Source organism: Phaeobacter sp. JH20_08 (genome assembly GCF_048056635.1).
GTDB classification, from domain to species: Bacteria; Pseudomonadota; Alphaproteobacteria; order Rhodobacterales; family Rhodobacteraceae; genus Phaeobacter; species Phaeobacter bryozoorum.
On sequence record NZ_JAYMVV010000004.1, the window covers coordinates 1 to 57,671 of the forward strand.

42 protein-coding genes (1 of these 42 running past the window's edge) are annotated in these 57,671 nt (G+C 64.1%); 23 read left to right on the plus strand and 19 right to left on the minus strand.

Annotation, left to right across the window (positions count from 1 at the left end; all coding sequences use genetic code 11):
- The 3 genes from VWY75_RS01760 to VWY75_RS01770 all read right to left on the minus strand — a co-directional run.
- On the minus strand, positions 1-408 hold a 408-nt coding region (locus tag VWY75_RS01760), incomplete at its 3' end, for a Gfo/Idh/MocA family protein (protein WP_416539356.1).
- A gap of 336 nt (positions 409-744) precedes the next feature.
- The gene (locus tag VWY75_RS01765; protein ID WP_416537878.1) at positions 745-6,930 is read right to left on the minus strand and encodes a DUF4347 domain-containing protein; all 6,186 of its coding nucleotides are present in this window, start codon (positions 6,928-6,930) and stop codon (positions 745-747) included.
- A gap of 287 nt (positions 6,931-7,217) precedes the next feature.
- Positions 7,218-8,105: a LysR family transcriptional regulator gene (locus VWY75_RS01770; protein ID WP_340547805.1), complete on the minus strand. Its 888-nt coding sequence runs from the start codon at positions 8,103-8,105 to the stop codon at positions 7,218-7,220.
- A 117-nt stretch (positions 8,106-8,222) separates the two neighbouring features.
- On the opposite strand from VWY75_RS01770, the gene VWY75_RS01775 reads away from it, so the two are divergent.
- Together VWY75_RS01775 and VWY75_RS01780 are read left to right on the plus strand one after the other, a co-directional pair.
- On the plus strand, positions 8,223-9,773 hold the full coding sequence (locus tag VWY75_RS01775; protein WP_416537879.1) for a proton-conducting transporter membrane subunit: 1,551 nt from the start codon (positions 8,223-8,225) through the stop codon (positions 9,771-9,773).
- A 17-nt stretch (positions 9,774-9,790) separates the two neighbouring features.
- The gene (locus tag VWY75_RS01780) at positions 9,791-12,241 is read left to right on the plus strand and encodes a YbcC family protein (RefSeq protein ID WP_416537880.1); all 2,451 of its coding nucleotides are present in this window, start codon (positions 9,791-9,793) and stop codon (positions 12,239-12,241) included.
- 98 nt (positions 12,242-12,339) lie between these two features.
- Here VWY75_RS01780 and VWY75_RS01785 read toward each other — a convergent pair whose 3' ends face one another.
- Entirely contained in the window at positions 12,340-12,951 is a 612-nt protein-coding gene (locus VWY75_RS01785; RefSeq protein WP_416535336.1) for a helix-turn-helix domain-containing protein, read from the minus strand.
- 165 nt (positions 12,952-13,116) lie between these two features.
- On the opposite strand from VWY75_RS01785, the gene VWY75_RS01790 reads away from it, so the two are divergent.
- The 7 genes from VWY75_RS01790 to VWY75_RS01820 all read left to right on the plus strand — a co-directional run bounded on the left by VWY75_RS01790 (position 13,117) and on the right by VWY75_RS01820 (position 21,398).
- The gene (locus tag VWY75_RS01790; RefSeq protein WP_340547809.1) at positions 13,117-13,263 is read left to right on the plus strand and encodes a hypothetical protein; all 147 of its coding nucleotides are present in this window, start codon (positions 13,117-13,119) and stop codon (positions 13,261-13,263) included.
- Positions 13,260-14,222, plus strand: coding sequence for a lipoyl synthase (gene lipA, locus VWY75_RS01795; protein WP_416537881.1), 963 nt, complete (start codon positions 13,260-13,262; stop codon positions 14,220-14,222). The genes VWY75_RS01790 and lipA overlap by 4 nt, the downstream gene beginning before the upstream one ends.
- A 154-nt stretch (positions 14,223-14,376) precedes the next feature.
- Entirely contained in the window at positions 14,377-15,753 is a 1,377-nt protein-coding gene (locus VWY75_RS01800) for an alanine/glycine:cation symporter family protein (RefSeq protein ID WP_416537882.1), read from the plus strand.
- A 78-nt stretch (positions 15,754-15,831) separates the two neighbouring features.
- Entirely contained in the window at positions 15,832-16,929 is a 1,098-nt protein-coding gene (gene gcvT / locus VWY75_RS01805) for a glycine cleavage system aminomethyltransferase GcvT (protein WP_340547749.1), read from the plus strand.
- A gap of 18 nt (positions 16,930-16,947) precedes the next feature.
- Positions 16,948-17,313, plus strand: a complete 366-nt coding sequence (gene gcvH / locus VWY75_RS01810; protein WP_416537883.1) for a glycine cleavage system protein GcvH — start codon at positions 16,948-16,950, stop codon at positions 17,311-17,313.
- 112 nt (positions 17,314-17,425) lie between these two features.
- Positions 17,426-20,281, plus strand: coding sequence for an aminomethyl-transferring glycine dehydrogenase (gcvP, locus tag VWY75_RS01815; protein WP_416537884.1), 2,856 nt, complete (start codon positions 17,426-17,428; stop codon positions 20,279-20,281).
- An 88-nt stretch (positions 20,282-20,369) separates the two neighbouring features.
- Positions 20,370-21,398, plus strand: a complete 1,029-nt coding sequence (locus VWY75_RS01820) for a helix-turn-helix domain-containing protein (RefSeq protein ID WP_416537885.1) — start codon at positions 20,370-20,372, stop codon at positions 21,396-21,398.
- A 19-nt stretch (positions 21,399-21,417) separates the two neighbouring features.
- Here VWY75_RS01820 and VWY75_RS01825 read toward each other — a convergent pair whose 3' ends face one another.
- The 5 genes from VWY75_RS01825 to VWY75_RS01845 form a co-directional block, all read right to left on the minus strand.
- Positions 21,418-22,755, minus strand: a complete 1,338-nt coding sequence (locus VWY75_RS01825; protein WP_416537886.1) for an NAD(P)/FAD-dependent oxidoreductase — start codon at positions 22,753-22,755, stop codon at positions 21,418-21,420.
- 86 nt (positions 22,756-22,841) lie between these two features.
- The gene (locus VWY75_RS01830) at positions 22,842-23,600 is read right to left on the minus strand and encodes an ABC transporter ATP-binding protein (RefSeq protein ID WP_416537887.1); all 759 of its coding nucleotides are present in this window, start codon (positions 23,598-23,600) and stop codon (positions 22,842-22,844) included.
- On the minus strand, positions 23,597-24,574 hold the full coding sequence (locus VWY75_RS01835) for an iron chelate uptake ABC transporter family permease subunit (protein ID WP_416537888.1): 978 nt from the start codon (positions 24,572-24,574) through the stop codon (positions 23,597-23,599). The genes VWY75_RS01830 and VWY75_RS01835 overlap by 4 nt, the downstream gene beginning before the upstream one ends.
- Complete coding sequence (locus tag VWY75_RS01840) at positions 24,567-25,562, minus strand: ABC transporter permease (RefSeq protein WP_374015680.1); 996 nt, start codon at positions 25,560-25,562, stop codon at positions 24,567-24,569. Before VWY75_RS01840 ends, VWY75_RS01835 begins: the two co-directional genes overlap by 8 nt.
- Positions 25,555-26,508: a siderophore ABC transporter substrate-binding protein gene (locus VWY75_RS01845; RefSeq protein WP_416537889.1), complete on the minus strand. Its 954-nt coding sequence runs from the start codon at positions 26,506-26,508 to the stop codon at positions 25,555-25,557. The genes VWY75_RS01840 and VWY75_RS01845 overlap by 8 nt, the downstream gene beginning before the upstream one ends.
- 281 nt (positions 26,509-26,789) lie before the next feature.
- On the opposite strand from VWY75_RS01845, the gene VWY75_RS01850 reads away from it, so the two are divergent.
- The 6 genes from VWY75_RS01850 (at position 26,790) to VWY75_RS01875 (ending at position 36,129) form a co-directional block, all read left to right on the plus strand.
- Positions 26,790-28,784, plus strand: coding sequence for a TonB-dependent receptor plug domain-containing protein (locus tag VWY75_RS01850; protein WP_416537890.1), 1,995 nt, complete (start codon positions 26,790-26,792; stop codon positions 28,782-28,784).
- A gap of 326 nt (positions 28,785-29,110) precedes the next feature.
- Positions 29,111-30,934 carry an IucA/IucC family protein gene (locus VWY75_RS01855; RefSeq protein ID WP_416537891.1) on the plus strand — a complete coding sequence of 608 codons (1,824 nt, stop codon included), beginning with the start codon at positions 29,111-29,113 and terminating at the stop codon, positions 30,932-30,934.
- Positions 30,921-32,675: an IucA/IucC family protein gene (locus tag VWY75_RS01860; RefSeq protein WP_416537892.1), complete on the plus strand. Its 1,755-nt coding sequence runs from the start codon at positions 30,921-30,923 to the stop codon at positions 32,673-32,675. The genes VWY75_RS01855 and VWY75_RS01860 overlap by 14 nt, the downstream gene beginning before the upstream one ends.
- A gap of 3 nt (positions 32,676-32,678) precedes the next feature.
- The gene (locus VWY75_RS01865) at positions 32,679-33,983 is read left to right on the plus strand and encodes an AMP-binding protein (protein ID WP_416537893.1); all 1,305 of its coding nucleotides are present in this window, start codon (positions 32,679-32,681) and stop codon (positions 33,981-33,983) included.
- The gene (locus VWY75_RS01870; protein WP_416537894.1) at positions 33,980-35,281 is read left to right on the plus strand and encodes a DUF6005 family protein; all 1,302 of its coding nucleotides are present in this window, start codon (positions 33,980-33,982) and stop codon (positions 35,279-35,281) included. Before VWY75_RS01865 ends, VWY75_RS01870 begins: the two co-directional genes overlap by 4 nt.
- Entirely contained in the window at positions 35,278-36,129 is an 852-nt protein-coding gene (locus VWY75_RS01875) for a sugar phosphate isomerase/epimerase family protein (RefSeq protein WP_416537895.1), read from the plus strand. The genes VWY75_RS01870 and VWY75_RS01875 overlap by 4 nt, the downstream gene beginning before the upstream one ends.
- 55 nt (positions 36,130-36,184) lie before the next feature.
- Here VWY75_RS01875 and VWY75_RS01880 read toward each other — a convergent pair whose 3' ends face one another.
- On the minus strand, positions 36,185-38,032 hold the full coding sequence (locus VWY75_RS01880) for an ABC transporter ATP-binding protein (protein ID WP_416537896.1): 1,848 nt from the start codon (positions 38,030-38,032) through the stop codon (positions 36,185-36,187).
- Between the two features lie 325 nt (positions 38,033-38,357).
- On the opposite strand from VWY75_RS01880, the gene VWY75_RS01885 reads away from it, so the two are divergent.
- Entirely contained in the window at positions 38,358-38,657 is a 300-nt protein-coding gene (locus tag VWY75_RS01885; RefSeq protein ID WP_340547764.1) for a DUF2218 domain-containing protein, read from the plus strand.
- Between the two features lie 32 nt (positions 38,658-38,689).
- On the opposite strand, the gene VWY75_RS01890 is transcribed toward VWY75_RS01885, so the two are convergent.
- On the minus strand, positions 38,690-39,775 hold the full coding sequence (locus VWY75_RS01890) for a Fic family protein (protein ID WP_416537897.1): 1,086 nt from the start codon (positions 39,773-39,775) through the stop codon (positions 38,690-38,692).
- Between the two features lie 465 nt (positions 39,776-40,240).
- Here VWY75_RS01890 and VWY75_RS01895 point away from each other — a divergent pair, with 465 nt between their 5' ends.
- Both VWY75_RS01895 and VWY75_RS01900 read left to right on the plus strand, forming a co-directional pair.
- The gene (locus VWY75_RS01895) at positions 40,241-41,032 is read left to right on the plus strand and encodes a helix-turn-helix transcriptional regulator (RefSeq protein ID WP_416537898.1); all 792 of its coding nucleotides are present in this window, start codon (positions 40,241-40,243) and stop codon (positions 41,030-41,032) included.
- Positions 41,033-41,165: 133 nt separating this feature from the next.
- Positions 41,166-42,368, plus strand: a complete 1,203-nt coding sequence (locus VWY75_RS01900; RefSeq protein WP_416537902.1) for a helix-turn-helix domain-containing protein — start codon at positions 41,166-41,168, stop codon at positions 42,366-42,368.
- A gap of 47 nt (positions 42,369-42,415) precedes the next feature.
- Here the strand turns inward: VWY75_RS01900 and VWY75_RS01905 are convergent, their stop codons facing one another.
- From VWY75_RS01905 to VWY75_RS01920, 4 genes are all read right to left on the minus strand, one after another.
- The gene (locus tag VWY75_RS01905) at positions 42,416-45,532 is read right to left on the minus strand and encodes an efflux RND transporter permease subunit (protein ID WP_416537899.1); all 3,117 of its coding nucleotides are present in this window, start codon (positions 45,530-45,532) and stop codon (positions 42,416-42,418) included.
- The gene (locus VWY75_RS01910) at positions 45,529-46,785 is read right to left on the minus strand and encodes an efflux RND transporter periplasmic adaptor subunit (protein ID WP_416541597.1); all 1,257 of its coding nucleotides are present in this window, start codon (positions 46,783-46,785) and stop codon (positions 45,529-45,531) included. The genes VWY75_RS01905 and VWY75_RS01910 overlap by 4 nt, the downstream gene beginning before the upstream one ends.
- 3 nt (positions 46,786-46,788) lie before the next feature.
- Positions 46,789-47,541, minus strand: coding sequence for a MipA/OmpV family protein (locus VWY75_RS01915; protein ID WP_416537860.1), 753 nt, complete (start codon positions 47,539-47,541; stop codon positions 46,789-46,791).
- Positions 47,542-47,641: 100 nt separating this feature from the next.
- Positions 47,642-48,208, minus strand: coding sequence for a hypothetical protein (locus VWY75_RS01920; RefSeq protein ID WP_340547770.1), 567 nt, complete (start codon positions 48,206-48,208; stop codon positions 47,642-47,644).
- Between the two features lie 295 nt (positions 48,209-48,503).
- Between VWY75_RS01920 and VWY75_RS01925 the strand changes: the two genes are divergently transcribed.
- Positions 48,504-48,854, plus strand: a complete 351-nt coding sequence (locus tag VWY75_RS01925) for an ArsR/SmtB family transcription factor (protein WP_416537861.1) — start codon at positions 48,504-48,506, stop codon at positions 48,852-48,854.
- Positions 48,851-49,264 (plus strand): SRPBCC family protein, encoded by a 414-nt coding sequence (locus VWY75_RS01930; RefSeq protein WP_340547772.1) that lies wholly within the window; start codon positions 48,851-48,853, stop codon positions 49,262-49,264. The genes VWY75_RS01925 and VWY75_RS01930 overlap by 4 nt, the downstream gene beginning before the upstream one ends.
- 43 nt (positions 49,265-49,307) lie before the next feature.
- Here the strand turns inward: VWY75_RS01930 and VWY75_RS01935 are convergent, their stop codons facing one another.
- The 4 genes from VWY75_RS01935 to VWY75_RS01950 form a co-directional block, all read right to left on the minus strand.
- Entirely contained in the window at positions 49,308-50,243 is a 936-nt protein-coding gene (locus tag VWY75_RS01935) for a hypothetical protein (protein WP_416535310.1), read from the minus strand.
- Between the two features lie 298 nt (positions 50,244-50,541).
- Positions 50,542-52,512, minus strand: a complete 1,971-nt coding sequence (locus tag VWY75_RS01940; protein WP_416541598.1) for an ATP-binding protein — start codon at positions 52,510-52,512, stop codon at positions 50,542-50,544.
- Between the two features lie 227 nt (positions 52,513-52,739).
- Positions 52,740-53,822: a ParB/RepB/Spo0J family partition protein gene (locus tag VWY75_RS01945; protein ID WP_416535312.1), complete on the minus strand. Its 1,083-nt coding sequence runs from the start codon at positions 53,820-53,822 to the stop codon at positions 52,740-52,742.
- Between the two features lies 1 nt (position 53,823).
- Positions 53,824-55,194, minus strand: coding sequence for an AAA family ATPase (locus tag VWY75_RS01950; RefSeq protein WP_340547776.1), 1,371 nt, complete (start codon positions 55,192-55,194; stop codon positions 53,824-53,826).
- A gap of 793 nt (positions 55,195-55,987) precedes the next feature.
- Between VWY75_RS01950 and VWY75_RS01955 the strand changes: the two genes are divergently transcribed.
- The 3 genes in view from VWY75_RS01955 to VWY75_RS01965 are tightly spaced (at most 59 nt apart) and all read left to right on the plus strand, a layout consistent with a single transcriptional unit that may run on beyond the window.
- Positions 55,988-57,265, plus strand: coding sequence for a replication initiation protein (locus VWY75_RS01955; protein WP_416537900.1), 1,278 nt, complete (start codon positions 55,988-55,990; stop codon positions 57,263-57,265).
- 57 nt (positions 57,266-57,322) lie between these two features.
- Positions 57,323-57,520: a hypothetical protein gene (locus VWY75_RS01960; RefSeq protein WP_416535313.1), complete on the plus strand. Its 198-nt coding sequence runs from the start codon at positions 57,323-57,325 to the stop codon at positions 57,518-57,520.
- A 59-nt stretch (positions 57,521-57,579) separates the two neighbouring features.
- A protein-coding gene (locus tag VWY75_RS01965; protein ID WP_340547778.1) for a DUF1206 domain-containing protein crosses the window boundary here: on the plus strand, positions 57,580-57,671 show its 5' end (the start). Its footprint extends 751 nt past the window's final position; the window shows 92 of its 843 coding nt (coding positions 1-92); it begins with the start codon at positions 57,580-57,582; its stop codon lies beyond the right edge, outside the window.

The following is a 57,671-nucleotide window of genomic DNA, read 5'->3' on the forward strand; positions in this document are numbered from 1 at the left end:
AAAAAACCGGGCGCTGCTGGCCTCCGCCGCCTGTCTGATCGCCTCGGCCTCGGCTGCGCTGGCGGCCAGCGGTTTGTCGCAGATCACATGAATGCCCGCGTTGAGAAAGGCGATGCTGGGACCTGCGTGCAGATGGTTGGGTGTCACAATGGCAACCGCATCGATGCCATCGTCGCGCCCGGCCTCGGCGCGGGCCATCTCGTCATAGCTGGCGTAGCTGCGATCCGCGGCGATCCCCAGCTCTGCGGCGCTGGCCATCGCGCGTTCCGGGTCTGATGATAGCGCGCCGGCAACCAGCTCAAACCGGTCGTCCATCCGGGCAGCAATCCGGTGCACCGCACCGATAAAGGCACCCTGCCCGCCCCCGACCATCCCCAGTCTGAGGCGCGTCCTGCGATCCGTCGTCATAGTCCCAGCATCTCCCGAATTGTCTTCCTGTCGCGTTCGCCGTCGGCGCAAGCTCAAAGGCCGTGTCGGTGCCCTCGATCAGATGGCGCGTGATAACGGGTGCGCCTTTTGGCAACCCGTTACTGTCGGCAATTTCAGCCAGCACTCCGATACGAGCGCTGCCCAGCTGTCATAGCCCTATTGCCACCGTTTGGGAAATACTCCCGTAAAATCAACCGGCCTCTAGCACGGCCCTGTAGCACGGAGCGCGAAAGCGGCAGGCGCCGCTGACGGCCGAAGCGGCGCCGCCTGATGCGGTGGTCCGCCGGTCTGGCGGCAGCAGGGCGGTCCGGTTGCTCAGAACAGGAGGTCGGCGGTCTCCAGTTCGGCCCGCGTGACATCTATCAGGGTCAGGGTGCTGCCATCGGCAAAGGTAAAGACGAAATCATCCCCCGATTGCGCCCCGAAAGACAGCGCCTGGTCCCGGCTGGTGAAACCAAATTCGCGCAGGGTCAACTGGTCCTCCTGCGCGTCGAAATCGGCGATACGATCATTGCCGCGACCGCCGACAAAGATGAAGACGTCACTGCCCGCACCGCCGCGCAGCATATCGTCGCCCATACCGCCGTTCAGTGTGTCCCGACCCTCGCCGCCAGCAAGGCTGTCATTGCCGCTGCCGCCAAAGGCGCGGTCGTCCTGGGAGCCCATTGCGATCTGGTCGTTGCCGCCCCCGCCGTTCACGCGGTCGGCGCCGCCGCCAGCAAAGACGATATCATCGCCACGTCCCGCTCCGATCGTGTCGTTCCCGAGGCCGCCATAAACAGTATCGTCTCCAACGCCCCCCCGCAGCGTATCCTCACCCGTGCCACCGTGCATGAAGTCATTGCCGCTGCCGCCGTTCAAACGGTCATTGCCGTCGCCGGCGACCCCCCGGTCGTTCCCGGACCCAAGGAAGAGCTGGTCGTCCCCGTCGCCTCCGCGCAGCGTGTCCACACCGCTGCCGCCGCTCAGAAGGTCCTCGCCCCGGTTGCCGGTGATGCGATCATTGCCGCCGCCGCCGTTGATGGTGTCATTGAAGTTGGTGCCGCCGATGGAGTCATCGTCGTCGCCAGCCGACATATCCAGCGGCCTGCCGCCTGTTGATCCGCCTCCCGGCGCTGGCGCCGGGTTAACGTTGATCGTGACTACGGCCATATCTGACAAGGCATTGTCGGTACCGCCAGCAATCTGCACGCCGATCTGACGGTTGCCGTCGGTTGGCGCGTCGGCTGCGGCGTTGTCATATTGAAGGGCCCGCAGCAGGGTCTGGATCGTCGCGGGTGTTGCACCCGAGGTGAGGGTAATGACCAGATCTTCACCCGCGCCGCCGGTGCCGGTTGCCACGATGGTTCCGACGGGCACACCGCCGACGGAGACCATCGAGCCGTTGGCCTGACCGGCAGAGAGCGACACGGTGCCGCTGACATCGATGAGGAGCCGATCCTCGGCCTGCATCCCGCTCTCGAAGGAGACGGTCAGCGTGCCGGTATCAAAATCGGCGCTATCCGCGTCGCTGACAGTCAGGTCCCCCGCCACATCAAGAGCTGTGGCGCTGTCACCCTCGGTAAAGGTGAAACTGTCGCCGTCGAGATTGCCGATCACCGGAGGGGTGCCGGTCGCATTCAGGAGGAAGCTGACGCTGCTATCCTGATCGCCACCGTTGGCAGTGCCATCGGCATCATTCAGCGTCAGGGTGAAATCCCGCGCGCCGACCGTGGACGGGGCCTCATAGGTGATAGACCGGATCAGGGTCTGGATCGCCGCGTTGGTCGCATCGGCGGTGCTGAAGTTGATGGTCAGATCCGAACCGCCCTGCCCGTCATTGGTGATATCCACCGTGCCAATGGTCACGCCGTTGACCAGAACAGTCTCTCCTGCGGAAAGGCTGGCATCGCCTCCGGCAGTGACAATCGTGCCGTCAACGCCCCAATTGCCATTTGTGGTGCCTGAATTCTGCGAAATTGTCAGCTGGCCGCCGTTGTAATCGCTGGAATCGAGGTTGGACACCGTCACCGCGGACAAACCGCCAAGGCTCTGGGCGCCGGTTCCAACAACAACCTGGCTCGTCGCATGGTAGTGGGCATTGCCGATCACCGGGGCATCGTTCACCGGCAGCACGTTTACCGACGACGACAACGTCAGCAGGGCGCTGTTGGCGTTGCTGCCGGTTGCACTGCCGCTGTCGGTCAGGCCGGTGATGGTGACAACACGGCTGCCCCCGGTCGGGGTTTCGGATGTGTTGCGATAGGTGATGGTGTCAACCAGCGTCTCGGCCGCGGCGGTGCTCAGCGTGCCGCCGGTCAGGGTGACGGTTGCGGTATTGCCCAAGACGGATACCGTCGCAGTCAGGCCGTTGCTCGCGGTGGTCAGCGTGTTGGCATCCGTCAGCGCCAAGACACCGCCGTCGATCGTCAGCACCTCCGCCGCGCCGTCGGCGATATTGGTGACCGTCAGGCTGAGAGTGGTCAGCGTCTGCCCCGCCTCGACGGTGTCGGCGCTGACGCTGGTGAACAGATCCGCTGCCGGGTCGCCTTCCACAAAATTCGGATTGCTGCCGGTTGCGACCAGCGTCGGCGCATCATCCGTGGCCGCGACGGTCACGGTCAGCGTCGCAGTGTCGGAGCTGATGCTGGTGCCGTCGGTGATGGTGAGACCCAGCGTCCGGTCATGGGTCGCCGGGTCATCGCTGCTGTTGTCGTAGGAGAGCGCGCCGACCAGCGTCTGCACCCGGGAGGGGGTCGCATTGGCGTTGAAATTGATGCTTAGGGTTTCATTGGCGCCGCCGGTCGCACCGTTGGCCAAGGTGCCGATCACCACGCCGCCCACGCTGACGGAGGAGGCCGCTGTCTGCCCGGCAGACAGTGTGACGGAACCGCTGGTGTCGATCAGCAGGCGATCATTGGCGGTCTGTCCGCTTTGGAAGGCAAGGCTCAGCGTGCCGCTGCCCAGATTATTATCGGCATCGCTGATCGTGACATTGCCGCCGGTATCCAGCGCCACCGCGCCGAGGTTCTCGACAAAGGCGACGGTATCGCCGGCCAGATTGGCAACCACGGGTTTGTTGCCAAGGATCATCGAAAAATCGACCGAGGTGGACTGCGCGCCGCCATTGGCCGTGCCGTCGTTGTCATCCAGGCTGAGGGTGAAGGTCTGCGCACCGGTCCCGGCCGAGGCGCCCCAGGCGAGATTGCGGATCAATGTCTGGATTCGGGCATCGTCCGCATTGGCGGTGAGGTTGATTGCAAGCGTGTTGCCGCCCTGCCCGTCCTCGGTTGCATCGACGGTGCCAATGGTCACGCCACCAATCTGAATGGTTTCATTGGCCGCAATGCCCCCGTCACCGCCCGATGTCACCGTTGTGCCGTCGACGGAGAAGCTGCCGCTTGCGGTGTTGTTGCTGTCCTTGTCGACAATCCGCAGGACGCCGCCGCTGTAATCGGGCGAATCTGCATTGGCGAGAGTGGCGTCGGCGCCAGCATCGATCAGCGCAGATGCGCCAGGTGTCAGGACGCCCTGATCCCCCGTCAGATTTGCCAGCACGGGAGCGTCGTTGACGGCGGTGATCGTGACCGTGCTTGTCACGGCCAGGGCGGCAGTGTCATCGCCGCTGTTTGCCGTACCGCCACTATCGACAAGCTCGGTCACGGTGACCACGCGATTGGCGGTTGTTGTGGGATTATCTGATGTATTCCGGTAGGTTATACCATCTACGAGTGTTTGAAGCGCCGCAGGGCTGAGGGTGCCCCCGGTGGCGGTGATGGTGGCGGTGCTGCCGGTTACGGAGACGCTCACCGACAGGGAGTTGGCGGCACTGACAAGAGCGGCGCCATTTGTCAGGGCCACGTCGGTGCCGTCAAACACAAGTATTTCATCCGCGCCGTCGGCGATATTGGTGATGGTCAGGGTCAGGCTCGTGATCGTCTGTCCGGTTTCAACCGTGCCGGAGGTAACGCTGTTGAACAGGTCAACCGCCGCGCCGCCCTCAACATGGGTTGGGTTGCCGCCGGTAGCAGTCAGCGTTGGTTCGTCGTTGACGCCGGTATTGCTCACCGTGACCGAGCCGGTAGCGGAGGCGATCCCGCCGCTGCCCTGGCTGCCCACATTGCCGTCCGAGAAGGTCCAGTCCAACTGGACCGAGGCATCCGGGTCATTGCTGGTGTTGCTGTAGGTCACCCGCTGCAACACGTCGTTCACCAGAGCGGTTGTCGCCGGGGTGGCGAGGGAGGTGAAACTGATCGTCAGCGTACCGCCCACCTCGGCAAATGTCGCAAAGCTCTGCCCGCCGCTTTGCAGCATATTGCCGCTGACCGTGAACAGAGCCCCGGTCACATCAAAGCCGAAATCATCCACGAGATCGGCGCCGCCGTTGCGGGCGATGGTCAGCGAGGCACCGCCGAAATCGCCATTGCCGCCATTCAGGCTGGCCAGTTCGGTGTCGGCAATGGTGGCGGTGCTGTCCAGAACAACGGCGCTGCCGCCTTCGACAAAGGTCGGCGTGGCATCCAGACCGGCAAAGACCGGGGCGTCGTTGACGCTGGTGACAGTAATACTGGCGGTATCGCTGATGGCGGAAAACGCGCTTGTACCGCCGGTCACGCTGGCGTCCGCGACGCTGCCGGCAGAGCCGGTGGAGCGATCCCAGGCGCGGATGGTGATGGTGGCGGTGCCGGAATAATCCGCATCTGCCACAAAGCGGATCAGATGGGTAGCCGCCCCCGCCAGCGACCCGTCCAGCAGGCGCGCAGCGCTTGTTAGATCGACCGATGTGCCGGTGGTGGCGGTGAAATTCGTCCAGCTGGTTCCGTTGTCGAGGGAATATTGCCAGATCCCGTTGGTGTTATCGACCGCAGTCACCGCAATCGCTTCGACCGGGCTGCCATCGACATCGGTCACGCTGCCATCGGACACGATGCTGGCAACGCTGTCACCTGTGTTATTGGCGTTGTTGCTGGCGTCGTCGTCGCCATCAGCGGAGGAGCCATCGTCATCGCCTGCGTCCTCGGCAATGGTGCTGAGCACGGGCGACGCCGCGGCGTCGAGCACCGGCGCGTCATTCACCCCCGAAATGGTGATACTGACCGTATCGGCGCTGCCATTTGTGGTGCCGTCGTTGGGGGTGACGGTCAGAACCGCAGTTGTGGTGTCATTGCTGGCGGTGGTGTAGCGAAGTTTTGACGTGTCGTTCAGATAGGTATTGAGATCAGCGGCCGACCCCTGCAACGTCATCGACCCGGTGCCGGAATTTGCCACGGTCACACCGGCGGTTGTTCCGTTGCCATCGGTCGTGGCGATGGTGCCGCGATCCACGGCCAGGGTCAGGGTTATGGTATCGCCGTCGGCGTCAGATATATTGTAGGCCGACAGGTCAATCGCCGTCGCAACATCCTCTGTCGCAGTGTCATCTGGCGGTGTCCCGCCCAGCAGCGGGGCGTTATTGGCTGAAACCACGGCCGTGTCGACGGTCATGGTCAGGACCGCGAATTCCTGGAAACTGGGTTCATTGGTGTAATCGACCGCAATGCGTCGCACCGATCCCCAGGCTGCATCCGCGTCCCAGTCGCCGCTGCCGATGCTGTATGACACCAGTGCATTGGAACCGGCCGCAGCCCAGGTCAGCGTATCTGAGACGATTTCTGTCCCGCTGCTGTCAAAGCCACGGATGGTGAAAGTCTGTGAGGTGATGCTCTGCGCCCGGCCGAGCACCCGAAACCCCTCGAAACTGAAATCGCCATCACCGGCCAGCTGAAATCCGTTGCTGTCATCGTTGTAGAAGGCACCGTCCATTGCGCCGATGGTCCCGCCCTCGACAGCGCCCACCGCCAGGTTCTGCGCGCCGCGCATGTTCAGATTGGTGAAGGTGCTTGAACCCTCGCTGCCGTCACCAAAATCAAGCGTCAGCGTCAGCCCGGGGAAATCCGCGATCCCGTCGCTGCCATCGGCCCAGGCGTCCTTGTTGTTGCCGCCATTTGTATAGTTGCCGTAGTTCAATACAGTGGACAGAACTGCCGGATAGGCCGCCTGCGCCACTGCCGAAATCCCGATCGGGGTTGAGATCGCGCCGATCTGCATCTCCAGATCCCAGTCGCCGCCCAGCTCGGCAGCGCCGGTCAATGTCCGCGATGCGGCAACATTCGCGCCGGTCGCCTCGGCCAGGGCAGCGACGAAGGCTTCGCCTTTGGCAGTTGCCGCCACCTCGCAGCCATAAAGCAGGATATCACCACCGGGATGCAGCGCCCGGCGCAGGACCTCCATCACCTCAGGGTACCGGGCGAGCGTGGCCTCGGTCACGGTTTCGTCACCGATTAACAGCGCGCCGTCTTCGCCGTGGGACATGATATGCAGCGCCGACAGACCGCGCACTGCGCTGAGGGCCTCTGCGATCTGACGCAGGCCGGACCCGTTGCGGGTCAGGTAGATGACGGTTGCGTCATCCGGCAGATCGAGATGCAGGGTCTGACAGTGGTCGACGGCGGAATCAAAAACGAAATACTGGGTATCAATCATCTGAGCGCTCTGAGATTATAGCTTACAATCCAAAGGTATGATCAGTCGTCTTGCTCAACCTATAGGATATCGAGGTTAATCAATCGGTAATGGCCAAATTATGTGGCAAGCTTATTAAAGAGTTCTTGCATCCAATATGCCAATCGTGCCGGGCGATGACTTTTTTGCGATAGGGGACAGCGCTGGGTCCGACCCAAAGGATCACGAACCGGGGCGGCGCCGCAGTGCCGGGACGGGCCAGGCGCTGGTGGCTTCATGCCAGCTCTGCCGGGCAGCGGGCCGGAATATCAGCCGTTCAGCACCGAGGCGCTGCCTGCCAGCACCTCCTGAACCAGCGGATTTGGAAAACGGCGCCGCAGGGTGACCGCATAGAAGGTCTCGCGAATGCGGGGGTGCTCCTCGGCCTCCAGCAGCCGCCCCGAGGACAGCTCATCCTGCACCACGATCGGGGCCACCAGCGCCAGGCCGATATCCTCGCGGGCCAGCAGCCGCATCATCGCCATGTCGTCGACCTCGGCAGCCACCTGCGGCACCACCGACAGGCGACTGGCCATGGCATCAAAGGCGGTCCGCACCGTATTGTCGGTGGTCGGCAGCACAAAGGGATGGGTGGTCAGCAATTCGCGGATCGGCAGGCGTGGATCCAGCCGCGCCGGGGTGCCGACGATGCTCACCGCCTGATCCCCGATCTGATGGGTTTCATAGGGGGTCAGGCTGTCGTCGGGAGGTTCGCGGTTCATCAGAACCAGATCGAGGTTCAGCGTTGCCAGCCCCTCCAGCAACTCGGTTGGGCTGCCGGAGCGCAGGATCACCTCGACATCGCTGCGCGCCAGCATGGGCCGCAGGAACCCGATCTGAAAGTTCCGCGACAGTGTGGCCAGCGCACCCACCCGCAGCGCCTGACGGCTGCGCTCGCTGCCTTCCAGCGTGGCGATCAGCTCCTGCCCGGTGGCAAAGATCGCATCGGCATGATCCAGCGCGATACGCCCCGCCTCGGTCAGATGCAGCTGCCGTCCGCGCCGGTCGAACAGCGGATGGCCCAGCCGCTCCTCCAGCTGTTTGATCTGCACAGAAAGCGCCGATTGCGACAGATTCAGCCGCTGCGCGGTGCGGGTCAGATTGCCGTCATGGGCGACGGCCCAGAAATAGCGCAGATGATGATAGTTCAGGGGCATTCATTCGTTTTAATAGAACGATAAGGCCATAACAATGAATTTTTATTAATCAAAGATCCGCGCTACCTGTCTCGTTGACGCAGCGTCCCCTGCTGCATGTGAATACGGGAGCCTTTCATGTTCTATCTGTTTTTGCCGCTCTTGGCCCCGATGCTGCTGCTGGCCGTCGCCCTGCGGGCGCGCCGGACACCGGGTCTGCGGCCGGGTCATCTGCCGCGTCTGGCGGAATATGCCGCGCTGGCGGCCTTTGCCGTCTCGGCGCTGTCTGCGGTGCTGCTGGGCCTGAACGGTCCGGGCAGCTCGCCCTTGCTTGGCCTTTTTGGAGTTGGGCTGTCGGTGCGGCTGGATGTGGTCAGCGCCGTGATGCTGTGTCTGGTCAGTTTCATCGGCTGGATCGTGCTGCGCTACAGCGCCACCTATATGGACGGCGAGGGCCGTCAGGGCGCCTTTACCGGCTGGATGAGCGCCACGCTGGCTGCGGTTTTGCTGCTGGTCATGTCGGGCAATCTGGTGCAGCTGCTTCTGGCCTGGACCGCCACCAGCCTGTGCCTGCATCAGCTGCTGCTGTTTTATCGCGAGCGCACAACGGCGCAGCGGGCCGCGCGGAAAAAGGCGCTGGTGGCCCGGGCCAGCGAAATGTCACTCGGCCTCGCTGTCGCGCTGCTGATTGCCGCCTATGGCACCAGCGATATCGCCAGCATTCTTGCCGCTGCCAGCCCCGATCTGCTGACCCTTGCCGCCGCCGGGCTGATCGCGCTGGCGGCGGTGCTCGCCTCGGCGCAGTTTCCGGCCCATGGCTGGCTGACCGAGGTGATGGAAGCGCCGACGCCGGTCTCCGCCCTGCTTCATGCAGGCGTCATCAATGCGGGCGGCTTCCTGCTGATCCGTTTTGCCGATGTGATGCTGGCCGCGCCTGCGGTGATGGCGGTGCTGGTGATGCTGGGCGGGTTTACCGCGCTGTTCGGCGGGCTGGTGATGCTGACGCAGCCGGCCGTGAAGACCTCGCTGGCCTGGTCCACCATCGCGCAGATGGCCTTTATGATCATGCAATGTGGTCTGGCGCTGTTCCCGCTGGCGCTGCTGCATATCGTGGCGCATTCGCTCTACAAGGCGCACGCCTTTCTCAGCGCTGGCGAGGCGGTGGCCAATGTCGCCGCGATCCGGCGCCCCGGTCCCGTCGCAGTGCCAAGCGCGCGTAATGTGATGCAGGCCTTTGGCATCGGCATCGTGATCTATGCGCTGGTTGGAGCGGTCTTTGGCTTTGACGGCAAATCGGTGCAGGCAATTGCGCTGGGGGTGATCCTGATCTTTGGCGTGGCCTATATTCTGGCGCAGGGGCTGGCCGATGCCGCCCCCGGTGCGCTGACCCGGCGCACGGTGATCTATGCGGCGGCCACCTCTGTCAGCTATTTCCTGCTGCAACTGGCGGCGCTGAAGCTGACCGCCGGCACCCTGCCTGCCACCCCTGCTCCCGGCCCGCTGGAATGGGCGCTGATCCTGCTGGCGCTGGTCAGCTTTGGCGCGGTGGCCGTGGCGCAGGCGACCTTCCCGCTCTGGGCGATGCACCCGGCGGCAGCGGGGCTGCGGGTCCATCTGTCCAATGGGCTTTATGCAAATGCGATTTTTGATCGGCTGCTGGGCGGCTGGTCAAAGCGGACCACATCCTGAAACCGGGAGATCGACCCATGTTGATGAAGCACGAAACCTACCCCGCCGCCCTGTTGGAGCTGGTCACCTGCGCCAATCGGGCCGCCCGCGCGATCCCGCCGCTGTTCCCGCTCACCTCCAGCGTTGCGGTGAACCCCTTCCTCGGTCAGAGCGACGAGCCGCTGGCGGTGACCTCGGCGCGGCTGGCGCGGGTTGCGGGCACACGGGTGACCCCGGACCGCAGCCATTGGGCGGCGAAACGGGCCGCCGGAGACCTCACCGACAGCGATCTGCGGGCCGCATTGGCGCGGGCCGGCACCCGCTTCAGCGATGTGCAGATGGCCGATCTCCATGCGGCACTGGGCGCCACGGATACCAACGATGACCCAAGCGCGCTGCCGACGGTGGCGGAGCTGGCGCAGGAGCTGTCCGGCGTCGACTGGCCCGGCCTGATCGAGGAACGCATCGGCGCCTTTGCCGCCAGCCATTTCGATCAGGGGCAGGCGCTGTGGCAGCCGGACCGGACCGGCGGCACCTATGCGGCCTGGCGTCAGTTTGCCAGCCGCGATCTGACGCCGGAAATCCACGGGCTGCACGGGTTTGGCGGGTTTGTCGCTGCTACCAACCGGTCACATTGGCGCGCCATCGGACGGGCCTCCGAAACGCTGGGCGTCAGCTCTGCGGCCGCCGAGACCGGGTTTCACCGCTGGCTGATGACACTGCAAGGCTGGGCGCAATATGGCCGCTACCTGTCGTGGCAGGCCGAGCTGGAGGGCAAGAGCGACACCACCACGGTTGAGCTGTTGGCGATCCGCATGGTGTTTGACGAGGCGCTGTTCCACCAGTATCGCGACCAGATCGCGGCCCGCTGGCAGGAGGCCGTCGAAAGCCACGAAACCCCAATCACCCCAAGCCGCGATCAGGTGATCGACGCCATTCTGCAAGAGGCAGGCGAACGGGCGGCGCAGCGGCAACTGGCCGGCAGGCTGACCGTCGCGACCCCGGAGCCAGCGGCAGAGGCAAAGGCCACCGATCGCCCCCTGTTGCAGGCCGCCTTCTGTATTGATGTACGGTCCGAAGTGTTCCGCCGCGCGCTGGAAGCACAGGACAGCGGCGTGCAGACACTTGGGTTTGCAGGCTTCTTCGGGCTGGCCGCGGCGCATAATGCAGCGGGCTCCGACGTTACCGAAGGGCGCGGCCCGGTGCTGCTGAGCGCGGGCGTCCAGTCGCGAGCGGCGGAACCGGCGGAGCTTGACCTTGCCCGGCGCTATGCAGCGCGGGCGCGGCGCGCCTGGGGCCGGTTCAAACTGGCGGCGGTCTCCTCCTTTGCCTTTGTCGAGGCCACAGGCCCGGTTTATGCGGGCAAGCTGCTGCGCGATGCCTTTGGTGCCAGCAGTCGTCTGGCCACGGATCCGGCGCCGGTGCTTGATGCTTCGGTGGATCTGGACCACCGGGTTGCGATGGCCCGGACCATCCTGTCGGCGATGTCGCTGACCGGTGGCTTTGCCCCGGTTGTGATGCTGGCAGGCCATGGCGCGGATGTGACCAACAACCCCCATGCAAGTGCTCTGCACTGTGGCGCCTGCGGTGGCCATGCGGGTGACGTGAATGCCCGGTTGCTGGCCGGACTGCTGAATGACCGGGCGGTACGCGGCGGACTGCGCGAGGCAGGGATCAGCATCCCCGAGGACACCGTTTTCCTGCCCGCGCTGCATCACACCACCACCGATCAGGTCACGCTCTACGAACAGGATCTGCCCGCTGGTGCTGCCACCCGTTTTGCCCGCGAGCTGGCAAATATCCGTCGCTGGATCGAGGCCGCAGGCGCTCTGGCCCGCAGCGAACGGGCGGTGCGGCTGCCCCGCGCAAGCGCTGGTGCAGACATCCTGCGCCGCTCCTCCGACTGGGCGGAACTGCGCCCGGAATGGGGGCTGGCCGGTTGCCGCGCCTTTATCGCCGCCCCGCGTCAGCGGACCGAGGGCCGGGCGCTTGACGGGCAATCCTTCCTGCACAGCTATGACTGGCGGGCGGATGAGGGCTTTGGCGTGCTGGAGCTGATCATGACCGCGCCGGTGGTGGTCGCAAGCTGGATCAGCCTGCAATACTACGGCTCCAGCGTGGCCCCCGCCCTGTTCGGTGGCGGCAACAAGCTGTTGCACAACGTCGCCGGTGGCATCGGTGTGCTGGAAGGCAATGGCGGCGCGCTGAAACCCGGTCTGCCCTGGCAATCGGTGCATGATGGCGATGCGCTGCAACATGACCCGCTGCGGCTGACCGTGGTGATCGAGGCGCCGCGCGATGCCATGACGCAGATCCTGGACCGCCACCCGCAGGTGCGCGCCCTATTCGACAATGGCTGGCTTCATCTGATGGCGATGGACGATCAGGGGCATCTGGTCTGGCGCTACGAGGGCGATCTCAACTGGTCACGCATGGAACCCGACGAGAGCACGGCCAACCGCGCGGCGCTGGAGATTGCTGCCGAATAGGCGGATCACCCCGAGCCATGGAACACCGATCTGCGCCGCCCCGGCCAATATCCGGGCGGCGCAGATTGCATATCGCCGGGGGCGCCGCTGAGTTCGGATCAGTTCAGCGAGACCCAGAGCACCTGCGCGTCCTCTTCACTGGTCGAAACGCAGCAATGGCCCATGCCGCTGTCGTAATAGACGGTATCGCCGGCCTTCATCGGCAGCGGGCGGTAATGTTCGGTGTAAAGAACCAGTTCACCGCTGATCACGAACATGAATTCCTCGCCACTGTGGCGAATCCAGCTTTCGAACTCCGACACGTCACGCGCCTTGATGCGGCTGATATAGGGCAGCATCCGCTTGCTGGTCAGCTCGGTGCACACCAGTTCGTGGTCGTAGGTCTGGGTTTCCTGATGCTCTCCCGCGCCCTTGCGGGTGTAGTCGCGCCGCCCGGAGATATCGCTCTTGGCGGATTGCACAAACAGCTGCGGCGTCTGCAAATCCAGCGTCTGCATCAGGCGGCGGATGATCTCGAAACTGGGGCGGGTCTGGTTGTTCTCGATCTTCGACAGGGTGGAGCGGCCGATGTTCGCGGCCCGCGCCGCTTCCTCCAGCGTCAGCCCCTTCTCCTTGCGGGATTCGCGAATCATTTTCCCCAGCGCATCACCATCGGGAGCCTCGGCAAACTCCGTCGCGGGGGCGCCGTCTTCCGCGTTGATGGGTTCCATGGGCGTGCAATCTCCTGAGTTTCCCAATGTTTACCCTTCCCCCGGTGATAGGTCAAAGTTTCTATGTAAAAGCAATAGTTGCTTATCGTGGAAAAGTTTCTTAAAGGAAACACACGGGAGAGTTAGGGGCTGTTTTCCCCTGACAGACAATAGTGAGGGGCAGAGATGAGCCTTTATGATCGGATCGTTATCGGTGACGGCCCTGCGGGCTATGTCGCGGTGGACAAACGCTTTTCAACCTCGATGCCTGCTATCGCCAAGACCGGTCCCGAAGGTGCCTTTGTCGGCAAGCGTAAGGAGGCCGTAGGATGAACGTCCCCATGCCGCGGCTCCGCCACCCGGAAAAATCGAAAAAGGCCGATAGCGAGATCCCGCGCAAACCGAAGTGGATCCGCCGCAAGAAAATCGAGAGCGCCGAGTATTTCGAGACCCGCCGCCTGATGCGGGATCACAATCTGACCACCGTCTGCGAAGAGGCCGCCTGCCCCAATATCGGCGAATGCTGGTCCAAACGTCATGCCACCATGATGATCATGGGCGAGATCTGCACCCGCGGCTGTTCTTTCTGCAATGTCTCGACCGGTCGCCCCGATGCGCTGGACGCCTTTGAGCCCGGTCGGGTGGCACAGGCGGTCAAGAAACTGGCGCTGCGCCATGTCGTGATCACCAGCGTTGATCGCGATGATCTGGAGGACGGCGGCGCGGCGCATATCGCCCAGACCATCCGCGCCGTGCGCCACCAGACCCCCGGCACCACCATTGAGGTGCTGACCCCGGATTTTCTGGGCAAGGGTGATGCCGCAAAGATCGTCTTTGACGCGGCCCCGGATGTGTTCAACCACAATCTGGAAACCGTCCCACATCTCTACCCCCGTGTCCGCCCCGGTGCGCGGTATTACAGCTCGCTGCGCCTGCTGGATGACGCCAAACGCGCCAATCCACAGGTTTTTACCAAATCCGGCCTGATGGTCGGCATGGGAGAAACCCTGGAAGACCTGCGTCAGGTGATGGATGATCTGCGCGCTGCGGACGTCGATTTCCTGACCGTGGGACAGTATCTTCAGCCCACCCCGAAACACCATCCGATTGATCGCTTCGTCACCCCGGAGGAGTTTGAGCAGATCGAACGCATGGCCCGAAGCAAAGGGTTCCTTGGTGTCTCGGCGACACCTCTGACCCGCTCTTCCTTTCACGCGGATGAGGATTTTGCGGCGCTCAAGGAAGCCCGCAACAGGCAGCTTGGCGACAGCCTTGCGGGGGGTGCCGACTAACGGACCACCCCTCGGACCGGGATTGCCCCGCGACTGGTGGGTCGCGGCAGGAGGGGCAGAACCGGGAAATCGACTTGTCATCGGTCGCGAACCGCAGCAAAGGCCGGGACAGGCACTCATAGGCCAAGGACCACCACCCAAAGGGAGGAAAATTATGGAAGTTTTGAATTCGATTGTGGGCTATATCAACGGGATCGTCTGGGGACCGCTGATGCTGGTCCTCATTCTCGGCGTTGGCCTGTTCTTGCAGATCGGGCTGAAGCTGATGCCCATCCTGCGCATCGGCACCGGCTTTGCCCTGCTGTTCAAGGGCCGCGAGGCCGGAGATGGCGAGGGCCAGATCACCCCGTTTAACGCGCTGATGACCGCGCTGTCGGCCACCATCGGCACCGGCAATATCGCCGGCGTTGCCACCGCCGTGTTCCTCGGCGGCCCCGGCGCGCTGTTCTGGATGTGGATGACCGCACTGGTCGGCATGGCCACCAAATATTCCGAAGCCGTGCTGGCGGTAAAATACCGCGAACAGGACAGCCAGGGCAATTATGTCGGCGGCCCGATGTATTACATCAAGAACGGTCTTGGCGCGAACTGGGCCTGGCTCGGCTTTGCCTTTGCGCTGTTCGGTGCAATCGCCGCCTTCGGCATCGGCAATGGTGTCCAGGCCAATGGTGTGGCACAGGTGCTGGAAACCAACTTCGGCTTCAACCCTTCCATCACCGGTATCGTGCTGATGGCGCTGACCGGCGCCGTGATCCTTGGCGGCATCACCCGCATCGGTGCGGTGGCCGGGAAACTGGTCCCCTTCATGGCGGTCAGCTATGTCACGATCGGCCTGCTGGTTCTGATCATCAACGCCGATCAGCTGGGCCATGCCTTGGGTCTTGTCTTCACCTATGCGTTCACCCCCTCGGCCGCTGAAGGCGGCTTTGCCGGGGCCGCTGTCTGGGCCGCAATCCGCTTTGGAGTGGCCCGTGGCGTGTTTTCGAACGAAGCCGGTCTTGGCTCCGCCCCGATCGCCCATGCCGCAGCTGAAACCAAAGGTCCGGTAAATCAGGGCCTGATCGCCATGCTGGGCACCTTCATCGACACCATCATCGTCTGTTCCATCACTGGTCTGGCCATCATCGCCTCCGGCGCCTGGACCTCGGGCGAAAGCGGTGCAGCGCTGACCTCGCTGGCCTTTGAAACCTCCCTGCCCGGCTTTGGCGGCTATGTGATCGCCATCGCGCTGTCGATCTTTGCCTTTACCACCATTCTGGGCTGGTCCTACTATGGCGAGAAATGCGTCGGCTATCTTCTGGGTGCCAAGGTGCTGATCGGCTACCGTGTGCTGTGGATCATCGCGATCTACTTCGGGGCCACGGCGGATCTGGGCTTCATCTGGCTGCTGGCGGATACGCTGAACGCGATGATGGCGATCCCGAACCTGATCGCCCTCGCCCTGCTGAGCCCGGTCGTCTTCAAGGTGACGAAAGAGTTCTTTGCCTCCAACGGGCAGACCGAAGAGCCGAGCAAAGGCGCGGCAGAATAATCAAGACCAACCGACATCGGGGCGCGGCAGGCGTCGCGCCCCGGCTTTTCAACCACATCAATTCAAGGGCAAGACGCTATGACCGACGCGCCGAAACGTACCCCGCTCTATGACCTGCATGTCGCCCTCGGCGGCAAGATGGTGGATTTTGCCGGCTGGGAAATGCCGGTCCAGTACCCCATGGGCATCATGGGAGAGCACAAGCAGTGCCGCGAAAAGGCTGCGCTGTTCGATGTCAGCCACATGGGCCAGGTGATCCTGCGCGGCGACAACGTCGGCGAAAAGCTGGAAGCGCTCTGCCCGCAGGCCTTTGCCACCCTCAAGGAAGGCAAGGCACGCTATGGCTTCTTCACCAATGACGATGGCGGCATCATGGACGACCTCATCGTCTCCAATGCCGGCGATCATTACTTCGTGGTGGTGAACGCCGCCCTGCGCCATCAGGACATCCCCCATATGAAGGCGCATCTCGACGGTGTCGAGGTGACCGAGATCTTCGACCGCGCGCTGGTCGCCGTTCAGGGCCCGGCAGCCGAAAATGTGGTGGGCGACCTTTGCCCCGCCGCCCGCGAGATGACATTCATGGAAACCATCCTTGCCGATATCGACGGCGTGGAATGCCGCATTTCCCGCCTCGGGTACACCGGCGAAGACGGCTATGAGATTTCCATCCCCGAGGCTGACGCCGAACGCATCACCAGGCTGTTCCTGGCCCATGACGATTGCGAACCCGCCGGTCTGGGCGCGCGCGACTCCCTGCGTCTGGAGGCCGGTCTCTGCCTTTATGGCAATGACATCGACCAGTCGACCTCCCCGATCGAGGCCTCGCTGGCCTGGGCGATCCAGAAACGCCGCAAGGAAGAGGGCGGCTTCCCCGGTGCCGCCCGCATTCAGAAAGAGCTGGCTGAGGGGGCCGCGAAGAAACTGGTCGGCATCAAACCCTCCGGTCGCGCGCCCGCCCGTCAGCACGTTGAAATCCAATGCGCCGACGGCAATACCATCGGTGAAATCACCTCCGGCTGCTTTGGCCCCACCGTCGGCGGCCCGGTCGCCATGGGCTATGTCGCCGCGCCGCATGGCAAACCGGGCGAACAGGTCAAGCTGATCATCCGTGGCAAGCCCCATGATGCAGAAATCACCGCGCTGCCCTTCGTCACCCAGAACTACAAACGTTAAGCTCCAGGAGTACCCGAGATGACCACCTATTATTCCGAAGATCACGAATGGATCACCGTCGAGGGCGACACCGCCACGCTCGGCATCACCAAACATGCCGCCGAGCAGCTGGGTGAAGTTGTCTTCATCGAGCAGCAGGACAGCGGCGAGGAATTTGAAAAAGGCGGCGAGATCGGCGTCATTGAATCGGTGAAGGCCGCGTCGGAAATCTACGCCCCGCTCGATGGCGAGATCACCGCCATCAACGAGACTCTGGCCGACAACCCCGGCGCCCTGAACAAAGACCCCGAAGGCGCGGCCTGGATCTACAAGATCAAACTTTCCGACACCTCGCAGCTGGAGGATCTGATGGATCTGGACGGCTACAAGGCGCTGATCGGCTGATCCTGCGCGGCGGATCCGGCAACCGGCTCCGCCGCATCTTCTGGCTCTAAATATCCCCGCCGGAGGCTCCCTCAGCCTCGGCAGGCGACCCCTCGCAACAGGAGCGCTCCACATGGCCTTCAAACTGACTGATTACGAAGCTTATGATTTTGCCAATCGCCGCCACATCGGGCCCAGCCCGCGTGAAATGGCCGATATGCTCAAAACCATCGGTTTCAACACCCTCGATGAGCTGATCGACGCCACCGTCCCCCCGGCCATCCGCCAGAAAGAGGCGCTGGACTGGGGTCCGGCGATGACCGAACGCGATGCGCTGTTCCACATGCGAGAGATCGCGGGCAAGAACAAGGTGCTGACCTCGCTGATCGGTCAGGGCTACCACGGCACCACCACCCCGGCGCCGATCCTGCGCAACATCCTGGAAAACCCCGCCTGGTACACGGCTTACACGCCTTACCAGCCTGAGATTTCGCAGGGTCGCCTTGAGGCGCTGCTGAACTTCCAGACCATGGTCAGCGATCTGACCGGCCTGCCGGTGGCCAATGCCTCGCTGCTCGACGAAGCCACCGCCGCGGCCGAAGCCATGGCGATGGCCCATCGTGGGTCGCGCTCCAAGGCGAATAACGCGGCCTTCTTCGTGGACAAGAACTGCCACCCGCAGACCGTCGCCGTGATCCAGACCCGCGCCGAACCTCTGGGCATCGACGTTGTTGTCGCCGATCCCTCCGAACTGGAGGCCGCCGCCGTCTTTGGCGCGATCTTCCAGTATCCCGGCACCCATGGCCATGTCACCGATTTCAGCGACCAGATCGCCGCCCTGCATGACAACAAAGGCGTTGCGGTTGTCGCGGCGGATATCCTGTCGCTGGCGCTGCTGAAATCCCCCGGTGAAATGGGCGCCGATATCGCCATCGGCTCGACCCAGCGGTTCGGCGTTCCGATGGGCTACGGCGGCCCGCACGCGGCCTATATGGCGACCACCGACAAGCTGAAGCGCTCCATGCCCGGCCGGATCATCGGCGTGTCCGTCGATGCGCGCGGCAACAAGGCCTATCGCCTGTCGCTGCAAACCCGCGAGCAGCACATCCGCCGCGAAAAAGCCAATTCCAACGTCTGTACCGCACAGGCGCTGCTGGCGGTGATCGCGTCGATGTATGCGGTCTACCACGGCCCCGATGGCATCAAGGCGATTGCGCAATCCGTGCACCGCAAGACCGCCCGCATGGCGGCTGGTCTGGAACAGGCCGGGTTCAAGGTCGAACCGGAAGTCTTCTTTGACACCATCACGGTTGAGGTGGGTCACCTGCAGAAAACCGTCATGGAAGCCGCTGTTCAGCGCGGCATCAACCTGCGCCGCGTCGGCGAAACCAAGGTCGGCATCTCGCTCGACGAACAGACCCGCGCTGAAACCATCGAGGCCGTCTGGGGTGCCTTTGGCATCGACCGCAAGGACGACAGCTCCAACAAGCAGTACCGCCTGCCCGAAGCCATGCTGCGCGAGAGCGCCTATCTCACCCACCCGATCTTCCACAAGAACCGCGCCGAGGCCGAGATCACCCGCTACATGCGCCGTCTGGCCGACCGCGATCTGGCGCTGGACCGTGCGATGATCCCACTTGGCTCCTGCACCATGAAGCTGAACGCGACCATCGAGATGATCCCGGTCACCTGGCCGGAATTCAGCAACCTGCACCCCTTCGTTCCCGAAGATCAGGCGCAGGGCTACCATGAGATGATCGCCGATCTGAACGACAAGCTCTGCCAGATCACCGGTTATGATGCGATCTCCCAGCAGCCGAACTCTGGCGCGCAGGGCGAATACGCAGGCCTTCTGACCATCCGCAACTACCACGCGGCAAACGGTCAGGGTCATCGCAACGTCTGCCTGATCCCGACCTCCGCCCATGGCACCAATCCGGCCACCGCGCAGATGGTTGGCTATCAGGTGGTTCCGATCAAGGCGGATGACAAAGGCAATATCGACGTCGCGGATTTCCGCGAAAAGGCCGAGAAACACTCGGACCACCTCGCCGCCTGCATGATCACCTACCCCTCCACGCACGGCGTGTTTGAGACCACCGTTCAGGAGGTCTGCCAGATCACCCATGAGCACGGCGGTCAGGTCTATATCGACGGTGCAAATATGAACGCGATGGTCGGCCTGTCCCGTCCGGGTGACATTGGCGGCGACGTCAGCCACCTGAACCTGCACAAGACCTTCTGCATCCCGCATGGCGGTGGCGGCCCCGGCATGGGTCCGATCGGCGTCAAGGCGCATCTGACCGAACACCTGCCGGGTCACCCGGAATACGGCACCGCCGTGGGTCCTGTCTCGGCAGCGCCCTTCGGCTCGCCCTCGATCCTGCCGGTCAGCTGGGCCTATGTGCTGCTGATGGGGGGCGCTGGCCTCACGCAGGCGACGAAGGTTGCGATCCTCAACGCCAACTACATCGCGGCACGTCTGAAGGATGCCTATCCGATCCTCTACACCTCCGAATCCGGTCGTGTGGCGCATGAGTGCATTCTGGACACCCGTCCGCTGAATGACGACGGCGGCGTGACCGTGGATGATGTGGCCAAGCGCCTGATCGACAGCGGTTTCCACGCGCCGACCATGTCCTGGCCGGTGGCGGGCACGCTGATGGTGGAGCCGACCGAATCCGAACCCAAGGACGAGCTGGACCGCTTCTGCGATGCCATGCTGTCCATCCGGTCGGAGGCGCAGGACATCATCGACGGCAAGATCGACGCCGAAAACAACCCGCTGAAGCACGCACCACACACCGTGCGCGATCTGGTCGGTGAGTGGGATCGCCCCTACAGCCGCGAACAGGCCTGCTTCCCTCCGGGCAACCTCGGTGTGGATAAATACTGGCCGGCGGTGAACCGCGTCGACAATGCCTATGGCGACCGCAACCTGATCTGCACCTGCCCTCCGATGGAGGATTACGCAGAGGCGGCGGAATAAATCCACGCCAAGACCCAAGGTGTCGCCGGTTCCCACCGGCGGCACCCCTGTGCCGATCCATCCCGCTCACCGTATGCGAGGCAGACAGATGACACTTCATTCCCGGCCCCACGGCGATAGCGAGATTGCCCGCACCGGTGGCCGTGGCCTGCGTCACATTGATGTCGTCCTTCCCGACGGCGCGCCACGATCCCGCGCCCAGATCATCATCGACCTGTTCGACGCCGCAAACGATCTGCTGGACGGGGTGCAATACCGGGTGCGCGTCTGTGGTCTGGATATGCTCGCCAGCGGCCCGGTTGCCGGTCGCGCCCGCGCGCTCGTGGTGTTTCTGGGCGATATTCACAGCCGCTGGCAGCTGAATGCCAAGGAACGCGCCCGCGTCAATCAGGTGATGCGCCTGTCAGAGCGCAGCGCCTTTGTCGGCGGTGCGGTGTTCCTGCTGGATGCGCTGGCGCGCGGCGGCGATCACCATCTGGCGATCCACCCGAATTTCCTCGCCTCGGCCGGGGAATGCAGCCTGCGTCAGGATCAGGACGGCGCCGCCACTGCCGCCTCCGGCACCGTGCATTCGGCGATTTGCAGTTTTGCCACCCCGCATATGCTGCTGGATATCATCGCTGCCGACTGCGGGCGACTGGCCGCGAATGGCATGGCGCATTACCTCGGTCTTGATACCGGCAAACGCCCCAAGAAGAGCCGTATTGCGCTGAACCTAGAACAGAAATCCGCAGGCGACGGGCTGATCACCCAATGCCTCGCCGTGATGCAGGACCATATCGAAACGCCGCTGTCGGTGGCCGAACTGGCCGATATGCTGAATGTCTCCACCCGCTGCCTGCAACGGCGCTTTACCCGCCATTTTGAACGCTCGCCGCTCAGCGTTTACCGGTCCTTGCGGATCGAACGCGCCCATCAGCTCTTGACCCAGACCGATATACCGCTGCGTCAGGTCGCCGTCGCCACCGGCTTTGGCAGCTATCAGAGCCTCAGCCAGCACATCCGCGAAACCTATGGCCATGCGCCGGACGTGATCCGCCGCAGCGCCTTTCGCGGCCCGGCCCCGGACAGCCTGCGACAGAGCCGGATCCACCAGCCGCATAGCGCCCCGCTCTGATGCCGCTGCCGGGGTCCGGTCAGATCCGGTCCTTGATCCGATACCAGCCAAAGGCCAGCGGCAGTGACATCCGCCGCCAGCGGCCCAGCTCAAACCGGCGCAGCGGGCGCTGCATCAGATCGGGATGCGGCAGGCGGCTGCGCCCCAGCGCCTGATCGGCGATCAGCGCCCCGGCATAAGGCGCCATACAGACGCCGCTGCCATGATACCCGAGCGCGGCCCAGGCGTTATCCAGCCCCGGCACCGCCCCGGCAAAGGGCACGAGATTGCGGGTCATACAGATCAGCCCGGACCAGAAATACTCCGTCTCCACATGGCGCCAGGCCGGGAACATCCGGTCAAAATCCGCCCGTGCGCGGGCTTTGGTGGCGGCGATATTCTCCTCGCTCACCCGCACCGATCCGCGCAACCCCAGCAACAGCCGACGATCCGGCAACAGGCGCAGATAATGCAAAAGCGTGCGGCTGTCGCAGACCATCTGCTCACTCCACCAGCCCTGGTCGGCAATCTCGGCCTCGCTCAGCGGGCGGGTCACCATGATATTGGACTGAACCGGCAGATAGCGGCCCGCGAATGCGCCCGGCAGATCGTCCGAAGAATAGCCATTGGTGGCAATCAGCAGCCGCCTGGCGCGGACCTGCCCGCCGGCGACCCGCAGCAGATAGCCGTCACCCTGCGTGTCAATCGCCTCGACGGCACTGTCCGAATACATCCGCACCCCCGCCGCCTCTGCCGCGCGGGTCAGGCCAAGCACGAATTTCATCGGGTTCAGCGCAAACCCCACAGGCAGATGGACCGCGCCATGGAACTCCGGGCTGTTCAGCCCCTGCGCCGCCATGTCTTCCTTTGGTACAAATTCATACGGCAGATCATAGCGGCGGGTGTACTCCTGCCCATAGGCATGGAGCTCCTCCAGACGGTCCGCGCGATGCGCCACATAGGTGTAGCCCCGCGAATGGCGATCCACCTCCAGCGCGTACCGGTCCAGATACTGCTCCACCAGATCGACGGCCGCGCGTTCGGCATCAAAGAACCGGCGCGCGTCCGGTTCGCCATAGCGGCGCAGAATGGCATCATCGGCCAGTTTGGCACTGCCCACCGAAACCAGCCCGCCATTGCGCCCCGAGGCCCCCCAGCCGGGCCGTTCGGCATCCAGCAACACCACATCGCCGCCGTTTTCGGCCAGGGTCAGCGCCGCCGACAGGCCGGTATAGCCGCCTCCGATTATGGCAAATTCCGCCGTCACCTCATCGCGCAGCGGCGCGTATCGTGGCGCCGGATCGGGCAGAAACCGGTTCCAGTACCGCGTCTGGATCGGGCGATCGGTATAGGCCAGAGGTTCGTAGATACGTTTCATTCGGGCGTGCCATCAGATGTCAGGTTCTGCGCAGAAGCTATCCGCAGCCCCCCCGGTGCCGTCAATCCCACGCGAACAGGCCGACCTCAGCCATGATAGCAGGCGATACGCCGCCCCTCGATCTCGCGCAGCGCCACCGGCGTCTGGTACAGCGCGCTGAGGGTCTCGCCCGTCGCAACCTCGGCAACCGGACCGGCAAAGGCGACGCGCCCCCCAGCCAGCGCCACGACATGATCGGCCCAGCTGATCGCATAGTTGAGGTCATGCAGCACGATCACGATGCTTTTGCCACGGGTATCGGCGAGACGGCGCAGCTGCGCCATCAGGTTGCGCGCATGGTTCAGATCCAGATTGTTGAGCGGCTCATCCAGCAGCAGCCAGTCGGTGTCCTGCGCATAGGCCATCGCGATAAAGGCACGCTGGCGCTGGCCGCCGGACAGCTCATCCAGAAACCGGTCGGTCAGATCGTCAAGCCCGAACTGCGCCAGCGCGGCGTCAATCGCGGCGTGATCCTGCGCCGTCAGCCGCCCCTGACTATGCGGCCAGCGCCCAAAGCCGACCAGATCGCGCACCCGCACCCGGCTGGCCACCTCCAGCTGCTGGCCAACCACCGCCATGCGCCGCGCCAGCTGATCCGGTCTGATCCCGCGCAGATCGCGGCCCGACAGAGTGATCGCGCCGCCACTTGCAGGCATCTGCTGCGCAATCAGCTTCAGCAGGGTCGATTTCCCCGCCCCGTTCGGCCCGATCAGCGCGGTGATCTTCCCGGCAGGCAGGCTGGCATCAACCGCGTTCAGGATCGTCTTTCCGGCCAGTGTGAATGACAGGCCCGCCACGGTGATCATCTCAGTTTTCCTTTCAACAACAGCACGATGAACAGCAGCCCACCGCAGAATTCGATCACGATCGCAAGGCTGGACTGCAGGTCCAGAAGCCGCTCGAACAGGGTCTGCCCCGCCACCAGAACCAGCGCCGCAATCAGCGCCGAGGCAGGCAGCAGCAGTGCGTGGCGATGGCTTTGCATCAGGCTATGGGCAAGGCTGGTGACCAGCAGCCCGAGAAAGGCCAGCGGACCAACAAGGGCGGTAGAAACCGAAACCAGCGCCGCAATCACGCAGAGCAGCTGCAAATGCAGCCGGTCATACCGCACCCCCAGACTGCGGGCCTGATTGCGTCCCAAGGCCACGACATCCAGCAGCGCCGAGCGGCGCAGCAGCCACAGGGCAACCGGCAGGATCACCACCAGCGCCGCCAGCAGGGCGGTCCGGTCGATACTGCCGAACTGCGCAAACATGCGCCCCTGCACCACGGCAAAGGCAGACGGATCCATCAGCCGCTGCAAAAACCCGGCCAGGGTCCGCAGCAATACCGCAATCACCACGCCAACAAGGATCAGCAGCTGGATGTCCCCCCGGGTCCGCCGCAGCAGGCTGGTAAACAACAGCAGCGCCGCCGTCATCATCACGGCGGTGTCCAGCGCAAACCCGGCAAATCCCGACAGCTGCACCATCCCCGCAAGGCCGAAAACCGCAACCAGCACCGATTGGGTCAGCAGAAACAGCGCATCGAACCCCATGATCGAAGGCGTCAGGATCCGGTTCTGACTGAGCGTCTGGAACAGCACAGTGGCCAGCCCGACCGCAGCCCCGACGCAGAGCAGCCCGGCCAGCTTCGTCATGCGCAGCCCAAGGATGTAGCGCGACGGGACGCCCTCGGACCATGGCAGGCCCCAGCCGACAAAACCAACTGCCGCACCCATCAGCAGCCCCGCCAGCAGCAACAGGCGCCGGTCGATCCATGAGAAGGACAGATCAGCCATGTGCGCCCCGGCGCAGCAGCATGATGAGGAACAGCGCCGCTCCGAACAACCCGAACACCGTGCCGGCCGGAATCTCGTAGGGCGCCCGCAGGACCCGCCCCAGCATGTCACAGATCAACAGCAGCCCGGCGCCGGTGGCCGCCACCACGGGCAGGCTTTCACGCAGATTGTCGCCCATGATCCGGGACACCAGATTGGGCACCACCAGCCCGACAAAGGGCAGCACGCCCACGGTGACAATCACCAGCGCCGACACCAGCGACACCACCACCACGCCAAAGCCCAGCACCTGCCGGTAGCGCAGACCGAGGCTCCGGCTGGCGACCTCTCCCAGACCGGCAATGGTGAATTGATCCGCCACCAGATAGGCCAGCACGGCAAGGACGCCCGCCAGCCACAACAGCTCGTAACGGCCTGAAAGGACGCCGGAAAACTCGCCACTCATCCAGATCGCCAGATATTGCAGCAGATCGGCCTGAAACGCGACGAAGCTGGCGCAGGCCGCAAGGATGCCGCCATAAACCAGCCCCACCAGCGGAACCAGCAGGGGCCGCTGCGGTGGAATGCGCCGGGCCAGCGCCAGAAAGACCAACGTCCCGAGCAGCGCTGCAACCGCCGCGCAGAGCATCTTGGCAAAGATCGGCCATGCCGGCGCCAGCAGGGTGGCCCCCAGCAGCCCCAGCATCGCCGCCTCATTGGTGCCGGTGGTGCCCGGTTCGACAAATCGGTTGCGCACCAGCAGCTGCATGATCACCCCGGCCACCGCCATCGTCGCGCCGGTCAGGATCACCGCCAGCGTGCGCGGAATGCGGCTGACCAGCAGCAGCTGCGCCGCCCTCGGGTCGTCAAACAGTGCCAGCGGCGAGACCTGAGTGACGCCAATCGCGCAGCTCAGCACCGCCAGACCCGCCAGCAGCAGCAGACACAGGCCCAGCCGCCCCGCCGGTGATCCGCCCGACACGCGGGCTGGCGCCGCGGTTTCAGCCACCACGGGCAAACCCGGCCAGGATATCCTCCAGCGTCGCGGTCATCGACTGGATGCCACCGCCTGCGATGTAGATGCTGGCGGAGTTCAGATAGATGACCTGACCTTTCTTCCAGGCCTCAGTGCCGGTCACCAGCGGATTGTCCAGCGTCGCGGCGGCGGCCTGATTGTCCTGCCCGATGGCACTGGCCCGGTCCACGACGATCAGCCAGTCGGGATTCGCCTCAGCGATATATTCAAAGGAAATCGCCTCGCCATGGGGAGCGGCCTCCGCCGCCTCAGCCGCCGCCGCGGCAGGTTGCTCGACCACCGCTTCGGGCAGGTTCAGCGCGTTGTGAATCCAGCCAAAACGGGACTCGCGGCCATAGGTTGTCACCTTCGGACCATTGGTCATCACGATCAGCGCGCGCCCCCGGTCGGCAACGGCGGCGCGGGTGCTCTCCAGCTTGGTCAGAAACGCCGCCTCAAGCGTGGCGGCCTGCGCGCTCCGGCCCATCAGCGCGCCATAGCTGCGCAGCCGTGACAGCGCGATATCCACATGATCCGCGCCCCAGATCGTCATGTCCACGGTGGGCGCAATCTCCGACAGCGCATCGACCTGAGCGGAGGACCGTCCGCCCGCAATGATCAGATCCGGCCCCAGCAGGGCAATCGCCTCGAAATCCGGTTCAAACAGCGTCCCGACCGGGGTCGCCTGCGCCTGCTCGGCGTTCAGATAATCGACATACAGTCGCGATGGCAGCCCTGCCATCGGCACATCCAGTGCCGCCAGCGTATCCGCAGCTGCAACATCCAGCACCACGAGGGCCTGCGGCTGCGACGGCACAGCCTGCGCGCCCCGCGCGGTGTCAAGAAGGGGTGTCTCCGGCCTGTCGTCATTGGCGGCAGCAGCGCCGACCAATCCAAGCACCAGCGCAGCAGTCAGCTGCAATCGCGTCCAATTTGCCATGTTCAATCCCGTCAGATGGAGGAAGGCTGGCGATATGGCTGGCTCAAAATCGCCCGCTTGTTAGGCCGGGACCGGGCAAAAGTCCAGACGTCATTGCCTGCGCTGTCTGTCCACAGCACGCTGCGGGGCCCGGTCATCAGCCAGACAGGCAGACAGGTAAGGCAAGATTTTTTGCCACCGCTGCTTGCAAGGTGCCGCAATGCTCACTATGAGACCCAAGGCCCCAGCGGGGGCAAAGCCAGGTTACCCCAAGCTATCAGCACATTATCACGCGGGTTAACATGGCACATCAAACAGCACAGAAATCCTCCCTCCTCATGACCGGGCTGCTGTGCAGCACGGCGCTCACTCTCTTTTCCGCAACAACAGGTTACGCGCAGGACGACACTGTCCTGTCGCTCGACCCCATCCTTGTGAAGCAGCGCGACAGCGATGGCGAAGCCGCTGACCGGGCGACGGCGGTCTATGTGGCGGATGCGGAAATCGAACGCGCCGCGATGGGCGATCTGAAAGACCTTTTTGCGGGAATCGCCTCGGTGTCGGTGGGCGGGGCAATCCCGGTGGCGCAGAAGATCTACGTCAACGGCATCGACATGCTGAAACTGGCGGTACAGGTCGACGGCGTGTCCCAGAACAACCGCGTGTTCCACCACGCCAGCGCCAATGCCTTTGACCCCGGCCTGATGAAATCCGTCCGGGTCGATCCCGGTGTGGCCCCGGCCGATGCAGGCCCCGGCGCCCTGGCCGGTCGGGTGGTGATGGAAACTATCGACGCCGAGGACATCCTGACCGACGGTCAGGCCATTGGCGGCAAAGCACGTCTCAGCTACGGCGAAAACGGCGATACCTTCGGCAGCTCTCTGACGCTGGCCGGGCAGGCAGACGGGTTCGAAATCCTGCTCTACGGCAAGCGCATGACCGGTGACGACTACACCGATGGTGCCGGCAACACCGTGGGCGGCACCCGCAGCGATCTGACAGCCGGCCTGCTGAAACTGGCCTATGAGACCGACGCCGGACACCGGTTTGAATTCTCCGGCCAGCAGATGCAGGACACCGCCCTGCGCAACCGCCGCGCCAATTTCGGCACCGCGTCCTTCAATCCGCTTGGCACGGTCTATGACACCAAACGCACGGTCTATTCGCTGCGCTACGAGGATGTGAACGGCGGCGGCAACTGGGATCCCTCGGCCACCATCGGGTTTTCCGAGAATGAGATCGGCAGCATCGGCACCACAGAAACCAGCGTGGGTGTGACCCGGACCTACTCCGCGACCTTCCAGAACCGGTTCCACCTGTCAGAGAGCGATACCATCACCGCCGGGGTGGACTTCCAGGACCAGAAAAGCACCGCAAGCGGCGATTTCTGGGGCAGCAATCGCCCCTCGGAACAAAGCCGGACCGTCGGCGTCTTTGCCCAGGCCCGCCTGCAACCCAGCGACCGGCTGAAGGTCTCCGCCGGTCTGCGCTATGACTGGAACGATTTTACCGGCCAGGACTTCGGCCAGAGCGGCAGCCCCTATCAGCAGGACAGTTCCGGGCTGAGTGGCAACCTCTCCATCGTCTATAGCGTCAATGATGCGCTGTCCCTGCGGGCGGGCTATTCCAACGTCTTTGGCGGGATCGGGGTCGAGGACAACTTCCTGTTCTTCCGCGACTGGGATTATTCGGCGCTGAAACCGCGCCGTGCCAGCAATGTTGTCATCGGCGCCGACTGGCAGAGCGGCAACTGGACCCTTGGCGCAGAAGCTTTCCAGACCAGGATCGACGACACCCGTGACGTCGCAGGCCCGGTGGTCACCAGCTATGATTTCGAAAGCCGGGGCTACAATCTGGGCGCCACCTATGGCTGGGAGGGCGGCTTTGCCCGGCTGACCTTCAGCGACAGCGAAACCCGCGTCAACGGCGCACCCGCCTCCGGCTACTACCTGCTGGATTCCGGGGCCCCGATCGGACAGGTGCTGGCGCTTGAGGTGCAGCAGGAGCTGCCTCAATGGAACCTGGTTGTCGGCGGCCATATCGACGCGGCCTTTGACTATGATCCAAAGCTGAACGAGGTTGACCCCACAACCAAACTGGAAGGCTACGAGGTGCTGAACCTCTTTGCCGAATATCGCCCGGCCGCCTATGACAATGTCTCGATCCGCGCCGAGATCAACAACGTCTTTGACCGTCAATACGCCGACCGCGCCACCTATGGCGGCGATTATCCCGGCTTTGCAACGCTTAAGGAACCGGGCCGTTCGGTCTCCATCGTGGCCAATGTCTCCTTCTGAGCGGCGGGTCTGACCCCGCTCCGGCCCTCACCCTTCGGGCGCGCCAGACTGTGGCGCGCCCCTTCGGCAGAAACACACCTACGGCGATCAAAACCCTTTTGAAACATGTCCGTATTGCCTAAGACCAACGCATGAAATCATGCCAAGGCGGCTGGGGTCTCCTCACCGCTTAGCCGCCAGCATTCCGCCAGTTCTCCTGTAACATCGCCAGACCGCTTACCCCGCCGGGATCCCTCTTCGGTGGCGCTGTCTGGCATCGCTGCGGAAGCGCTGTAAGAGATGCACCCAATTCCATACCGCCCCATGCGGGCGGCGGGGCCGGTCCGATGATGGTTTATCAGACAGGCCTGTTCCCCGACCCGCTGTCGGTCCCACCGACCGATCCCCACCCGGATGCCGCCGCTGAGGCGGCGCTGGCGGCCAGCCTTCAGGCGCTGCTCAACGGCTTCCTGCGCGAATGCCCCGAGCTGCCCGGCGACCACAGGTCATCGGCCCCGGATCGCGCGCCCCGGATTGACATTGCGCTGGCGCATATCCCCGCCGTGCTGCGGCTTGGCCTGCGCTATACCTCCCGGACCGGCCCGCTGAAATTCGGCGCCGCGCAGCTGCGGTTTTGCGGCGAAACCTATTGGCAGCCGGCGCCACCGGTCCAGACCATCAGCCTGATCGCGCAGGAGTGTTTTCACCGCTCCGGCGCAACGGATCCGGCCAGACTGGCAGAGTTCCTGCGCGCCATTTTCAACAGCAACGCCGAGATCGAAGCCGCGCTGCGGCGCACCGCGCCGAGCCCCAGCCCGCACCAGTTCCGGCAGGCGGAACAATCGCTGGTCTTTGGTCACTGGCTGCATCCCACACCCAAAAGCCGCGACGGCCTGACCGATTGGCAGCAGCGGGCCTATGCACCTGAATATGCGGGAGAGTTCCAGCTGCACCTATTTGCCGCCCGGACCGAGATTACCCGCCAGGACAGCGCCGCCGCGCCGCTGTCGCAGATCCTGCGCGATATTGGGGGCCTGACCGATGGCCTCTGCCTGCACCCGGGCGAGCAGCTGATCCCGGCCCATCCGCTTCAGGCGCAGGCGCTGCTGCTCGATCCCGCCGTTCAGGCCCTGCTGGCCAGCGGTCAGCTGCGCGATCTGGGGCCTGCCGGTCCGGCTTTCACCCCGACGTCGTCCCTGCGGACGGTCTTTGCCGCCGAGTGCCCCTGGATGCTCAAATTCTCGGTGCCGGTGCGGCTGACCAATTCGCTGCGCGTGACCCTTGCCAGCGAATTGCAGCAGGGGGTTGCGATGGCGCGGCTGCTGCGGCGTCTGAACATCGCAACCAGCCTGCCAAAGTTTCAGATCATCGACGATCCGGCCTATCTGACCCTGACCCTGCCGGAGCGCCGCGAGAGCGGTTTCGAGGTGATTTTCCGCAAGAACCCCTTTGCGGGTGAGGCGGGCGTCGGCATCGTCCCCCTCGCCGCACTTACGGCCGATCCGCGACCGGGGTGTGCCTCGCTGCTGGCCACGCAGATCGCCGATCTCGCCGCGCGCCAGCGCAGCACCCGCAGACAGGCGGCGACGCGCTGGTTCGGCGCCTATCTCGACTGTATGCTCACCCCGGTTCTGACGCTCTATGACCGGCACGGCATCGCCCTTGAGGCGCATCAGCAGAACGCCTTGCTGGATCTGTCCGAGGGGCTGCCCCGGCAGGGCTTCTACCGCGACAATCAGGGCTATTTTATCACCGATGATGCCTTTGCCCCGCTGCGCCAGATCGAGCCCAGCCTCGCCGATGTGCCCGCGCTGGTATTCAGCCGCACCCATATCAACGCCCGCCTGACCTACTACCTTGTGGTCAACCAGATCTTTGCGGTGATCTGGCGCATGGGCTGCGACGGGCTGCTTAGCGAAGACGCGCTGCTGCAACAGCTGCGCGATGAGTTGCACCGCCTGCGGCCGCGCTTTACCGGACCCGCGCGCGCGCTGGTGGAGCAGCTGCTCTATGCGCCACGGCTGGCGACCAAGGCCAATCTGCTGACCCGCCTGCACGATCTGGATGAATTGCAGACCGACACTCAGGAAGGGCTGTTTGTCGATATACCCAATCCGATTGCCGCCCCGCAACGCCAGACCAGAGAGGTGATGCAAGATGCCTGTCTATGACCTCGCGTGCCCATTGGGCAAAGCACAGCCCCACCCGCAAACCCGGCAGACCCGGCAGACCCGCGGCGCGCTGCGGGTGCTGCGCCAGCTATGCGAAGCGCTGCTGAGTGAAGGCTGCGCCCAAGACATCACCTGGCACGATCGCGGATTGCGCTGGCGGCTCGGCAACCGGTCTTTCCGCGCCAGCGGGCGCTGTGGCGCCTTTGGCCGTTATCGGCTGGATGCCGGCAGCATCGAGATGGCACAGGAGCACGGCTGGCAGCCCGCCGCGCTTGAGGACGTGCTCTCGGCGCTCACGGCCCCGGCGGCGGCACTGGCCGCGCTGCGCGTCGACCTTGACCGCACCGCCCATCTGGATGATCTCAACCACCGGCAGATCCCCCGCCCGCCCCGGCGGCACCAGCTGGGCATCGCCGATATGGAGCGCGCCATCCACGAAGGCCACCCCTACCACCCCTGTTACAAGGCGCGCAGCGGTTTTAGCGACCGCGATCATCTCCGCTACGGGCCTGAGGCAGGGCAGGGTTTTCGCCTGATCGGGCTGCTGCTGCACCCCGCGCTGGTCCAACAGCGCCTGCCCGATGCGGATTTCTGGCCCCGCGAGCTGGGACCGGCGGAATGGGAGCGCATCCGCAGCCTCGCCGCCACGCGCAGCGCCGAGGGCTTTGCCCTGCTGCCGGTCCACCCCTGGCAATGGGACCAGCTGGCACAGGATCCGCTGGTGCAGGCCTGGCACGCCGCAGGCCAGCTGGTCCCCCTCGGCGAGATCGGCGACCGCTACAGGGCGACCCAATCGGTGCGCACGCTGATGAACGCCGACCAGCCGCAGCGCGCCCATGTCAAAACCGCAATGACCATGCGCAACACCTCGTCCCTGCGCACATTGATCCCCGAAACCGTCACCATCGCGCCGCTGATATCGGACTGGCTTGCCGCGGTGATCGCCAGTGACCCGCTGTTGCAGGATCGCTATCCGCTGACCCTGCTGCCGGAATATGCCGGCATCATCGCCGGGCGCGGCACCGCGCTGGAGGGGCATCTGGCCGCGATCTGGCGGCAAAGCCCGGCCTCGCTCGGTCTGGCGGACAATCAGATGATGCCGTTCAACGCGCTGGCCCTGACAGAAGAGGACGGCAAGCCGCTGATCGCCCCCTGGATTACCGCCCACGGGCGCGACCGCTGGCTGGCGCAGCTGATTGAAACGGCGGTACTGCCGGTCTGGCACCTGATGGTGGCCCATGGCATCGGGCTGGAAGCCCATGGGCAGAACCTCATCCTTCAGCATGACAACGGCTGGCCGACCGGCCTCATTGCCCGCGATTTCCACGATGGTGTCGAATATGTCGACACCCTGCTGTCCCAGCCCGCGCTATGCCCCGATCTGGCGGCGATTGACCCCGCCTTTGCCAGCGCAGAGCCGGATCAGTTCCACGCGCTCTCCTGTGCTGACGGGCTGCGCGAATTGGTGATGGACACGCTCTTTGTCTTCAACCTCGCGGATCTGTCGGACCTCCTGCAACGCCATTTCGACCTGCCGGAGACCCGGTTCTGGCAGCGCCTGCGCGACCGGCTGGACCGCTACGCCGCCGATCACGGGCAGCAACAGCGCATGGCGGCCTTCGCTCCCTTTGCGCGCCAGATCCACGCCGAAAGCCTGATCACCCGCAAAATCGACCCCGACCGACGCGGCAGCTACCGCCATCTCATCGACAACCCTCTGGCCACTGCAAAGGACAGCTGACCCATGTTTGTGTTGAACGACACCCTTTCTGATCCAACCGCGCTGCACCCAAGACTGCAACAGGCGCTTGGCAATGATCTGCACCACCGCTACGCCCTGCGGATGCGCGACACCGGCCTCGGCCTCGCAACCCTGCTCTACCTGAAGGACCACAAGGCCGGCGTTTTCCCAATCCACGCCGATATCCCGGCGGAAGCCGCGAAACAGATGGCGACCAAGGCCGGATGCGACTGGTTTCTGGAGGATGATCTTGTCCCGCAACCGCTGCCCCGGCAGCCCGGCCAGCCAGCCAGCGCGCGCCCCGGCGCAGGCGTTCTGGTGCAGATGAGCTCCGGCACCACCGGCGCGGCCAAGGTGATCACCCGCAGCTGGGACAGCATCGCAACCGAGATCCGCACCTATGCCGCCTTCTTTGACCACGCGGCCGGGATGACGCCGGTGATCGCCTGCCCGGTGACCCATTCCTACGGGTTGATACCGGGGGTTCTGGTGGCGCTGCATCGTGGCCATGTGCCGGTGATCATTGATGCGGTGAACCCGAAATACATTCTGCGCCGCCTGCGCGAGCTGCCAGACCCGGTGCTTTATACCTCGCCTGCGATGCTGCACACGCTGGCGAGGCTCCTGCCCCCGGACGAGACACTGAACGCCGCCGTCACCTCCGGGACCGTGCTGCCCGATCCATGGTTCCACACCATTCGCGCCCGCACCCGGCATCTGTTCCAGCAATATGGCTGTTCCGAAGTGGGCTGTATCGCCATCAATCAGGACCTGCGGGCGCCCTGCGATGTCGGCCGACCACTACCGCATCTCGACCTACAGGCAGGCGCGCCCGGCACGCCCGGCCCGGTCCGCGTGCAGCTGACGACAGGGGAACCGGCCACCACGGATGCCGCCACGACCAACTGGGTCGAAACCGGCGATCTGGGCTATCTCACCGCCGATGGCGGGCTGGTGTTTACCGCCCGTGCGGACGAAATGATCAATGTGGCCGGGCTGAACGTCTATCCGCAGGACGTCGAACGCGCGGTGATGAGCCTGCCCGATGTGCAGGATGCCGTCGCCTTTCGCCTGCCCGACCCGCAGGCCGGTTCGCGGGTGGGGCTGCTGTTTGTCGGCCCGGATCTCAGCGAGGATCAGCTGCGCGCGCACTGCGCCGATCTGCTGGCCGACTACCAGAGACCGACCTTCCTGCGCCGCCTCCCCGCCCTGCCGCGTCAGGCCAATGGCAAGATCAGCCGCCGCGACATCGCCAACAGATACGCATCCGGCACCGATCACACAGCCGATCAGCAGGTGCCCGCATGACCTTCGACAGCGTGCTGTACGCAATGCAGCAGACCCTCGCCGGACCGCTGGCCAATCCGCATATGGCGCAGTTCCGCCCCGAGGCGGTGCTGAACGATGATCTGCATATCGACTCCGTGGTGCTGATCAACCTGCTGGTGCATCTGGAAACCGACCACGGCGTGGCCATCCCCGAGCGTGATTTCCGCAAGGAGGATTTCGTCACCGTCGCCGATCTGATCCATGTGCTTCTGCCCGACCCGCCGACCCCTCCCAGCGCAGAACCCGAGACCGCGCCCGCCAATCAGGACCCGAGCGAGATCACCGTGCATTGCTTTGTCAGCTGTCTCTGTGCGGCGATCCGGCGGCATGAGGGGCTGGATTTCCGACCCTTCTATTTTGGCACCTGGGACAGCGATTTTGCCATCACCGCCCATCAGCATCTGGCCTATCACAGCGCCGAGATGACGCAGGATCACTATATCCGCTGGGTCGAACGGCTGTATGGCATCCGCGTCAGCCAGTGGCACGATCCCGCCCTGTCGAAATCCGACAACCTGACCCGCTTTGAAAAGCTGCTCCACAACCCGGCCACCGACCGCCAGCTGGTTGTCATGCTTGACATGTTCCACCTGCCGGAGCGGGACACCAAATACAATCAGGACCCGTTTCCGCATTTCGTCATTGTCGAGCCGACCGCCGACCCCGAGGTCTGGCATATGAACGACCCCGATTATCGCTGGCGCGGAGATCTGCCGCGCGCCGCCATCCTCAATGCCATGGCACAGCCCAGCGTGGCGGGCGGCTATATCCTCGACAGCACACGCGTCCGCGCGCCCGAGCCTCAGGACCTCGTGGCCTATTTCGACGCGACCTTCCGCCCGGACGCCAACCCGCTGACGGACGCCCTGCGCGGCATTATCGCGCATCACTGCCGTCCCGACAGGCCTCTGGCACTGCCGGAGCTGGAGATCGCCCTGCGCGAACTTCCGGTGCTGTCCCTGCGCAAATACGCCTATGAACACGCCTTTGCCTTCTTCTGGCGCGCGCTGGACACCAGCTTTGCCGCGTTCGACGCCAATTGCGATCAGGTCGAGGCGCTCTGCGAAGGGTTCCGCAGCCTGCATTTCCTTGCCGCGAAAATCGCCCATACCAGAGACCGCACACTGGTGCCGGATCTGATCGCCGCGCTGGACGCATTGGACCGGCTGGAGTTTGCCATCAAGGAGGCACTTCACACCGAATTCCAGAGCTGGTGCCAGTCACAGATACCAGCGGCGCCCGCATCTGCCGCGGTGAGGACGGGGGAGCCGGCATGAAGATCTCGCTCTGCACGATTTCCTTTCGCCATCAGCTGATTGATCTGAAGGACATTGCCTTCTGGGCGCGGGATACCGGGTTTCAGGGGATTGAGCTTTGGGGCGTTCATGCCCGCAATCAGTCACCGCTGGCGATCCACAACGCCCAGTGGATGGCCGCGCAGGGGCTGTCGATCCCGATGATCAGCGACTACCTGCCCCTACAGGACCATCAGGAGCTGACCCGTCGAACCCGCGCCCTCTGTGCACTGGCGCAGGGCTGGGGCGCGGACAAGATCCGCACCTTTGCCGGGATGCAGGCCAGCGCCACGGTCCCGGCGGCGGACCGCGACCAGACCACCCGCGCCCTGCGCCACGCCTGCGATATCGCCGCAGATCACGGGCTGCGCCTGCTGGTGGAGACCCATCCCGGCACGCTGGCCGATACGCTCGCCTCAACCGTGGCGCTGATCGACGCCACCGACCACGATGCGCTGGCCATCAATTTCGACGCGCTCCACGTCTGGGAAGGCGGGGATGATCCGGTGACGGCGCGCCGGACCCTGCTGCCCAGAATTGCGCATTACCACCTGAAGAACATCTCCGATCGCACCCGCCTGCCGGTCTTTGCCCCGGCGAATGTCTACAGCGCCGCCGGCTGTCGCGCGGGCATGGTGCCGCTGATGCAGGGCGCCTATGACTACCGCGCCCTGTTGCGCGAAATGCAGCGGGACGGCGATTGCGAGGCCTCGCTGGAATGGTTCGGGGACGCCGTGTTTCAGACGCTTGCGGGTGACATCGCCGAGATCCGGGCGCTTGCCGCCGATGATCTGACCCCGACCGGACAAAAAACGCGCTCGGTCGGCTGAGCCAGCGCGGCAGAGAACGGCACGGATCAATCCTCGCGCCGTTCTCTGCCTGCCGTCAGCAATCCGCCGACGCGCAGGGGCTGCCCACCTGCCGCGACCACAGCATCGCATAGGTGCCCCCCAGCGCCAGCAGCGCGGCATGGCTGCCATCTTCGGTGATGCGGCCCTGATCCATGACGACAATCCGGTCCATCTGCGCAATCGTGGACAGGCGATGCGCAATGGCGATCACCGTCTTGCCCTGCATCACATCCCGCAATGTCTCCTCGATCTCCGCCTCCACCGCGCTGTCCAGCGCCGAGGTTGCCTCGTCCAGGATCAGGATCGGCGCATTCTTCAGCACCACCCGCGCAATCGCAATCCGCTGCCGCTGCCCGCCGGACAGGGCCACTCCGCGCTCGCCGACATGGGCGTCATAGCCGGTCCGCCCGGCCTGATCGCGCAGCCCCAGAATGAAGTCATGGGCACGGGCGCGTTTGGCGGCCATCACCATCTCCGCCTCGCTGGCGCCGGGATTGCCATAAAGGATATTGGCCCGCACCGAGCGATGCACCAGCGCGGTTGTCTGCGTCACCACGCCAATCTGCGCGCGCAGGCTGTCCTGTGTCACGCTGTCGATCGGCTGGCCGTCGATCAGAATGCGCCCCCGGTCCGGGTCATCAAACCGCAACAGCAGCGACACCAGCGTCGACTTGCCCGCGCCGGACGGCCCGGCAATGCCGATCCGCTGCCCGGCCCCGATCGTCAGATCAAGCCCCGCCACACCCCCGCTGCCATCCTCCGATGCCTTGCCATAGCTGTGATGCAGCCCCTCCACGCGGATCTCCGCCCGCGTGACCTTCAGGGCCGGCGCCGCCGCTGCATCGACCACCGCATGTGGCGTTGCCAGCGACCGCAGCCCCTCGCGGATGATGCCCATGTTTTCAAACAGGCGGATCGTCACCCAGAGGATCCAGCCGCTCATGCCGTTCAGCCGGATGGTCAGTGCCGCGACGGCGGCCACCTCTCCAACGCTGACCTGACCCACCGTCCACAGCCAGATCGCCGGAGCCACCACGATCAGGATCAACACGCCGTTGATGGCAATGCTGCCAAAGGCCAGTGTGGTCATCATCCGCATGAACCGCTGGTAACGCGTCCGCAGCCGCCGCAGCGCCGACAGCGCATAACCCAGCTCCTGCCCGCCCTGTGCAAACAGCTTGACGGTTTCGATATTGCCATAGGCATCGACAATCCGCCCCGTCGCCCCGGAGCGCGCATCGGACCATTTCTCCGCCGTCGCCGCGACACGGCGGGCGACATGGCGCACGTAGACGCCGTAAATCAGCACCCAGATCAGCAGCGGCACCGCCAGCCGCCCGTCGATCTGCGACAGCACCACCACCGCGCCCAGCATATAGGTCACCGCGAACAGCACCGCCTCGAACATCATATGCACGCTGTCCTGCACCGCCGGTCCCATCTGCATCACCCGATTGCTGAGCCGCCCGGCGAAATCATGCTGAAAGAAGCCGACCGATTGCCCCAGCAGATGCTGATGCGCCTGCCAGCGGACCTGTTCCTGCAGGTTGGAGGACAGGGTCTGCTCCAGCAGCAGGTGGTTCAGCCCGACCAGCGTCGGACGCAGCAGCAGCACACAGACCAGCGCGAGGATCATCTCACCGCCGTGATCGGCCCAGAACGCCGCAGCGCCACTCTCGGTCATCAGATCCACCAGCCGCCCGGCATAGAAGATCAGCCCGCTTTCCATCAGCGCGGTCAGCACGCCAGTGACCAGCATCAGCGGCAGCCATCTGCGATAGGGCGCCAGCTGCTGCCACAGATACGGCCAGAGACCGGCACGCGGCGCCGCCCTCTGCGAGGCCGCAAACGGATCGACAAGGTTTTCAAAAGCCCGGAACATAGCGCCCCTCTCAAGGATGAATTGAAATTCGCCTGAGATGTGGGTCGCCTGTCTTTCGCATCAGCAGGACAGCAGCGTGACGGTCCGTGACCCGCTGCTTCCCGCGCCTGTCGCGACATCTGCCTGCACCGTAGCCGGGCCGTTCTACTGCCGCCGGATGGGTTTGTCAGCCGGATAATCCACCATGCGCCAAGTCCTGCAATCTGGCTTGCGCCCCATTTTGCGGCCCGCCGCGCACCATGGCTGGCAGCGGTGAATTCACCTTGCGCTGCGCCCCGGAATCTCTATCCTGCAAAGCTGACAGAAAAACTAAGGATTAAGCCCAATGATTACGGATACAGGCCATTTCGACACCCCCAACGCCTCCAAATACCTGCAACAGCTGTGCAAGCATTTTGCCCATAAGGTCGCCGTCACCCATGATGACAGCCGGGGCACCGTGGCTCTGGGCATGGGACCTGCAACACTGACCGCCAGCGCCGACCGGCTCCTGGCCGAGGTCACCGCCCCCACTGCCGAAGAGCTGGATCACGCCCGCCAGATCATCGACAACCACCTGAAGCGCTTTGCCTTTCGCGAAGAATTTGAGGCGATGACCTGGGCCTCCGCAACGGCTCCTGCCTGACCAGAGGTCAGACATATAAACCTGACCAGAGGTCAGAACCGGATCGCATAGGCGGTGGAGCGGCCGCCCGCGTCCATCCGCGTGACCACACCGGCCTCCTCCATCGCGCGCAGATCCCGCGTCGCGGTGGCCGGAGAGGTCTTGGTGATCTTGCGGTAGGATTTGGCGCTCAGCCCCACCGCCAGCCGCTCCGGCCCCTGCTCAAACAGCAGACGCAGCGCATGGCTCTGGCGATCATTCAACACCGGTCCGTAGCGCAGAAAGAACTGGTTGCGGCGCAGGATAAACCCCGCCTCATCGCGGGCCGAAGCCGCCGCCCGCGTCAGCGTGCGCAGAAACCAGAGCACGAATTCGCTGGCGTCAATCATGCCAGTCGCGCCCTCTTTGCGCCCTGCCTGCAGGGCGGCATAATAGGCTTTCTTGTCCCGCTCCACCTGTCGCGACAGCGAGAACGGCAACGCGCGGTTGCGGGCAAACACATGTTCGATCAGGGCGCGGCCAATGCGGCCATTGCCATCTGACAGCGGGTGAATGGATTCAAACCACAGATGCGCCAGCGCCGCCTTCACCGCAACTGGCATTCCCTGATCGACATTCACCCAGTCGAGAAACTGCGCCATCTCAGCCTCCAGCCGATCCGGCGGCGGCGCCTTATAGAGCACATCCCCCGGACCCGCCGTCGCGGAGCGCACGATCTCCATCTCAAAGCGTCGCCAGCGGCCGAGGTCCTCCACCTCCATGCCGGTGAACAGCAACCGGTGCCAGGTCAGGATCTGCGCGCTGTCCAGCGGCTGATCGGCCCGGCGCGCCGCCAGCATCAGCTCCGCCACCGCATCCGAGCGCCGCGAGATCGCCGCCCTGTCGCGATGGCGCAGCGAAGCCACAACCGAGGCTTCGATCTCGCTGGCATCCAGTGCCACGCCTTCGATTCCAAAGGAGGCCATCGCCTCCTGCACGATCTGGCGCAGCAGCATCTCCTCGCGCTCCTGCGGGGTGAGCCCGTGGACAAGCCCCGTCACCTCGCCCACCGCCTCGGCAGCGCGGGCCAGTTCGGGTTCGATATGTGCCGGATCATAGTCAAAGCGCGGCCAGGACGGAGACTGCCAGATATGCGGCATGATGTGATAAGCACCCTTAATCGGATCAAAATTTGGCTTATTATGATCTGAATAGCGGCGCTAATCAAGTCACCGCCCGCCCGCCCTCTGGCTGACGCGGGTCAAATGGCGCCGCCGACGACCGTGGCCTTGCCCCCCGGCAAGCGATGCCACGGCCCCGGCAGCAGCGAGGATCGCTCAATTCGGCCTCACCCTGCGCCTCCCCCGGCCAATACGACATGCGGTAATGCGACGTTCGGCCAGGCCCATCAGGCTTTGCTGTCTTCGCCGCCCCGCATCGGCCTCACACCGGATCCGCGGCGGTCAAAAACACTCAGATGCCCCGCACTCACAACAGGCCACCAGCGCCGGACCACAGCCTTGCCCAACATATCCGAGGAGAGACATGGCCGTATCCCCGGCGCCTCGGCCACGCTAGCAATGCGGCACCGCAGGTGTTATCCCTTAACATTAGGGGGTATCGTCGTGGATTGGACCGATATCGACAGTCTGGAACGCTGCACCAGCATCGCCGAGCTTTGGGCGCAGAGCTTGCAGGTCTTTGCTGCGATGGGATTTGACTACGCCATCTACCTGACCGTGGACGGCGACCGCAGCCATCCACATATCCAGACCAACCTGCCCGATATCTACCAGCAACTGCCCAGCCATCGGGATCCGTTTCTGGATCACTGCTGCAACAGCTACGAACCGCAGTTCACCGGGGCGGAGTTTCTGGCCGATCACCCCTATCTGGCCGCTGCGGAAACCGCCTTCATCCGCGACGCTTCGGTCAAGAGCGGGTTTCGCGCCGGCATTGCCATCCCGGTTCGGCTGCAAGGGTCCGACCGGTTCGGCGGTTTCAACATCGGCACCAGTCTGACCCGGGCCGATTTTCTCGCCCATGTCGCGGGCAAGACCGACAGCCTGCGCTTTCTCTGCATGATCATCCATCGCCGCATGGAGGAGCTGCGACAGCCCGCGGCGGCGGCCCCGGAACAGCCCCCCGCCGACGCCCCGGCAGAGGCCGCGTTCAACCGGTCCCTGATCGCCCCGCAATCGGAGGCGCTGACCCGGCTCAGCCCGCGCGAACGCGAGGTGCTCTATCTGTTCAGCCAGGGGCTGACCACCAAGGAATGCGCGGCAGTCTGCAAGATTTCGCCCCATACGGTCTCGGAATACGCCAATTCGATCTACCGCAAACTGAACGTCCGCAACCGGGTCGAGGCGATCGGCGTGCTCGCCAGGATCCGGCCCTCCGCGAGGCCCGGCCCATAGGGGCAAAAGCCGCCCCTGCCCCCTGTCCGGCGTTCTTCCCTGCTGGAAAGGACAGCCAGACCGCCCGCAGATCTGTCCATCAGCGCAGCCCGCTGCTAAAGGCCAGATAGGGAATTTCAGGATCGGGCGCGTGATGGTGGACGATAAATACCTGCTGGCATTGTCGGCCTTTCACCTCGGCATGGCGCTGTTCTGCACCAATCAGCTGCTGCTGCACCAACGCCATCAGCGCATTTATGTGCCGCTGGCGCTGTTCTTCATCACTCAATCCGTTACCGAAATGCTCGGCATCCTTGATCTGGTGGTCACCGATGACGCCTATGATTATCTTGTCGCGCGCTTCAACAGCCTGCATGTGCCCGCCGTGTTTGCCCAGCCGCTGCTGCTCTGGCTCTACGTGCGCGGTCTCACCTCCGAGGATGACGGCCCCCCGGTCACACAAAGGTTCTGGCACGCGGTGCCCATCCTGCTGGCGATCAGCATGGTGGTGTTGTTCTGGACCATCCCGAAATCCCTGTTCGCCCAGAATGATTTGGAGTTCGCCGACCTCAGCCAGTATATTCAGGCGATCCTGATCTACTTCCAGCTGGTCGAAGTGCTGTTTTACTGCCAGGTCGCCATCTACCTGGTGCTGATCATGCGGATGCTGTCGCGATATCGCACGCGCCTGAAGGATCTGTTTGCCACCACCGAGGACCGCGAACTGACCTGGGTCTGGTGGATCACCACCACGGTCTCCGCCTATCTCCTGCTCAGTGTCGCCGAGATTCTGGCCGACCTCTTTGGTCTTGAGCTGTTCATCCTGTTCAGCGAAGCCTCCGACCTGACCAATGGCTTGTCCAGCCTCGCCATCACCTGGGTGATCGGCGTCTGGGGCGTGCGCCAGCAGCCGGGGCTGATGCCGAAACCGCGCGGCGACACGCAGCCGCCCGCCGAGCGGGAACTGGCCGCCGCAAAATACGAACGCTCCGCGCTCACCGACGATCACGCGGCCCGTATCGCGGCCAAGATCGAACGCGCCATGACCAAGGATATGCTCTACCGCGATCCCAACCTGTCGCTCTGGGATCTGGCCAAACATATCAGCGTCACCTCCAACTACGTCTCGCAGACGCTGAATATGACGCTTCAGTCGAATTTCTTTGATTACGTCAACAAATGGCGCATTCAGGATGCGGTGAAACAGCTGCATGACAGCGATGAGACCATTCTGGTGATCGCCCATGATGTCGGGTTCAATTCGCGTTCGTCCTTTTACAACGCCTTCAAGCGCGAGATGAACACCACCCCCTCTGCGCTGCGTGCCGCCCGCGGCAGCGCCACCCCATCGACCTGACGCCGACGACGGGGCAGCAGCTGGCCGGTGGCCTGCCGCCACCGCTCTCAGCCACCCGTCGCCCGCTGACCCCGCCAGCTGCGGCCGCGCGCGCCCAGCACCAGCATCGCCGGGGTCACCAGCAGCGTCAGCAGCGTTGCCGCCACCAGCCCGCCCGCGATGGTTGTCGACAGCTCGGTCCACCACTGGCTGGACGGCGCGCCAAACACCATGCTGCCCGCCAGCAGATCCAGCTTCATCCCCAGGACCATCGGCATCAGCCCCAGCACCGTTGTCAGCGCCGTCAGCACCACCGGCCGCAGCCGCAGCGCCCCTGCGCGCAGCGCCGCCTCATGAGGCGACTGCCCGGCCTGCCGCTGCGCATTATAGGTGTCGATCAGCACGATATTGGTGTTGACCACGATGCCCGCCAGCGCAATCACCCCGATGCCGCCCATCACCACACCAAACGGCCGCCCTGCCAGCAGCAGCCCAAGGAGCACCCCGGCGATGGAAAAGACAATCGCCGACATCACCACCGCCGCCTGATAGAAACTGTTGAACTGCGCGATCAGGATCACCGCCATCAGCACAACCGCCGTCACAAAGGCAAGGATAAGGAACCGCATCGCCGCATCCTGCTCCTCTGCCTCGCCCCGGAACTGCCAGCTTACGCCGTCTGGCAGATCGGCGCGGTCCAGCGCCTGACGCAGCCGCGCGATCTGCGCATCGGCCAGCAGCCCCGGCGCCACATTGGCCGAGAGCGTCAGCACCCGCGACTGGTCCCGCCGCTCGATCGCGCCGGAGCGCGGCACCGGTGCAAAGCGGGTGAAATTGGCAATCGGCACCAGCCCCGCGCTGGTCGGAACCTGAAGCTGCCGCAAACGGTCAAAGCTGCGGTCCGCCGCCGGAAAACGCACCCGCACATCCACCGACTCCGCCACGTCATCGGGCCGGAATGTGGTCACGGTCACGCCATGGGTCAGCAATTGCACCGCCTGCCCCACAAGGTTGAGATCCGCGCCATAGCGCGCGGCCTCGGCGCGGTCGATCTCGATGCGCCATTCCACCCCCGGCAGGGCGCGGCTGTCGGCAACATCGGTGAACCCGCCAATCCCGCCCATGATCTCGCGGATCCGGGCCACCGCCGCCTCGGCCGCCGAGGGGTCGCGGGCGGTGACATGCAGATCCAGCGGCTTGGCCCCGCTTGGCCCGTCATCCTCGGTTTCCACCCGCACCTCGACCCCCGGCATAGCCGCCACCTCGGCACGGATCCCGGCGCCAATCTCCGCTGCGGGCGGGCGCTGGTCCCAGGGATCCAGCTCCAGCTGAATGGTGCCGATAAGGTCCAGATCATCACCCCCGCCCAGCGAGGCCACCGCATAGACGCTGGCAATCCCATCGCGGCGCAGCAGCTGATCCTCCACCACCCGCACCAGCGCATCGCGTTCATGGATCGAAAAATTGTCCCGTGCGCGCAGCTGAACCTGCATGAATTCAGGCTCTATCTTGGGGAAAAAGCTTAGCCCCGCGCCGAATGTCCCATATAGGCCAAAGGTCGCGATCAACAGCGCAAGGCTCAGCAGAACGGTGGTGCCCGGAAACAGCAGTGCGCGCGCCAGCATCCGCGCATATAGCCCCGCCGTCCCACGGCCAAGGCGCGGATCACCATATTCCGCCGCATGCAACGCCCGTTTCGCCGCCGCCGTCTGCGGCGACCGCCGCGCGATCACGCCTCCCAGAACCGGGATGAACACCAGCGCCATCAGCAGCGATGCCGCCAGAGTCACGATGACGGTGATCGGCAGGAATTTCATGAACTCACCGGTGGTGCCGGTCCAGAACAGCAGCGGCACAAACACGCTCAGCGTGGTGGCGGTCGAGGAGATCAGCGGCCCCGCCATCCGCCCCGCCGCCGCGCGATAGGCCTGCGCCGGGGTCGCGCCCTCCTGCAAATGGCGATCCGCCAGTTCAGTGGTGACAATGGCGCCGTCCACCAGCATTCCGACCACCAGGATCAGCGAGAACAGCACAACGATGTTCATCGTGATCCCCATCGCCCAGAGCAGCGCCACACCAGCCAGGAACGCCCCCGGTATCGACAGGCCAACCAGCAGCGCCGCGCGCAGCCCCAGCGCATAGATCACCACCAGCATCACCAGCACGATGGCCGCCACCACATTGGCCTCCAGATCGCCCAGCATGGTCTCCACCTCGCGGCTCTCATCCAGCAGATAGTCGATCTTGACGCTCTGCGGCCACTCCTGCCGCGCCGCTGCGATCACCGCCTTTGCCGCCGCCACCGTCTCGATGATATTGGCGCCGCTGCGTTTGGTGATATCCAGCGTCAGCGCCGGCTGGCCGTTGATCCGGGCAAAGCTGCGCGGATCCTCGAACCGCCGCCGCACCACCGCGATATCGCCAAGGGTCACCACCGCACCGCCCTGAACCTTCACCGGCATCTGCATCAGATCCTGCGCCCCATCGACCAGCCCCGGCACCTTCAGCACAAACCGCCCGGCGGCCCCGTCGATGGTCCCGGCGGCAATCATCGCATTGTTGCGGTTGATCTGTCCCACCAGCGCCTCGAAGGACAGCCCATAGGTGGCAAAGGCAACCGGGTCGATCAGCACCTCCAGCAGATCCGAACGACCGCCGCCGATATCCACCTCCAAAATGCCCGAAACCGCCTCCAGCCGTGCCTTCAGCTCGCGCGCCATCCGGTTCAGGCTGCGCTCCGGCACCGGCCCGGACAGCACCGTGGTCAGCACCGGAAACAGTGCCGTGTTGATCTCGATCACAACCGGTTCGGTGGCGGCCTCCGGCAGGTCCGGGCGGGCCTGATCCACCGCCACCCGCACCCGGTCCAGCGCCTCTGCGACGTCGGCGCCTGCCTCGAATTCCAGCGTCACGCTGGCATAGCCCTCATAGGCGTGACCCTTCATCTCCTTCAGATCCGCCAGCCCGCTCAGCGCGGTTTCCAGCGGCTTGACCAGCAGCCGCTCACTGTCACCCGGCGATATCCCCGACAGGCTGGTGCTGACATAGACAAAGGGGATCGGAATGTCGGGATTGCTCTCCTTGGGAATGCTGACATAGGCATAGGCCCCGGCGCAGAGCAGCGCCGCGAAGATCAGGATCACCGCGCGGCTGCGGGAAAAGATCACCGCCAATATGCCGTTCACGACGGATCCGCCGCGCCGTTGCCATCGCCGCCGGGCCGCACCCGTTCGCCTGCGCTGACAAAACCCTGTCCGACGGTGATCAGCCGCAGCTGATCCGGCAGGCCGCTGACCCAGACACCGGCGCCGTCGCGCGCTGACTGGACGATCTCCACCGGGGTAAAGACCACACGGTCGGTGTCATCGACAGATTTGACGCCCAGCCCCCCCGCCATATCCAGCGAGAGCAGCGCCGGTGACAGGAAATGCGCCTGGACCTGATCCAGCGGCACCTCGATCCGGGCGCTGACCCCGGCCGGGATCGCAGCGCTGCGCTCCGCCGGATTGGCCAGCGTCAGCTCGGCGGTGAAGCTGCGGGTCTCTGCCGCCGCACTCTGCCCCAGAAAACTCAGCCGCCCCTCGGCGCTGCGCCCGTCCAGAAACCGGACCTGCGCGATGGCCCCCTCGGTCAGGGAGCCGCGCTGGTGCTGGGGCACCTGAAACACCACCCGCAGCGGATCCAGCGCCACCACCCGCGCCACCTCGGCCCCCTCCTGCACATAGGCACCGGGGGTGAGGTCCAAGGCTTCGAGATGCCCGGCAAAGGGCGCGGTCAGCTGCGTTTCCGCCAGAGCCTGCCGGGCCGCGGCCAGATCCGCCTTGGCCACGGCCAGCGCCTCGCGCGCCTCGCTCAGCCGCTGATCGGTGGCCGATCCCCGCTGATGCAGCGCCGCCGCGCGCGTGTACTCGTGTTCGGCCCGCAATTGCGAGGCCTCCGCCCGCGCCAGCGCCGCCTGCCGGGGACCGGCCTGCAAGGTGGCGAGGATCTGCCCCTGCGCAACCCGTGCGCCCTTCGCCACCGCAACGGTGGCCACATGGCCCGACATCTCCGCCCGCAGGGTGGCGTCCCGGTCAGCCCTGCTATGCCCCTCGGCGTGCAGCAGCCGTGTCACCGGCGCCGCCTGTGACAGCTGCACAGCGACAGAAACAGGCTCTGTCACGGGGGAATTCCCACCATCTGGCGGCGGCAGCGGGGCGGCGGGCCAGAACAGCCCGACCAGCATCCAGACCACCAGCCCCAGATAGATCGCCGCCGCCAGCAGTGGCGGCCATGTCGCCCTGGCATCGCTGACAAACACCAGCTCAACCGGCGCTGGAGCGGCCCCGGTAACGGCAGAGAGCGGCGGCACGGCGGCAGCGGGGCCGGTTGGCGGCGCGGTCTCCCGCCGCGCCGCCCCTGCCCTGCCCCGCGATTTCGAGTGAAGCGGAGACGCCATGGATCAGAAGCTGTAGATCAGGCCAAGCCCGACCGAATAGCTATCCTTGGTATTGGTCAGCGGGCTGTCGTGAACCTTCTTGTCGATCAGCTGATAATTCACCGTCCCCAGCACCGACAACGTGTCGCTGATCGGGTAGACCATGGTCATATCCACAAACGGCTCGGTGGTGGAGCCAACATCATAGGCGGCCCGCTGCGCGTTCGCCTCGCTGGCGGACACCCCATAAAGGAAGTTGTTCAGCTTGCCGTCGCGCATCCGCGCCCCGGCGCCAATATCGACACCCAGCTGGCCCATCTGGAACTCGGTCCCGAATTTGGCCTCCGCGTGATAGCCGTCATGCTCATTGGAGACATCCACCATCGCGCTGCCCGCCACATAGAACCCGTCAAAACGATAGGTCATGTCAAATCCCGCCTCGATCGGTGTGCTGCGCTTCAGCCCGGCAAACAGCGGCTTGTTCTCCGGGTAATCCGGCTTTTCGCCCGCACCCACGCGCACCGAAACCTGCAGGTCCTCGCTGTTCAGAATATGATAGGCGACCCCGTCCCAGCCCAGATGCAGCCGGTCGCTGTCATAGGACACAAACGGCAGGGCGGCGGCCTCGGTGCTTTCGCCCTTGTAAAGGTCGGAGGAGGCAAACGCCCCCAGCCCGAGGGTAAACTGGCCGTTGGAAAACAGCCCCTCGGCGGCGGCGCCAGATGCGCCCGCCAGACTAAACGCGGTCACAAGAGCGGCGCTGCGATAAAAATTCATGGTCTTATCCTTTTTCAGATCGTGTTTTAGGTCTTGGGTATGGGTTTCGGGACGCCCCGGCGCGCCCTCGTCAGGGCGAGCGATGCTGGCCAGCTGCGGATCAGCGCAGCCGGTGGGTGATATCGGCATGGACCACGCAAGGCTCGGCTGAACCGATCTGCCGGACCATGCGCGGCGGAAAGCTGATCGTGGCCACTGCCTTCTGATCAATCAGCCCCTCCGAAATCACCCGTGTCTGCAACTCGGTCACGGTGGTGACCTTGCCGAACAGGGTGCGCTCGACCTCGGTCATCACCCCTTCCCAGCGGTTGGGGCTGGTGCGGGTCCAGTTGATATCTACCTCCCAGGCCGCATTGAGCTGATTCAGATCCAGTGGTTTGGAAAAATGCAGGGGCTTGGAATAAAGCACCTCATCCTTTGCATCGGACTCGATCTCGCGCCGCAGCGTCGCCGAACAGCCGCTGACCGACCGGAACTGCATCAGCGCCAGCCAATGCCCGTCGCGCGGCTGGATATCATCGCTGCCGGTTCCGGCGCTGGTCGCAGGGGTGGCCCCGATGGCAAACCCCAGTGCGATGCAGAACACCACCGGCAGCAGCGGCACGGCGCGCCGATACCGCCGCAGCGCAGAGGTCAGATAACGGGACTGAAACGAAGGTCTGAGCATGGCGGGGTCTCTCTCTGGTCAGATATTCCGGTTGCGCAACAGCAGGGCTGTGGAGGGCAGGCCATCCGCCGCCTCGCCCTGACCCTAGCCAGAGCGGAGCAGCCCCGTCGTCCAACCGGGCCGGAAAGGACGCCAGACTGCCCGTCCCGGCAGGACAGGACGCCGGACAGCACGGTTTTGCCCCCGACCAGCGGGGGGGTCCGGCGCGATGCCGCAGAATCAGGCTTGACGCGAAACCATAAGGTATCATATTAAAAGGATACCAAACGGTATCATATAAGGAGCAGATACCGCCATGTCACAGCAGACGCCGGACCAGCAGAACCACCAGCAGCCGGAGCAACTGGCCTTTCGCGCCCTGGCGGATCCGACACGCCGCCAGATCCTCCGGCTGCTGGCGCAGGACAGCCTCACCATCGCCGAGGTTGCGGAGAATTTTCAGATGACCCGCGCCGCGGTGAAGAAACATCTCACCATTCTGGACGAGGGCAATCTGATCTCGGTCCAGACCGAGGGCCGCGCCCGGCTCAATCACCTCAACCCGGATGGGCTGCGGCAAGTGTTCGACTGGTTCGGCTTCTTTGATGCCTTCTGGGACGACCGCCTTGCGACGCTCAAATCCGAAATCGAAAAGGACATCCAATGACCGATACGATCCTGCGCAAATCCATCTATCTGCGGGCCACCCCGGCCCAGGTCTGGGCCTATCTGACAGAGCCGGAGAAACTGGCGATCTGGTTCCACAAACCCCAGACCCCGCTGGTCGAAGGCCCCTATGAGATGTTCGGCACCGAAAGCGGCAAGCGGCTGATGTGGGGCGAGGTGCTGCTGGCGGAGCCCTTCACCCGCCTTGACTACAGCTTTACCATCGCGCCGATGGGCGATGGCACCAGCACCGTGTCCTGGACGCTAGAGGAGGTGCCCGGCGGCACCAATCTGTCGCTGACCCACACCGGCCTGCCACAGGGGGTCGAGGCCTTTGACCTGTTGCTGGCGCTGGACAAGGGATGGGACGAACATCTGGGCCGGATGCGGGCCTCCGCCCACGACAGCTGAGCATCGCAGCGGGCCGGACCTGCCGTTCGCACAGGTCAAAGGCTCAGTCGATAACGGTCACGCCGGGCAGGCTGCGGATCAGATCGATATCCGCGAAATAGCGCTCTGTCATCTCATCGACGAATCCCTGCGACCAGCCCGGCAGGTCAATTTCCTCTTCCACCGCATCCTCCGCGTGGAAATAGGACAGGAACAGCTCGCGCACCTGATTGCGCTGCTGTTCCGAAAGCTTCGGACGCTCGGCCAGATAGGCCTCCAGCCGCCGGGTGCCTTCCTCCGTCATCGCCTGACGCAGAATATCCGTCTCACCGGTGAACCGGTAGCCCGCGCCCAACCCGGTGACATGTCCCAGCACCTGCGGCCAGACCACCGGCGTTTCCTCATTGCACCAGACGGTGATCGCGCAATCGGGATTTGCGGTCAGGATATCGCCGACCACCTCTGACCAGCGCAGCTCCATCAGGTCGGTATCCCCGGCAAACCCGTACCAATCCTTCTGCGACTGCGCGGCAAACCCGGCCGGCACCAGCGTCGCCGGATTGCGCAGACCCAGGAAAAACTCGCAGCGATGATCGGCAAACACCGCCCGCAGCGCGGCGGTATTGGCACCGGCATTGCGGTAAAGCCGCCCGTCATTCAGCATCCAGGCCGGCACGCCCAGAATCGCCGACATCGACAGCACCACCCGCGCCGGATCCGCGTCGCGCAGAACCCCCTCGAGAAAGTCTTCGCACGCCTCGTCGCTGACCCCCTCCTTTGCGGCGCGGCCCTTCAGATCGGTCAGGTCTTTCAGATAGGTTCCCGGTCGGCGCACCAGCACGCCATCCTGCAACAGCCGCGCCGAATCCCGGCGCAGCGACCAGATCAGCTGATCCTCATCGGTGAACGGCGCCCCGATATGCAGCGCAACCGTCAGATCTCCTGCCCCGCCTCCAGATGTGGAGCCGGTCACGCCAGAGATGGTCTGCGGTTCTGTCATCGTCAAACTCCGCCTTGGGGTCGCCGGATCACAACCCGCGGCCCATAACAGGCCGCCCCAGCCCCGATGTCACAATAAGGTTGCCCTTAAGACCATAATTAACGGGGTGTTTGTCTTTGTTTTGTCCCAATTTTGTCCTTAATGCAGCCGCCGCACGCAGGCCGGGCCGATCAGGTGTCAGCCCGTGTGTAGCCAGCCCGCGGAAGAAGAGTCAATGCAACCGCAGGGATTGGTCTGTAATGCCTTTGTTAGAGCCTGAATTTATGGATCCCAAGCGCGCAGCTGGCCCGGAACAGGTCTAGCCGACAAGCTGCTTCGGCGCGGCGTCACGCTTCGCGAGGGGGCGAGGAAAACTCACCTCAAAGACCGCACCACGAGGCTGGGCCGCCGAAACCTGCACGGTTCCGCCCCAGCTCTCCACGGTTTTCTTGATAAACGCCAGCCCCAGCCCGCTGCCTTCGGTCGAGGAGGACAGCCGGTGGAACGGGGCAAAGATCCGCTCGCGGTGTTCCTCCGGGATGCCCGGACCATCGTCGCGCACCGAGATCGTCACCGCATCGGGACCCGTTTTCGCGCTCAGCACCAGATGGCCGCGTTCCCGGTCGTGATGCTGAAAGGCGTTGGCGATCAGGTTGCGCATCACCATGTCAAAGGCGATCGGATTGACCTGTAGTTCCGGCATCCCCGCTTCGATGATCACCTCGAAACCGGCGCGCGGTCCGGCCAGTTCCAGCACCTCATGCAGGCGCTGCGATGGCTCGATCACCTCCGCCTGATGGCTCTCGCTATGGGTGGTGGAATAGACCAGCAGATCCTGCACCAGCTGCATCATCCGCTGCGACAGGCGTTCCATTTCAACCCAGTTAGAGCGGACGCCGTCGGGCAGATCTATCCCGGCTTCCTGCATGTCCTCGGCCACGAAATCAATCAGGTTGAGCAGGCTGAACAATGGCGCCTTCAGATCATGTGCCGCAATGGCGGAGAGTGTGCGCAGATCCTCGTTGACCACCTCCAGCGACCGGGCCTGCGCGGCAATCAGATCCTGCTGTTCCTGCAAGCGGGTCACATCCACCCGCAGGGAGGCAAAATGCCGGGGCCCCAGCTTGACATCACGGGCCTGAAACACCCGGCCATCCGTCGCGCGCACTGTCCGTGGCTCGGATCTTCCGCGCTGCAGATCCTCAACAACCTGATCAACAAGGGATACAATCTGCGCATCGGTGTAGGGGTTTTCGATGGTGCCATCCATATAGGATTTCACGATCATCTGCTGCATCGTCGCGCCCTTTTTCAGGGCCGCCACCATGCCGGGAAAGATCAGTTCAAACCCATGGTTCCAATGCACCGCCCGCAGGTTGTGATCATAGATCACGATGGCCGCAGCCACCTCATCCAGTGCCTCAACCAGCAGTTGGTCGCCAGCGCGATCTCTCAGCAACTGATTGGATTTGTTGCGATAATAATGGAACCAATAGCCCAGCGTCAGGATGACCGCCACCAGAACGGCACCGATCAGCAGGCCCCAGCGCACCAGAATATTGTCCCAGATCGTGCGCGACTGGCCAAACCATTTCTTGTCCAGATCGCGCAGCAAGTTGGCGTCAACACTTGCCGCAATGGCGGCGTCCAGCTCATCGCGCAGCGCCTCCTGCCCCGGCGCCACCAGGAACCCATAGGGGCTGCTGACTAGCGGCGGTGACAGCACCCGGACATGGTCGTCAACCTCAGCCATCCGCAGCCGCCGCAGGAAACTGTTGTGGCCTGACACCACCACATCAATCTCACCGGTCAGAAACGGCAGGATCTGGGTGTCCATCGAGGCAAATTCGACCATCTCGGTGAAGGGGATCTGGCGGGCACCGTCAACGGCGAAACTGCCGCTGACCACGCCTATATCCATTCCAGCGAGATCATCCAGCTCGTAGAGCTGATCGCTCTTGCGGACAAAGGCCCGCATCTCAAACGATCCAAGCGTGCGCGTGGCCAGCCCGGCGCTCAAACGCTCCGGCGTCAGCGCCAGAAGCGATGTCACATCCGCCCGGCCCAGACGCAGCTCATCCAGCATACCGGCCGGGTTTGTGTTGGGCTGAAACACGACCTCCCGCCCCGCCGCGCTGGCGATATGCCGCATCAGGTCGATCGACACGCCCTTTGGATATCCGTCAATATCGGTAAAGGAATAGGGCGGGTATTCCTCATAGGTCATCCGGATCGGTTCGGCCTGCCCCATGCTGGCCAAAGTCGGAACACCGACGAGAGCGAAGAACAACAATACCGCCAGGCGCCGTATCGTGAATGAAAATAGTACCTGCAAGTGCCGTCCCGCTGTGCATACCCCTCAAGCCACCCATCTGGTCAAAAATGTCTGAACCTATCGTTAAAACGGGACGGTACCTACAGTTTTACCCATTAATCCCCGTAAAAAGCGCCCCAGCCGCCGAGGTCGACAGCTGGGGCGAACAGAACAGACGGGTGAGCGGCCATTCCGGGCAGCCCTCAGTCCAGGGTATCCTCGATCAATGCCAGCAGGGCCTCCACCTGCGCGGGGTCGAGGCTGCGGCCCTTGAGGTCGATTCGCACCGCCGTCGGCGCCACCTCAGCCGACAGGTCCCCTCCCGATTGCAGCCGCCGCGCGGCCAGCCGGGTGACCTGCCGGGGGCGTCCGCCACGCGGCTTGGCCTCCGCCACCGGGTCCATATCCGACAGCGCGGTTTCCAGAAGCCGCCATTCCGCCCGCTCATCCGCCGGATCCGCCCCGGCCAGCGCGGCACGCAAGGCGCCCTGCCCGCCCGACCGCAGCGCCGCCGCCAGTTTCAGCCCGGCCTTCTCCGACAGCGCATTGGGATAGCGCAGCAGATCGCCCAGCCCCTCATGCACGGCGGCAAAGCTGCGCACCTTGGAGCGTTTCGCCTTTGACGCCGCCGCAAACAGCGCCTCAACCGCGGCCTCGACCGAGGCAAACACCCCCTGCCCCGCCACCAGCACCGCAATGCGCCCGCGTTCATAGGGCGTCAGATTGGCGCGCAGCTCGTTTTCCTCGATCATCGCCACATAGGCGCCCGCACTGTCCGCGCCCCGCCGCAGAAACGCGGGGATCTCGGCAAACCCATCTTCGCTCCGATTCAGCCGCGCATAGGCTTCCAGACGGCGAAAGCCCGACACCAGACCGTAGCCATCGTCCAGCGCGATCACCTCAACCGGGCTGCGCAGACCGTGGGCGCGGATAGAACTGATCAGCTCGTCCAGCTCCTCCTCGTCGATCTGCATCCGGTCGCGGCGCAGATAGTCGCGGTCAATCTCTGCCAGCGGAATGCGCAGCACGGTTTCACCGGCAGTCTCAGCCGCGCGCCAGCGTTCGGCGTCTGCCTTGTCGCGGGCCATCTCGACCCGGTCCGCCACCGCCGCCATCCCGCGCAGCTGTGCCGCCTCGGCCGAGACCTTGGCAATCGGCGGCGCGCTGGCCGGGACGCCACCGGGCGCCGGGTCAAAGGGGTTGATGCCGGGTTTCGCCGCGAAACCCTCCTCGATGGCTTCGATTTCGGATGCGTCGGGGGCGCTCAGCCGTCTGCGTTTTGCCATGTTACTCCGCCTCTTCCATCTGGGTGTCACGCCACCAGCTGCCGATGAGCAGCTCCTTGAACTCCGCATAGGTCCGATCAAAGGTTTCGCGACCGCGTACATAGGTATCGCGGTTGAAGTCGCGATAGTCTGCTTCGTAGATCCCATTCACCTGTTCTCCCGCCTGCCCAACAAGGGCGGTGACATCCTGACGGTAGGCGTTCATGAAATCTCCGAAATAGGCCTGGATCACATTCGCCATGTCCGTCTGCTGACTGGCGTCAAAGCGCGTGATCAGCGCCCTCACTACATCCCATTCAAATTTAATTTCCGGCAAACCCGCCGCGCGCTGTGCCATATTCTCGCCCTCCTCGATGGAGGCGAAGGTGGAATAAAGCATGTCGAAAAACCGCCCCGTCGAATCGAACTCCAGAAACGATGCCCCCAGCGGCACCAGCAGGATATCCGCCGCCGCCAGCGCGTTGATGGTCAGATAGCCAAGCGCCGGGGGGGTGTCGAGGAAGACGATATCGTAATCGTCCAGAATGCCCTCCTGCTCGAGGAAGTTGCTCAGCGCATCCCACAGCGGCCAGCTGCGCAGCCCCATGCGCCAGACCGGAATCTGGAATTCCGCCCAATACAGGTTCAGCTGCGCGCCGATCAGATCAATATTCGACCAATGGGTTTTCTGGATGACGTTTCGCGACGAAACCCGCAGCGCCTCGTTCAATGTCTCATCCAGCGGCAGTTCCGGCTCTCCAGCGGCGGCGCGCACGGCGTTTTCCGCAACCACGGATTTGGCGTAATCCTTGGCGATCAGCGGAAAGACGGTGGACCATTCGTCCTCAACCTTGCCGCCCAGGATTGAGGTCATCGACCCCTGGCTGTCCAGATCAATGACCAGCACCTTGTAGCCATCCAGCGCAGCCGACATCGCCAGATGCGCCGCCGTCGAGGTCTTGCCAACGCCGCCTTTGAAATTGGCAACCGCCGTCACCTTGGCCGGCACGCCCTTGGGCCGGTAGGGCAGATATTCCTTGGTCGAGATCCCTTCAGAGGCAAAATGCCGCCGCAGCGCCAGCACCTCCTCAAGAGTGAACCATTTGGAGCCGCCTTCACCCTCGCCCTGCGGCAGGTCGGGGTGGTTCTTCAACACCCGACGCAGATGCTGTGGCGCCACCGGGATCAGATAGCGGGTGATCTCCCAGGTGGAGAATTTACGCAGCCGTTTTTCGCCGTCGGGCGCATAGCCGCGCCGGGCCAGATCCTCGCGCCCTTTGGTGCACATGGCGGCGGCCTTGGCGAACCGTGTGGTCTGGATCGGATCCGGCAGCTTGGCGGCGGCCTGTTTGGGATCCAGATTGAAATACGGGGGCAGGGGAGGCGATGTCATGTTGCGGCTCGATCTCGGTGCATGTGGATGCGTGTTATCGCGCGTGTTTTCTATTTGCGCTTATATGCCAGAGAATAGGGAACATCTTGCAGGCTGCCTAGGTCATATGGACCCGCAAGGGCAATTTTTGCAGGTGCTTCAATCCACCTCTGCCCGGTTTCGCCGCGAAACGTTCGGCTTTTCCTTGGAAAACTCAAAAATAGATGACAGCTAAACGTTTATATTTTTTAGAATCTTTAGAGTCTTTGGTTCCGGTTTAACATTCAATTACAGTCAGTTACCCCAGTTTGGGGACCCGCATCCGGTACAAGAGGCACCTGGACACGGGATGAAAGGCACCCGTATGCGGGATAACAGGCGCCTGAAAGCGGGGCAAAAGGCGCCGATTCTCAGGATGGCGCTGCACACCGGCAGTCCGGTGTCAGAGGTGCTACCAGCCCGATGCTAGACCGAATGACAGCCATAAAATAGAGCCTGTTGCGCCATTTTTGACACTGATTGGCGGAAATTCCTGTTGCGCCCCCAGCGCGCGCTCTTGGCCTCTGCGGCGCAACGGCGGGTCGGATCATGCGATCATGGGGCATCGCCGCGATTCGCAACAGGGCGTCATTTGCCACGATTGATCCCGTGAACGGGTCCCTTTCGGCGTGGCGGTGGCCGCTGCCCGGAACCGGTGCCAAAGACAAATGTCGGCCGACCCAATAACAAAGGAACCCATGTGCGGTTGTCGCATAGGTTCCTTTTGTGGCAGGGTATGGCGCAATTGAGGCCCATGATGACAGGCAGTGATTCCATGGCAGAGCCCGGCTTTGACACAGAGCGGCTGACCGGCGCGTTGACCCGCGAAACGGTCAAGAAGAATGTCGCCGCGATCCATATCAGCGGCAAGCTGACGCTGTTGCAGCGCAAGCTGTCGAATGTGCTGCTGCTCAATGCCTATGACACGCTGACCTCGGCGCGCAGCCATACCATCGACGCGCGCACCTTGGCGATGATGGTGGGGTATAATTCCAACGATATCGACAGTCTGCGCGCCAGCCTGCGGGCGCTGGCCGAAACCGTTGCCGAATGGGACATGCTGGACGAACAGGGCCATCAGGAATGGGGCGTCTCGTCGCTGCTCAGCTTTGCCAAGCTGAAAAATGGGATCTGCGAATATGCCTATTCGCCGGAGCTGGCCAAGAAACTGCACGACCCCAAGATCTTTGCTCTGATCAACGTCAAGATTCAGCGCAATTTCAGCTCCGGTCACGGGCTGGCGCTTTATGAAAACTGCTATCGTTTTGTGCGCACCGGATCGACCGGCTGGTGGGGGCTCGATATCTTTCGCAAGCTGATGGGGGTGGATGGCTCCGCCTATTACGAGAGTTTCAAACATCTCAACGCCAAGATCATCAAACCGGCGGTGGCCGAGGTCAATAAATCCTCCGACATCATCATCGAGCCGCAGACCCGCAAGAAAGGCCGCGCGGTCAGCGAAATCCGTTTCCTGATCCGTGAAAATCCGCAGATGGCGATGTTCCAGATCGACGACAGCGATGGGCTGCGCCAGCAACCGGTCTATAAGGCGCTGCGCGGGCAGGGCGTGTCAGACCGTCTGGCGCGGCAATGGATCACCGAACACGGGCCGGATTACGTTCAGCAGAAACTGGATTACGTGGCCGGGCAGGGGGCGGTGAAATCGCGGCTTGGCTATCTGCGGGCGGCGATTGACGGCGATTACAGCGCGACAGCAGAGGCCGGAACCCCGCCGCCGATCACAGCCGAGGAGGAGGCCCGCATCCGCGAGGCCCGTCTGGCACGCGAGGCGGAGGCCGCCGCAGAGGCCGCCGCCTTTGACGCCCGCGCCGCAGCCCGCCGGGACCGGGCGCGGCATCTGGAAACTGTCGAGGCGCTGGTTTCGCGGCGAAACCCGACCCAGCGTGACGCAGACAAACGGCTGTTCCTGTCGCGGCTGGAGAGCGATCTGGACCGCGAGCATTTCCGTCAGCACGGTTGGCGCTCGGCGCTCAATGCTGCGGCCATCATCGCCTTCTGGCGTGAGCTGGAGCCGGAGGCCTTCGACAGCTAGCGCGGTCCCGGCAGGGGGCGCAAGGGAACCAACAGCGGTCTGCCGCGTTGGTCCGGCATGGTCTATTTTCTATTCAACCCCTTTGCGCTGAGCCTGCTGCGGACGCTGCTGGCGGTCCTGCTGTCGGGTCTTGCCGCCCTGATCCTGCTGTCGATGCTGACCCAACCGGCCCGCGCGGGCGGAGCGCAGGCGCTGGATCCTGCACCGGTCGGATCTGTCGCGCCGTTTGCTCGACCCGCCGCACCGGGGTCGTGACCGCCCGCTGTCATTTTTCACCTGCCATGCCGCAGGCACCATCGTCAGGAACCCTCGCCATGTCCGCAGACCGCACCACCGATCATTCCGCCCGTGATTTCGCCTGGGCCGTGCCGATCATGCGGGCGGGCTACGCCGGGCGCGGGCTGGT

Coding starts and splice junctions, on each gene's coding strand:
- VWY75_RS01765 (WP_416537878.1), bottom strand. CDS start 6,930: ATGATTGATACCCAGTATTTCGTTTTTGATTCCGCCGTCGACCACTGT.
- VWY75_RS01770 (WP_340547805.1), bottom strand. CDS start 8,105: ATGCCCCTGAACTATCATCATCTGCGCTATTTCTGGGCCGTCGCCCAT.
- VWY75_RS01775 (WP_416537879.1), top strand. CDS start 8,223: ATGTTCTATCTGTTTTTGCCGCTCTTGGCCCCGATGCTGCTGCTGGCC.
- VWY75_RS01780 (WP_416537880.1), top strand. CDS start 9,791: ATGTTGATGAAGCACGAAACCTACCCCGCCGCCCTGTTGGAGCTGGTC.
- VWY75_RS01785 (WP_416535336.1), bottom strand. CDS start 12,951: ATGGAACCCATCAACGCGGAAGACGGCGCCCCCGCGACGGAGTTTGCC.
- VWY75_RS01790 (WP_340547809.1), top strand. CDS start 13,117: ATGAGCCTTTATGATCGGATCGTTATCGGTGACGGCCCTGCGGGCTAT.
- lipA (WP_416537881.1), top strand. CDS start 13,260: ATGAACGTCCCCATGCCGCGGCTCCGCCACCCGGAAAAATCGAAAAAG.
- VWY75_RS01800 (WP_416537882.1), top strand. CDS start 14,377: ATGGAAGTTTTGAATTCGATTGTGGGCTATATCAACGGGATCGTCTGG.
- gcvT (WP_340547749.1), top strand. CDS start 15,832: ATGACCGACGCGCCGAAACGTACCCCGCTCTATGACCTGCATGTCGCC.
- gcvH (WP_416537883.1), top strand. CDS start 16,948: ATGACCACCTATTATTCCGAAGATCACGAATGGATCACCGTCGAGGGC.
- gcvP (WP_416537884.1), top strand. CDS start 17,426: ATGGCCTTCAAACTGACTGATTACGAAGCTTATGATTTTGCCAATCGC.
- VWY75_RS01820 (WP_416537885.1), top strand. CDS start 20,370: ATGACACTTCATTCCCGGCCCCACGGCGATAGCGAGATTGCCCGCACC.
- VWY75_RS01825 (WP_416537886.1), bottom strand. CDS start 22,755: ATGAAACGTATCTACGAACCTCTGGCCTATACCGATCGCCCGATCCAG.
- VWY75_RS01830 (WP_416537887.1), bottom strand. CDS start 23,600: ATGATCACCGTGGCGGGCCTGTCATTCACACTGGCCGGAAAGACGATC.
- VWY75_RS01835 (WP_416537888.1), bottom strand. CDS start 24,574: ATGGCTGATCTGTCCTTCTCATGGATCGACCGGCGCCTGTTGCTGCTG.
- VWY75_RS01845 (WP_416537889.1), bottom strand. CDS start 26,508: ATGGCAAATTGGACGCGATTGCAGCTGACTGCTGCGCTGGTGCTTGGA.
- VWY75_RS01850 (WP_416537890.1), top strand. CDS start 26,790: ATGGCACATCAAACAGCACAGAAATCCTCCCTCCTCATGACCGGGCTG.
- VWY75_RS01855 (WP_416537891.1), top strand. CDS start 29,111: ATGATGGTTTATCAGACAGGCCTGTTCCCCGACCCGCTGTCGGTCCCA.
- VWY75_RS01860 (WP_416537892.1), top strand. CDS start 30,921: ATGCCTGTCTATGACCTCGCGTGCCCATTGGGCAAAGCACAGCCCCAC.
- VWY75_RS01865 (WP_416537893.1), top strand. CDS start 32,679: ATGTTTGTGTTGAACGACACCCTTTCTGATCCAACCGCGCTGCACCCA.
- VWY75_RS01870 (WP_416537894.1), top strand. CDS start 33,980: ATGACCTTCGACAGCGTGCTGTACGCAATGCAGCAGACCCTCGCCGGA.
- VWY75_RS01875 (WP_416537895.1), top strand. CDS start 35,278: ATGAAGATCTCGCTCTGCACGATTTCCTTTCGCCATCAGCTGATTGAT.
- VWY75_RS01880 (WP_416537896.1), bottom strand. CDS start 38,032: ATGTTCCGGGCTTTTGAAAACCTTGTCGATCCGTTTGCGGCCTCGCAG.
- VWY75_RS01885 (WP_340547764.1), top strand. CDS start 38,358: ATGATTACGGATACAGGCCATTTCGACACCCCCAACGCCTCCAAATAC.
- VWY75_RS01890 (WP_416537897.1), bottom strand. CDS start 39,775: ATGCCGCATATCTGGCAGTCTCCGTCCTGGCCGCGCTTTGACTATGAT.
- VWY75_RS01900 (WP_416537902.1), top strand. CDS start 41,166: ATGGTGGACGATAAATACCTGCTGGCATTGTCGGCCTTTCACCTCGGC.
- VWY75_RS01910 (WP_416541597.1), bottom strand. CDS start 46,785: ATGGCGTCTCCGCTTCACTCGAAATCGCGGGGCAGGGCAGGGGCGGCG.
- VWY75_RS01915 (WP_416537860.1), bottom strand. CDS start 47,541: ATGAATTTTTATCGCAGCGCCGCTCTTGTGACCGCGTTTAGTCTGGCG.
- VWY75_RS01920 (WP_340547770.1), bottom strand. CDS start 48,208: ATGCTCAGACCTTCGTTTCAGTCCCGTTATCTGACCTCTGCGCTGCGG.
- VWY75_RS01925 (WP_416537861.1), top strand. CDS start 48,504: ATGTCACAGCAGACGCCGGACCAGCAGAACCACCAGCAGCCGGAGCAA.
- VWY75_RS01930 (WP_340547772.1), top strand. CDS start 48,851: ATGACCGATACGATCCTGCGCAAATCCATCTATCTGCGGGCCACCCCG.
- VWY75_RS01935 (WP_416535310.1), bottom strand. CDS start 50,243: ATGACAGAACCGCAGACCATCTCTGGCGTGACCGGCTCCACATCTGGA.
- VWY75_RS01945 (WP_416535312.1), bottom strand. CDS start 53,822: ATGGCAAAACGCAGACGGCTGAGCGCCCCCGACGCATCCGAAATCGAA.
- VWY75_RS01950 (WP_340547776.1), bottom strand. CDS start 55,194: ATGACATCGCCTCCCCTGCCCCCGTATTTCAATCTGGATCCCAAACAG.
- VWY75_RS01955 (WP_416537900.1), top strand. CDS start 55,988: ATGGCAGAGCCCGGCTTTGACACAGAGCGGCTGACCGGCGCGTTGACC.
- VWY75_RS01960 (WP_416535313.1), top strand. CDS start 57,323: ATGGTCTATTTTCTATTCAACCCCTTTGCGCTGAGCCTGCTGCGGACG.